Source organism: Caldalkalibacillus uzonensis (assembly GCF_030814135.1).
GTDB lineage: Bacteria > Bacillota > Bacilli > Caldalkalibacillales > Caldalkalibacillaceae > Caldalkalibacillus > Caldalkalibacillus uzonensis.
The window spans coordinates 230,687-288,357 of record NZ_JAUSUQ010000004.1 but is presented as its reverse complement, the minus strand read 5'-3'; the positions used below and the strand labels follow the sequence as shown (position 1 = coordinate 288,357).

General features: G+C 46.1%; 59 protein-coding genes and 1 pseudogene (2 of these 60 running past the window's edge). 53 read left to right on the top strand and 7 right to left on the bottom strand.

Features of this window, described 5'->3' with window-relative positions:
• The 31 genes from J2S00_RS07550 to J2S00_RS07400 form a co-directional block, all read left to right on the top strand.
• On the top strand, positions 1-337 hold the 3' end of the coding sequence (locus tag J2S00_RS07550) for a hydantoinase B/oxoprolinase family protein (protein WP_307337596.1). The gene continues 1,418 nt to the left of window position 1, outside the view; 337 of the gene's 1,755 nt are visible here — the last part of the coding sequence; its start codon lies off the left edge, out of view; it ends in the stop codon at positions 335-337.
• Positions 338-673: a cupin domain-containing protein gene (locus J2S00_RS07545; protein ID WP_307337593.1), complete on the top strand. Its 336-nt coding sequence runs from the start codon at positions 338-340 to the stop codon at positions 671-673.
• Positions 674-766: 93 nt separating this feature from the next.
• Positions 767-1,861 carry a M24 family metallopeptidase gene (locus tag J2S00_RS07540; protein ID WP_307337590.1) on the top strand — a complete coding sequence of 365 codons (1,095 nt, stop codon included), beginning with the start codon at positions 767-769 and terminating at the stop codon, positions 1,859-1,861.
• A 235-nt stretch (positions 1,862-2,096) separates the two neighbouring features.
• Positions 2,097-2,441, top strand: a complete 345-nt coding sequence (locus tag J2S00_RS07535; RefSeq protein ID WP_307337587.1) for an Rpn/YhgA-type helix-turn-helix domain-containing protein — start codon at positions 2,097-2,099, stop codon at positions 2,439-2,441.
• Between the two features lie 75 nt (positions 2,442-2,516).
• A complete protein-coding gene (locus J2S00_RS07530) occupies positions 2,517-2,936 on the top strand; it encodes a CoA-binding protein (protein WP_307337584.1) in 420 nt (139 codons plus the stop codon).
• Positions 2,937-3,291: 355 nt separating this feature from the next.
• On the top strand, positions 3,292-4,050 hold the full coding sequence (gene fabG, locus J2S00_RS07525) for a 3-oxoacyl-ACP reductase FabG (RefSeq protein ID WP_188623932.1): 759 nt from the start codon (positions 3,292-3,294) through the stop codon (positions 4,048-4,050).
• 49 nt (positions 4,051-4,099) lie between these two features.
• A complete protein-coding gene (locus tag J2S00_RS07520; protein WP_307337579.1) occupies positions 4,100-5,374 on the top strand; it encodes a class-III pyridoxal-phosphate-dependent aminotransferase in 1,275 nt (424 codons plus the stop codon).
• Between the two features lie 4 nt (positions 5,375-5,378).
• Positions 5,379-6,392 carry a phosphotransferase enzyme family protein gene (locus J2S00_RS07515; protein ID WP_188623930.1) on the top strand — a complete coding sequence of 338 codons (1,014 nt, stop codon included), beginning with the start codon at positions 5,379-5,381 and terminating at the stop codon, positions 6,390-6,392.
• Between the two features lie 85 nt (positions 6,393-6,477).
• Entirely contained in the window at positions 6,478-7,872 is a 1,395-nt protein-coding gene (eat, locus tag J2S00_RS07510) for an ethanolamine permease (RefSeq protein ID WP_307337575.1), read from the top strand.
• Positions 7,873-7,891: 19 nt separating this feature from the next.
• A complete protein-coding gene (locus J2S00_RS07505) occupies positions 7,892-8,119 on the top strand; it encodes a hypothetical protein (RefSeq protein WP_307337573.1) in 228 nt (75 codons plus the stop codon).
• Positions 8,120-8,148: 29 nt separating this feature from the next.
• The gene (locus J2S00_RS07500) at positions 8,149-8,409 is read left to right on the top strand and encodes a BMC domain-containing protein (protein ID WP_307337570.1); all 261 of its coding nucleotides are present in this window, start codon (positions 8,149-8,151) and stop codon (positions 8,407-8,409) included.
• 126 nt (positions 8,410-8,535) lie between these two features.
• Positions 8,536-9,993: a PAS domain-containing sensor histidine kinase gene (locus J2S00_RS07495; RefSeq protein ID WP_307337568.1), complete on the top strand. Its 1,458-nt coding sequence runs from the start codon at positions 8,536-8,538 to the stop codon at positions 9,991-9,993.
• On the top strand, positions 9,994-10,578 hold the full coding sequence (locus J2S00_RS07490) for an ANTAR domain-containing response regulator (protein ID WP_188623926.1): 585 nt from the start codon (positions 9,994-9,996) through the stop codon (positions 10,576-10,578).
• 39 nt (positions 10,579-10,617) lie between these two features.
• Entirely contained in the window at positions 10,618-10,959 is a 342-nt protein-coding gene (eutS, locus tag J2S00_RS07485) for an ethanolamine utilization microcompartment protein EutS (protein WP_188623925.1), read from the top strand.
• Positions 10,960-10,977: 18 nt separating this feature from the next.
• On the top strand, positions 10,978-11,496 hold the full coding sequence (locus J2S00_RS07480) for a EutP/PduV family microcompartment system protein (protein ID WP_307337565.1): 519 nt from the start codon (positions 10,978-10,980) through the stop codon (positions 11,494-11,496).
• A gap of 113 nt (positions 11,497-11,609) precedes the next feature.
• Positions 11,610-13,061 carry an ethanolamine ammonia-lyase reactivating factor EutA gene (locus J2S00_RS07475; RefSeq protein ID WP_307337670.1) on the top strand — a complete coding sequence of 484 codons (1,452 nt, stop codon included), beginning with the start codon at positions 11,610-11,612 and terminating at the stop codon, positions 13,059-13,061.
• 28 nt (positions 13,062-13,089) lie between these two features.
• Entirely contained in the window at positions 13,090-14,460 is a 1,371-nt protein-coding gene (locus J2S00_RS07470; protein WP_307337563.1) for an ethanolamine ammonia-lyase subunit EutB, read from the top strand.
• A 4-nt stretch (positions 14,461-14,464) separates the two neighbouring features.
• Positions 14,465-15,448, top strand: coding sequence for an ethanolamine ammonia-lyase subunit EutC (gene eutC, locus J2S00_RS07465; RefSeq protein ID WP_307337561.1), 984 nt, complete (start codon positions 14,465-14,467; stop codon positions 15,446-15,448).
• Between the two features lie 15 nt (positions 15,449-15,463).
• Positions 15,464-16,117 (top strand): ethanolamine utilization microcompartment protein EutL, encoded by a 654-nt coding sequence (gene eutL / locus J2S00_RS07460; protein ID WP_307337558.1) that lies wholly within the window; start codon positions 15,464-15,466, stop codon positions 16,115-16,117.
• A gap of 77 nt (positions 16,118-16,194) precedes the next feature.
• Entirely contained in the window at positions 16,195-17,742 is a 1,548-nt protein-coding gene (locus J2S00_RS07455; RefSeq protein ID WP_307337555.1) for an acetaldehyde dehydrogenase (acetylating), read from the top strand.
• 52 nt (positions 17,743-17,794) lie between these two features.
• Complete coding sequence (locus tag J2S00_RS07450; protein ID WP_188623919.1) at positions 17,795-18,085, top strand: BMC domain-containing protein; 291 nt, start codon at positions 17,795-17,797, stop codon at positions 18,083-18,085.
• Positions 18,086-18,112: 27 nt separating this feature from the next.
• On the top strand, positions 18,113-18,778 hold the full coding sequence (gene pduL, locus J2S00_RS07445; RefSeq protein WP_307337551.1) for a phosphate propanoyltransferase: 666 nt from the start codon (positions 18,113-18,115) through the stop codon (positions 18,776-18,778).
• A complete protein-coding gene (locus tag J2S00_RS07440; protein ID WP_307337547.1) occupies positions 18,775-19,476 on the top strand; it encodes a hypothetical protein in 702 nt (233 codons plus the stop codon). The genes pduL and J2S00_RS07440 overlap by 4 nt, the downstream gene beginning before the upstream one ends.
• Complete coding sequence (locus J2S00_RS07435) at positions 19,473-19,745, top strand: EutN/CcmL family microcompartment protein (RefSeq protein WP_188623916.1); 273 nt, start codon at positions 19,473-19,475, stop codon at positions 19,743-19,745. The genes J2S00_RS07440 and J2S00_RS07435 overlap by 4 nt, the downstream gene beginning before the upstream one ends.
• A 5-nt stretch (positions 19,746-19,750) precedes the next feature.
• On the top strand, positions 19,751-20,188 hold the full coding sequence (locus tag J2S00_RS07430) for a BMC domain-containing protein (RefSeq protein ID WP_307337541.1): 438 nt from the start codon (positions 19,751-19,753) through the stop codon (positions 20,186-20,188).
• Positions 20,189-20,220: 32 nt separating this feature from the next.
• Complete coding sequence (gene mdh / locus J2S00_RS07425) at positions 20,221-21,165, top strand: malate dehydrogenase (RefSeq protein ID WP_307337538.1); 945 nt, start codon at positions 20,221-20,223, stop codon at positions 21,163-21,165.
• Positions 21,166-21,731: 566 nt separating this feature from the next.
• Positions 21,732-23,150, top strand: a complete 1,419-nt coding sequence (locus J2S00_RS07420; RefSeq protein ID WP_307337535.1) for a PTS mannitol transporter subunit IIBC — start codon at positions 21,732-21,734, stop codon at positions 23,148-23,150.
• 88 nt (positions 23,151-23,238) lie between these two features.
• Positions 23,239-25,329 carry a BglG family transcription antiterminator gene (locus J2S00_RS07415; protein ID WP_307337667.1) on the top strand — a complete coding sequence of 697 codons (2,091 nt, stop codon included), beginning with the start codon at positions 23,239-23,241 and terminating at the stop codon, positions 25,327-25,329.
• A 12-nt stretch (positions 25,330-25,341) separates the two neighbouring features.
• A complete protein-coding gene (locus J2S00_RS07410; RefSeq protein ID WP_307337664.1) occupies positions 25,342-25,773 on the top strand; it encodes a PTS mannitol transporter subunit IIA in 432 nt (143 codons plus the stop codon).
• Between the two features lies 1 nt (position 25,774).
• Entirely contained in the window at positions 25,775-26,932 is a 1,158-nt protein-coding gene (locus J2S00_RS07405; RefSeq protein WP_307337532.1) for a mannitol-1-phosphate 5-dehydrogenase, read from the top strand.
• Between the two features lie 216 nt (positions 26,933-27,148).
• Positions 27,149-28,570, top strand: a complete 1,422-nt coding sequence (locus J2S00_RS07400; protein ID WP_307337527.1) for an alanine/glycine:cation symporter family protein — start codon at positions 27,149-27,151, stop codon at positions 28,568-28,570.
• A gap of 282 nt (positions 28,571-28,852) precedes the next feature.
• Here J2S00_RS07400 and J2S00_RS07395 read toward each other — a convergent pair whose 3' ends face one another.
• From J2S00_RS07395 to J2S00_RS07365, 7 genes are all read right to left on the bottom strand, one after another.
• On the bottom strand, positions 28,853-29,029 hold the full coding sequence (locus J2S00_RS07395) for a hypothetical protein (protein WP_307337523.1): 177 nt from the start codon (positions 29,027-29,029) through the stop codon (positions 28,853-28,855).
• 161 nt (positions 29,030-29,190) lie between these two features.
• Positions 29,191-30,144, bottom strand: coding sequence for a ribose ABC transporter substrate-binding protein RbsB (gene rbsB, locus J2S00_RS07390; protein ID WP_307337520.1), 954 nt, complete (start codon positions 30,142-30,144; stop codon positions 29,191-29,193).
• Between the two features lie 56 nt (positions 30,145-30,200).
• Positions 30,201-31,148, bottom strand: a complete 948-nt coding sequence (rbsC, locus tag J2S00_RS07385; RefSeq protein ID WP_307337517.1) for a ribose ABC transporter permease — start codon at positions 31,146-31,148, stop codon at positions 30,201-30,203.
• 3 nt (positions 31,149-31,151) lie between these two features.
• Entirely contained in the window at positions 31,152-32,642 is a 1,491-nt protein-coding gene (locus J2S00_RS07380; RefSeq protein ID WP_307337515.1) for a sugar ABC transporter ATP-binding protein, read from the bottom strand.
• Positions 32,643-32,667: 25 nt separating this feature from the next.
• Complete coding sequence (gene rbsD / locus J2S00_RS07375) at positions 32,668-33,063, bottom strand: D-ribose pyranase (protein ID WP_307337512.1); 396 nt, start codon at positions 33,061-33,063, stop codon at positions 32,668-32,670.
• A 5-nt stretch (positions 33,064-33,068) separates the two neighbouring features.
• Positions 33,069-34,004 carry a ribokinase gene (gene rbsK / locus J2S00_RS07370; protein WP_307337509.1) on the bottom strand — a complete coding sequence of 312 codons (936 nt, stop codon included), beginning with the start codon at positions 34,002-34,004 and terminating at the stop codon, positions 33,069-33,071.
• A 26-nt stretch (positions 34,005-34,030) separates the two neighbouring features.
• Positions 34,031-35,008: a LacI family DNA-binding transcriptional regulator gene (locus tag J2S00_RS07365; RefSeq protein WP_307337504.1), complete on the bottom strand. Its 978-nt coding sequence runs from the start codon at positions 35,006-35,008 to the stop codon at positions 34,031-34,033.
• 352 nt (positions 35,009-35,360) lie between these two features.
• Between J2S00_RS07365 and J2S00_RS07360 the strand changes: the two genes are divergently transcribed.
• From J2S00_RS07360 to J2S00_RS07255, 22 genes and pseudogenes are all read left to right on the top strand, one after another.
• Positions 35,361-36,737 (top strand): FAD-binding oxidoreductase, encoded by a 1,377-nt coding sequence (locus tag J2S00_RS07360; protein ID WP_307337501.1) that lies wholly within the window; start codon positions 35,361-35,363, stop codon positions 36,735-36,737.
• 80 nt (positions 36,738-36,817) lie between these two features.
• The gene (locus J2S00_RS07355; protein ID WP_307337498.1) at positions 36,818-37,132 is read left to right on the top strand and encodes a YhdT family protein; all 315 of its coding nucleotides are present in this window, start codon (positions 36,818-36,820) and stop codon (positions 37,130-37,132) included.
• Positions 37,129-38,595, top strand: coding sequence for a sodium/pantothenate symporter (gene panF / locus J2S00_RS07350; protein WP_307337495.1), 1,467 nt, complete (start codon positions 37,129-37,131; stop codon positions 38,593-38,595). The genes J2S00_RS07355 and panF overlap by 4 nt, the downstream gene beginning before the upstream one ends.
• A gap of 80 nt (positions 38,596-38,675) precedes the next feature.
• Positions 38,676-39,899 carry a M20 family metallopeptidase gene (locus J2S00_RS07345; protein ID WP_307337492.1) on the top strand — a complete coding sequence of 408 codons (1,224 nt, stop codon included), beginning with the start codon at positions 38,676-38,678 and terminating at the stop codon, positions 39,897-39,899.
• Between the two features lie 19 nt (positions 39,900-39,918).
• Positions 39,919-40,677, top strand: coding sequence for an SDR family NAD(P)-dependent oxidoreductase (locus J2S00_RS07340; RefSeq protein ID WP_307337488.1), 759 nt, complete (start codon positions 39,919-39,921; stop codon positions 40,675-40,677).
• 53 nt (positions 40,678-40,730) lie between these two features.
• Positions 40,731-42,206 carry an aldehyde dehydrogenase family protein gene (locus J2S00_RS07335; RefSeq protein ID WP_307337484.1) on the top strand — a complete coding sequence of 492 codons (1,476 nt, stop codon included), beginning with the start codon at positions 40,731-40,733 and terminating at the stop codon, positions 42,204-42,206.
• Positions 42,207-42,386: 180 nt separating this feature from the next.
• On the top strand, positions 42,387-42,650 hold the full coding sequence (locus J2S00_RS07330; RefSeq protein ID WP_307337481.1) for an AbrB/MazE/SpoVT family DNA-binding domain-containing protein: 264 nt from the start codon (positions 42,387-42,389) through the stop codon (positions 42,648-42,650).
• 55 nt (positions 42,651-42,705) lie between these two features.
• Entirely contained in the window at positions 42,706-43,050 is a 345-nt protein-coding gene (locus tag J2S00_RS07325; RefSeq protein ID WP_370875846.1) for a type II toxin-antitoxin system death-on-curing family toxin, read from the top strand.
• Between the two features lie 40 nt (positions 43,051-43,090).
• Positions 43,091-43,663: a cysteine hydrolase family protein gene (locus J2S00_RS07320; protein WP_307337474.1), complete on the top strand. Its 573-nt coding sequence runs from the start codon at positions 43,091-43,093 to the stop codon at positions 43,661-43,663.
• A 31-nt stretch (positions 43,664-43,694) separates the two neighbouring features.
• Positions 43,695-44,900, top strand: a complete 1,206-nt coding sequence (locus J2S00_RS07315; protein ID WP_307337471.1) for a trans-sulfuration enzyme family protein — start codon at positions 43,695-43,697, stop codon at positions 44,898-44,900.
• Between the two features lie 554 nt (positions 44,901-45,454).
• Entirely contained in the window at positions 45,455-45,769 is a 315-nt protein-coding gene (locus tag J2S00_RS07310) for an L-rhamnose mutarotase (RefSeq protein WP_307337469.1), read from the top strand.
• 87 nt (positions 45,770-45,856) lie between these two features.
• Entirely contained in the window at positions 45,857-47,359 is a 1,503-nt protein-coding gene (locus J2S00_RS07305) for an L-fucose/L-arabinose isomerase family protein (RefSeq protein ID WP_307337467.1), read from the top strand.
• A gap of 33 nt (positions 47,360-47,392) precedes the next feature.
• Positions 47,393-48,535, top strand: coding sequence for a sugar ABC transporter ATP-binding protein (locus J2S00_RS07300; protein ID WP_307337464.1), 1,143 nt, complete (start codon positions 47,393-47,395; stop codon positions 48,533-48,535).
• A gap of 28 nt (positions 48,536-48,563) precedes the next feature.
• Positions 48,564-48,614, top strand: a pseudogene (locus J2S00_RS07295) (hypothetical protein); the annotation flags it as partial.
• 12 nt (positions 48,615-48,626) lie between these two features.
• Positions 48,627-48,917 (top strand): hypothetical protein, encoded by a 291-nt coding sequence (locus J2S00_RS07290; protein ID WP_307337461.1) that lies wholly within the window; start codon positions 48,627-48,629, stop codon positions 48,915-48,917.
• Between the two features lie 22 nt (positions 48,918-48,939).
• On the top strand, positions 48,940-49,947 hold the full coding sequence (locus J2S00_RS07285; protein ID WP_307337459.1) for an ABC transporter permease: 1,008 nt from the start codon (positions 48,940-48,942) through the stop codon (positions 49,945-49,947).
• Positions 49,948-49,950: 3 nt separating this feature from the next.
• Positions 49,951-50,925 (top strand): ABC transporter permease, encoded by a 975-nt coding sequence (locus J2S00_RS07280; RefSeq protein WP_307337456.1) that lies wholly within the window; start codon positions 49,951-49,953, stop codon positions 50,923-50,925.
• 84 nt (positions 50,926-51,009) lie between these two features.
• Positions 51,010-52,068 (top strand): rhamnose ABC transporter substrate-binding protein, encoded by a 1,059-nt coding sequence (gene rhaS, locus J2S00_RS07275; RefSeq protein WP_307337453.1) that lies wholly within the window; start codon positions 51,010-51,012, stop codon positions 52,066-52,068.
• Between the two features lie 231 nt (positions 52,069-52,299).
• Positions 52,300-54,366, top strand: coding sequence for a bifunctional aldolase/short-chain dehydrogenase (locus J2S00_RS07270; protein WP_307337450.1), 2,067 nt, complete (start codon positions 52,300-52,302; stop codon positions 54,364-54,366).
• 46 nt (positions 54,367-54,412) lie between these two features.
• Positions 54,413-55,633 carry an L-rhamnose isomerase gene (rhaI, locus tag J2S00_RS07265; RefSeq protein WP_307337447.1) on the top strand — a complete coding sequence of 407 codons (1,221 nt, stop codon included), beginning with the start codon at positions 54,413-54,415 and terminating at the stop codon, positions 55,631-55,633.
• Complete coding sequence (locus J2S00_RS07260) at positions 55,630-57,099, top strand: rhamnulokinase (protein WP_307337443.1); 1,470 nt, start codon at positions 55,630-55,632, stop codon at positions 57,097-57,099. The genes rhaI and J2S00_RS07260 overlap by 4 nt, the downstream gene beginning before the upstream one ends.
• 38 nt (positions 57,100-57,137) lie before the next feature.
• Positions 57,138-57,671: the 5' portion of a DeoR/GlpR family DNA-binding transcription regulator gene (locus tag J2S00_RS07255; RefSeq protein WP_307337439.1), read on the top strand. The gene runs 252 nt beyond the window's last position; only the first 534 of its 786 coding nucleotides appear in the window; its start codon is at positions 57,138-57,140; its stop codon lies off the right edge, out of view.

Sequence of the window (57,671 nt, the reverse complement as noted above, 5' to 3'; positions counted from 1 at the left end):
CGGACGCCATAAATATCTGCCATGGGGAGCAAACGGCGGAAAAGATGGTTCCCGCAATGAATTTGACATTGTTAAAGCAAATGGAGAAGTGGATGGCCCATTTGGAAAATATGCCCGCTATCCGCTCAATACCAATGATGTTGTGCGCTTAAAGACAGCCACAGGCGGAGGATACGGTAATCCCTATCTGCGTCCGGTGGAAAAAGTGGTGTTAGATGTTAAAAATGAATTCATCACCATTGATCAGGCAAAAGAAGACTATGGAGTGATCATTAATCCAGAAACATTAGAAGTTGAAGGTATCACCACTGAACGCCAAAAAGTGGAGGGCAGGTAATTGAAAATCATCTCAGTTAAAGACGTTCCGCCTGATCAAACTTCACCTGTGACCATGAAAAAGCTATTTACGGAAGAGGATACAGCAGGGGGCCGTATCACTTTTGGCGTGGTGACCATACCGCCTGGTGAGAGGGTCCCGGTGGAAGGACTCAGTATTCACGACCAGGATGAGTATGCCCTGGTCCTGAAAGGCTCAATACGCACGATGAGTGCTGGAAAAGAGGTGAGAGTCGCTCGTGGGCAGGCTACCTTCATTCCCGCCGGAGAAGCCCATTGGGCCTATAATGATGGGGATGAAGAGTGCGAAATTGTTTGGGCTTTGGTTAGAAGGTAGGCGGTAAGTTTATCATGTGGCCTTACCCTAGCTGAATTGGGTAAGGTTCATTTTTCATATCTAAGCAAAATTTATTGTAGGGAGTTGATCAACATGAATGTTTTCCTGACAAGGCTGGAGAAGGCCAAACAACTATTAGGAGAAACTCAGATTGACGCTTTGGTCGTGACCTCTTCCCCCAATGTTTATTATTTTAGCGGCACATGGCTAGATTCCCACGAACGGCTTCAAGCGATTGTCATTTCAAGAACAGAGCAACCGAAAATGATTGTCCATGAAATGTCTGAACAGGAAGTTTCACCTCCTTCACAAGTTGACACGATTTTTTGGAAAGATGGCGAACCAGCCATTGAAATCCTGGCCCAACATCTTCCTCATACCGGAACAATTGCGATAGATAATCAGTGGCCTTCAGGCAATTTGATTGAACTAATGGGGTTAAAAAGAGATGTTTCATTTGTTAAGAGCACCCAGCTGATTGGCCAACTGCGATTAAGAAAAGATGAGGTAGAGATCGAACTGCTCAGAAAATCAGGTCAAGTTGCCGATGAAGTGATGTCTGAAGTCATTCAGTTTATTAGGCCGGGACTAAAGGAAACAGAGGTCGTCGAGCAAATCAAATCCCTGTTTAAAGCTAAAGGTGTTGACAAACTATCTTTTAACCCCATTTTAGCTACAGGTAAAAATGGCGCCATTCCCCATCATCAATCAGATGATACAGTGATTCAGCGCGGAGATATGGTTGTGATTGATATGGGAGGAATAAAAGATTATTATTGCTCGGATATAACCAGGACGATTTGTGTCGGAGAGCCTGCTGCAGAGATGAGAACAGTATATCGGATTGTGCAACAAGCTCAGGAAGAAGCAGTACAAGCAATCAAGCCTGGCATTCCTATGCAAGAAATTGACCGCATTGCCCGGGAGATTATTACAAAAGCGGGATATGGCCCTTATTTTACACATCGGACAGGTCATGGACTGGGAATTGAAGTTCATGAGGAGCCCTTTCTTACGGCTAATAATGATCAACTACTAGAAGAGGGAATGGTTGTTAGTGTTGAGCCTGGTATTTATTTGACAGATCAATTTGGGGTGCGCATAGAAGATATTGTGGTTGTGACAGAAACAGGAGTAGAACGGTTAAACCATTACCCGCGTGAATTGCTCTGTGTAGATACAAACTAAACTTTAAATGATCATGAGATTGTAGAGGGGTGTACCAAAAAGTAGTTGGGGACACCCCAAAAAGCATGTTCATCAATGATGATCGAAAAGGAGACTGGATCACTCACATCAAAAAGTCGTCCACAGGCTATTAAAATATCGAACATACGTCTGATATAATGAGAAACTTGTGCTATAATATCAAAAAATTCAGTCGAGGAGTGACACTGATCAGTACCAGCCGACGCTAGCACATTTGCCTCAAAGATGGCATGTGAGAGAAGAAAACAGCTCATATACCGATCACGACCGCTTGTTTAAGCAACTGATCGAGACCTTCTTTGTGGACTTTATGAAAGCGATTCACGATATGCCAGAAGAAGAGGAGGTGAAAGTGATGGAGCTGATGAATTCATGGGAGAAAAAGGGAATGGAAAAAGGTCTGCAACAAGGTTTGCAGCGGGGCCGGACAGAAGCCCAGCTTGAGATTGCTAAGCGCTTGCTGAAGATGGGCATGAGTCTGGAAGATGTGGTTAAGGCTACAGGGGTGGAGCAGGAAGAGATTGAACAATTGGCCAAGCAAGAGGATGACAAAGTATAGGGTAGACTTAACTACCATATCCGAGTGGGAAAGAGTACAATGAAGATAATGATATAAAACAAAGGAGTGAGCAGATTGGCTTTTAAAAACCCCACTCGTGCTGAAATAAGAGACATCTTGAAAAGAAGCAAGCGAATCGCTGTTGTTGGGCTGTCAACCAATCCTGAAAAGACATCCTACATGGTGTCGGAAGCGATGCAAAAGGCTGGTTACGAAATTATCCCCGTCAATCCTCATGCCGATGAAATCCTGGGTGTAAAGGCTGTCCGTTCATTAACAGAGATTGAGGGCCACGTAGATATTGTTAATGTGTTCAGAAGAAGTGAATTTTTACCTGAGGTAGCCAGGGAAGCAGCTAAAATAAAACCGGATGTCTTTTGGGCCCAACTGGGTCTTGTCAGTGAAGAAGCTTATGAGATCTGTCAAGCCAATGGCATCACTTGCATTATGGACCGCTGTATCAAAGTGGAACATGCCTTGACGGCAAGAGATTAACAGGAGAGCGGGTCAACTGCAATAGATCCCTGACGAAGATGTCAAAAATGGCGAAGCGGCATGGTGAAACTGCGTGTGATCAAAATAATTTGAATATTGACAACTATAGCGTTTGGTGGTATAAAAGATAAAAAGAGGGTAGTCAACATTTGACGGATTTAAAAGTGAATAAATGAAACGTGGCAAAGGCGCCGACAATGATCTTGTCGTGCGCTTTTTTGCGTTTAATTAAAGGATATGGAGAAGACACAAATATACATAAGTCAACCATGTTCAACATAATTATTCTTTACAGGAGGGCAGACATGTTGTCGCTGGTCCATAAATTACACATTTTGGAAAGGCGGGTGTTGAAATGTTTCCTTCTTTTCAAGGGAAAACGGTGATCGTGACTGGGGGAAGTAAAGGGATTGGGAAAGGCATTTCCCGTGTGTTTGCCAAACATGGGGCCAATGTAGCCATTGTAGCCAGACATCTTTCTGTTGCCGGGGAATGTGCGTCGGAATTAAGAGATGACGGGGTTGAAGTGTATGCCTGCAAAGGGGATGTCACTGACCAAAAATCCATGGAATCCATTGCAAAAGCGGTTTATGAGAAATTTGGAAGCATTGATATTGTCTGTGCCAATGCGGGGATCTTCCCCTCTGTATCGTTAGAGCAAATGACAGGTGAGGATTGGGACCATGTCATGAATACAAATGCGAAAGGCACATTTATCACGGTGAAGGCGTGTCTTCCCTATTTAAAACAGGCAGAGTACGGCCGCATTGTAATCACCTCGTCAATTACGGGGCCTGTTACAGGTTACGCAGGATGGTCCCATTATGCTGCCAGTAAAGCGGCACAGTTAGGCTTTATGCGTACAGCTGCCCTCGAATGTGCCGAATATAACATTACGATAAATGCGGTGATGCCTGGCAACGTGTTGACTGAAGGGTTGGAAGGCATGGGAGAGGATTATTTGCAAGCGATGGCCGAAGCCATTCCTTTAAAGAAACTTGGCACCGTAGAAGATATTGCCTATGCTGTGCTTTTCCTTGCTTCAAAGGAAGCGGGTTATATTACAGGACAAACTATCATTGTGGATGGGGGGCAAATTTTACCTGAGGAATAATGGATCTCGCCTGAACATCAAGTTTACGGAGAAGTAAGGAGTAGATGATATGTTAAACAATACTAAGCAAAAAGTGCTTGAACAATCCATTGCATGGTGGAATCCCGGGAAAACACGCCAATGGCAGCAGGATGAAATCGATTTTGTCATGGGCAAACGCAAAGGTTATTACGTGTACGATATGAATGGCAAGAAATTGATGGATGTCCATTTGAATGGCGGCACATACAATCTCGGTCACCGCAATCCGGAAATAATTGCGACTTTAAAGGAAGCGTTGGAACAGTTTGATATTGGCAATCACCATTTTCCATCCATCGCCCGTGCCCAGCTCGCCGAAGACCTTGCCAAATGCACGCCCAAAAGCGTCAGATATTCCATTTTCTCCAGCGGAGGAGGTGAAGCGATCGATGTAGCCATCAAATGTGCAAGATATGCCACGAAACGAAAAAAAGTGATTTCCATTCAAAATGGTTATCATGGACACACGGGGCTCGCTGTTTCCATCGGTAACAAACGCTATTCACGCCCGTTTCTGAGTGAAGGCGACCCGGCCAAATTTGTCCAGGTTCCCTTTAATGATGTAGAAGCCATGAGAAGGGAGCTTGCTACAGAAGATGCTGCTTGTGTCGTGATTGAAACCATTCCGGCAACATATGGTTTCCCCCTGCCGGAGCCAGGCTATTTAGCTACCGTTAAAGAGATGTGTGAAGCCTACGGAACGTTATATATAGCCGATGAAGTGCAGACAGGGCTAATGCGGACCGGAAAATTATGGGGCATCGAGCATTATGGGGTGCAACCTGACATTTTGGTGACCGCCAAAGGGTTGAGCGGCGGCATTTACCCAATTGGTGCCACAGTCGTCAGCGAAAAAGCCGGCGGCTGGATGGAAGAGGATGGATTTGCTCATATCTCCACGTTTGGGGGCTCCGAGCTGGGCTGTATTGTGGCCATGAAAGTGCTGGAAATCTCTCAGCGCCAGGAAGTAGTCAAAAATGTTGAGTATGTGGCTCGTTATTTACGGTCAGGCCTTGAAACGATAAAACAAAAATACCCGGACTTCTTCATTGGTATCCGGCAACTGGGCGTTGTCATGGGCCTGGAATTTAATCACCCCGAAGGCGCCAAATATGTGATGCGTTCACTTTATAAAAATGGGGTATGGGCCATTTATTCGATGCTGGATCCGAGGGTGCTGCAATTTAAACCAGGATTGCTCTGCGACCAGGCATACTGTGACGATTTACTGACAAGGTGCGAACAGAGTATAAAAGAAGCGGCGCAAGCTATTAAGTATACTTTTATGGCGGAGAGGAGTTAATGGAATGAGCATTCCAAGTACAGAAAGTTGGGGAAAATCTGTACAAAAATTTAATAAAGTTGCCAACTGTGCCATTCTTTTATTCTTTACTGACGATCAACCGACCGTGAAGCTGTTAGATTATTCCGAGAATGCCACATATCTCGTCGAGAGCCGGATAACCGGCCAAAAAAACATCTTACGGGTGTGCCGCCCCGACTATCATAAAAAGTCTCAAATCGAAAGTGAACTTGCCTGGATGAGAGCAATTGATCAACAATCACCGATCGAAGTGCCTGTACCCGTTTCAGGAACGAACGGGGAATATGTTCAAAGCGTGAAACTTGAAAATGATCCTCGTGAGTATCATTGCACGATGTTTACCTTTCTGGAAGGCCAGGCTCCAGATGAAAATAATGAACAGGAACTCATTCATCAGTTTGAAATACTTGGGGAGATTACTGCTCATTTACACAATCACAGCCAAAATTGGCAAGAGGCTCAGACATTGGATCGCGAACCGTGGGATTATGAGACCATTCTTGGAGAAAATCCGAAGTGGGGAAGATGGCAGGATGGGGTTGCCATCACTCCGGAAAGAAAAAAACTATTCCAAGAAGTATCCGAGGTGATTAAACGTCGCCTAGAAAAATTCGGAAAAGGCCCGGACCGGTTTGGACTCATTCATGCCGATTTGCGGCTGGCCAATTTACTTGTTGAGGATAATAAAATTAAGGTAATTGATTTTGATGATTGCGGATTCGGCTGGTACCTTTTCGATCTAGGAGCCGCGCTCAGCTTCATCGAGCATAAACCTTATGTTCCTGAATTGGTGAAAGCGTGGGTGAAAGGATATCGCAAAGTGCGGCCTCTTTCTGAAGAGGAGGAACAAGAAATTCCAACCTTTATTATGTTGAGAAGGTTAATGCTGATTTCTTGGATCGGCAGCCGTGATAACGAAACAGCAAGAGAAATGGGAAGTGGATATACCGAAGCGACTGATGCATTGGCAAAAGATTATTTAGCAAAATTTAGGTAACTAACGAGATATTTTCTTAATTTTTCATTTACTCAATATTCGCGCCAAATGACAGTTAACAATTTATGAAAGAAGGAGATCAGATATGGAAGCAACCAAAAATCTTGAATTGAAGAAGACATTAAGACCATTTCATTTGTGGGTGATTGGAGTCGGAATTGTTATTTCGGGCAACTACTTTGGTTGGAACTTTGGTTTAGCTGAATCGGGCTATGTTGGTATGCTGATCGCCATTGCTTTTATGGCTATCATGTATGCGTTCATGTGTCTCGGTATTTCAGAGTTATCGACAGCCTTGCCTCATGCAGGCGGACCTTATTCATTTGCAAGGCGTGCAATGGGACCATTTGTTGGCTTTTTAACCGGCATAGGGGTTATTTTGGAATATTTCATAGCAGCTCCTATTATTGCGATTGGCATCGGTGCATACATTAACTTCTTGTTTCCAGTAATCAACTCTGTTGTAGCTGCAGCTGTTTTGTTTGTTTTCTTCATCGTTGTTCACATTATCGGGATTAAAGAATACGCCAGGCTGGAAACTATACTTGTTTTTGTCGCTTTAGCATTACTAGTCCTCATGTATTTTGTTGGTCTGCCGCAGATCAAAGTGGAAAATTTATTCGGTTTTGGAGAGAGTTCATTAATCCCTGGAGGAGTTCAGGGAATATGGGCTGCATTACCGTATGCGATGTGGCTATTTCTGGCTATTGAAATGCTGCCGTTGTTATCGGAAGAAACGCGCGATCCGAAAAAAGATATGCCTAAAGGCATTATATCGGGGATTATCACATTAATCATATTGTCCGTTTTGACGACGACAACAGCCATTGGATTAGGCGGCATTGAACAAATGAGTACGGCTGAGGACCCTCTGCCATTTGCAGTAGGAGCAACCTTCGGCAACAGTTACTGGTTAGCACAAATTCTCGCCTCCATTGGTTTAGTTGGATTAATTGCCAGTTTTTCAGGGGTCATATTAGCTTATTCGCGCCAGATTTTCGCGCTTTCTAGAGCAGGGTATCTTCCGGAATTTCTTTCCAAGTTGCATAGAACAAGGAGAACACCCTATATGGCGCTCATCCTTCCCGGCCTGATCGGGCTTATACTAGTTATATTGTTTAACCCAGATGATTTAATTCTTATCTCGACATTCGGTGCATTGGTGTCTTATATTTCGATGAATCTATCTGTTCTTATTTTAAGGAAAAAAGAACCGAATCTTGTACGTCCGTATAAAACACCACTATACCCTTTCGTACCAATCGTATCGTTAGTATTAGCGGTCATTGCCATATTTGCCAGCTTCTTTGCTAATCTAACCTTCTTCTTTGTGTGTGTTGCGACTTTTGCCGCTGCGACTGTTTATTACTTCGCTTGGGCAAGACACCATATTAATCCGAATGCCCCGGAAGAACAATTTAGCCAGATGGATGATAAACAAACAAGTGATGGCATGACAAGTCAAAGTGAATCTATGTGAAGTAGAAGGGGGTTGCATAATGGATCGGGCTTTGGTAAAGGAGATTACGAAACTAGTGATTTCCAAATTAGAGGAGACAGCAGCTATCCGTCCTCTTACTGCAGAGGAAATTAGGCATTGGAATGAGATTACTTGCTCGATGTCAGCAATAGAGAGCAGAAAGGGTTCCGTCAACAAGGAAACAGACGTCCGTCCTCTTACTGATCAGGAAATTAGACATTGGAATAAAATTACGGCTTCTATGTAGAGGTGAGGAAGTTGAGTAAAGCAATAGGGATGATCGAAACAAGAGGGATAGCTACTTCTATTGAAGCAGCCGATGCTATGCTCAAAACTGCCGATGTCCGCCTTGTCAATCAAAATAAAATGGACCCAGCTCTTATCACCACTTTTATAGAAGGAGATGTTAGCGCTGTACAGGCGGCGGTAGATGCGGGGAGAGAAGTAGCCGAGAGAGTCGGATCTCTGATTGCTTATAACGTCATTCCTCATGCAGATACTGAAATCAGTGGATTGTTAGTAAAAAAGATAAAATAATATGAATATTGACAACCGTGGCGTCGAAGTGATATAAAAGTACTAAGTCAATATGCATTCTTGGCAACGGCGCCAGCAACGATGGGAGTTGTGCGCCTTTTTTGTTTCGAAAAGGGGACATGAGCTATGGACGAATTGACCGCTGAATCAACCTATTGCAATAGTACTTTTATTAAGAAGATTTGTAACAAATATACAAGTTTGTCGGAAGAAGATATTGACTTGATTTGTGAACAGGCCAAGAACTTGCAACAAATGGCTGATTTGGCCCAGGCCAATATATTTATCGATTGTCCGCTCAAAGATCAGCAACATGCCATAGTCGTTGCTGAAGCTGCCCCAACGACTGCACCCTCATTGTATACTCAGTCCGTGGTGGGGAAGATTGCTTACAAGTCCTATGAACCTGCTGTTGTCCTGACCCATCAGCGGGGAAAACCGGTTTTTCGCAAACGAGCGATTTCCCAAGAGGGGAAGCTGGTCAAGCAGAGTGTTGTACCGATTAAAAATAAACACGGCCGAACAATCGGATCCCTGATCATGGAACAAGACATTAGTGAACAGGCGACAAATGAGAAGCGATTAAAAGCCCTTTCAAAAACAACAACTCAATTAAGCCAAACCCTGATAAGTCTGACAGGACCCAATTCCCTGCTGACCAACATGATTCAGGAAGCTTTGTTTCTGATCGATGTTGAAGGTAGAGTGGTCTATGTCAACTCACTCGGACTGCACATGGCCGAAGAGATGGCCGACAGGGGAGACATTGTGGGCAGCGATTTCCATCTGCTCTTTCCCTGGCTGGATGTTTTAATGAACCACAAGGATGAAGTGTTGTTTGAAGAAATGAAGTACAAGAATAAAGTGTTTGAGGTTAAATGCATTAAAACAAGGGATCATGCTAAGCAATTAACCGGCCGTTTAATTTTGATCCGGGATATCACTGAATTGAGGGAAAAAGAAAGACAACTCATTGTGAAATCGGCTGTCATCAAAGAGATTCACCACCGGGTGAAAAACAGTCTGCAAACAGTGGCAAGTCTCATCCGTCTTCAAATGAAAAGAGGCGTACCAAAGGACAGTTTACCTTATTTTCAAGAGATGATTGACCGCATTCTCAGTATCGCCACCGTTCATGAAGTGTTGTCAGACACCACCTCCGATGAAGCGGAATGTCTGACATTACTTGAAACGATAGGCCGCACCTTGGTTCAGAACCGAAATCATGAGGAAAGCCATCTTTCCATATCTATTAATGGAGACAAAGTTGTTCTCCAGTCCAACCGGGCCATTTCTTTGGCGCTGATTGTTCATGAATTAATTCAAAACAGTATTAAGCATGCTTTTCCTCATCAGGTTAGAGGGGAGATTGGCGTCCATGTGAAAAAAGAAGAGCATGATGTTTTGACGGTGACCGTCCAAGATAATGGGATCGGTTATGAGGAGGGGCAACCTGAATCATTAGGGATGGAAATTGTCCACATGCTTGTCCATTATGATCTCTGCGGTCAGTATCACATCAAGAAAACCACCGAAGGGACAACTGCGGTTGTCCAAGTCCCGTTAAAAGGGGATGAAGGTTAGATGGCAACGAGAATTTTAATCGTGGAAGACCAGGCGATTGTACGCATGGACTTAAAAGAGATACTGGAAGAGGCGGGATTTGAAGTTGTAGGAGAGGCGAGTGATGGTGAACAGGGGATTGAACTGGCTCACCGCTTAAAGCCTGATTTGGTCATTATGGATATTAAAATGCCTCGCTTAAATGGATTAAAAGCGAGCCAAATCATTACCCGTTCCATCAACTTGCCTATTCTGATCTTAACGGCTTATAGCCAAAGGGAATTTGTTGAAAAAGCCAAACAAAGTCATGTATTGGGTTATCTGATAAAGCCCATTTCAGAGAAGACGCTGATTCCTGCTGTTGAAATTGCTCTGGCCCAAGTGAACCGGATGAGAAAGGTTGCCCAAGAGGTTGATGAAACAAAGCAGCAGCTGGAGAACCGCAAGCTGATTGAAAGGGCAAAGGGGCTGCTCATGGAACACAAACAGATCTCTGAGAGCAAGGCTTATGCCTTATTAAGGCAAACCAGCATGAAAAAGCGGATTTCGATGGTACGTCTGGCTAAGCATATCCTGAGCAAATATGGTGAAAAGTCCATCACATGAAGAAGAGATGGGATACTTGAGACACCAGGGAGGACACTGATGGCAGAAGAAAAGAAAAGGTTTATACAAGAATTTGTTCCCGGAAAACAGGTGACTTTAAGCCATTTGATTGCCAATCCCGATCCGGATATGTTTGCAAAATTGGGGTTGGCTGAAGAGGGGGCCATTGGTATTTTGACCTTGACGCCAAGTGAAACGGTGATCATCGCCGGAGATTTGGCCACCAAAAAAGCCAATGTTTCGGTCGGCTTTCTGGACCGGTTCACAGGTAGTTTGGTCTTGGTGGGCAGCGTGGCCGAAGTAGAGACCGCTTTGCAGCAGATTAATGAATTTTTAGGCCAGCAGTTAGGTTATACACCCGCCCCAATCACCAAATCATAAGTGCTTGGAGGGGATGACATGCCACGCAAGCGGGCCATGATGATTGGCGCAGTCGGATCAGGTAAGTCAACGCTGACCAATGCCTTGCTAGAACGCCAGGAGGATGCGGTCAAGACCCAAGCGTTGCATTATCAGGACTGGATTGTGGATACACCCGGTGAGTATACTGAGAATCCCATGTTTTACAAAACGATTATGGTTACCATGCTGGAAGTCACTCATGTGCTGTTTTTACAAGATGCAACCAATCCGAAGACCATCTTTCCCCCGGGTTTTTCTTCAGGCATTTCCAAACTGGCCATAGGCGTTGTGACCAAAATTGATGCGCCAAATGCCAACATTGAACGTGCGGTCAACCAGCTTAAACAGGCCTTAATCCGCGGCCCGATCATCTTAACTTCAGTCAAGACCAATGTGGGCATTGACCAGTTGCGTGATCTGATTCGCTGTGAGACTTACGCCGACATGAAGGCCTATGTGCAGTCAAGTGAATACGAGGGGCTGTACTTCCACGACCAGCTTTACAAGGCGGAATAAAAGTATTAAAATGAACTCAACAAAAATTCATATTACTTTGGCAACGACGCCTTGAATAACCAGGTGACCTGGTTGTTTAAGGCGTTTTTTGTTCTAAAGGAGAGTGAAGCGTGATGGAAGAACGCTTTACGGATGAGGAAGTACTGCTCAGCGCAGGGATCGATATTGGCACGAGCACAACCAAAATCGTTATCAGCCGTTTGAAACCGACCAACACAGCTGGCACCAGCCATGTTCCCAGGATTGAAATTGTCGATAAATCCATTCTCTATAAAAGTCCCATTTATCGGACACCGTTACGGTCAAAAACGATCATTGATATGGAGGCGGTGCTCGATATTCTGCAGCAAGAATATGGCCGGGCCGGCATCAAACCTGAAGAGATCAAGACTGGTGCTGTGATTATCACTGGTGAAACAGCGACGAAACGTAACGCCCAAGAAATGCTTCACCTCCTGTCTGAAAAAGCTGGCCAATTTGTGGTGGCCACCGCGGGCCCCGATTTGGAAGGGATCCTCGCGGCCAAAGGGTCTGGTGCCTACCAGTATGCGCAATCAACAGGAAAAGTGGTCGCCAATATCGATATAGGGGGAGGAACGGCCAATATCGCCGTCTATAGGGGCAAGCAATTCCAGGGCACGTGCACATTGCATATTGGGGGACGCTTAATTGAATTTGAGAGTGATAAGATTACGCACATTTCCGCCCCTGTGCAAGAGATGATTGATCGCAACAAGTGGACATTAGCTGTCGGTCAAACGTTCAGCAAGGCAGCTATACGGCGGGTAGCCAGGGAGATGGTCTCTACTCTAGTTAGTATCTTGCAGGGGAGAGTTGAGGACAAGGACCGGATTCTCTTATTGGGCCACCCTCCCGACTGGCAGGTGGACATTGAAGCAATTATGTTTTCCGGTGGCGTGAGTGAATGCCTCTATCGCTTAGAGGAAGATGGACCGGGGGCAACACCCATCCCATACCAGGATATGGGAGCCACTTTAGCCGAGGAGATAAAGGCTAGCGAGTCGCTCAAACAGTGGGAATGGATCCCGCCACAGGAAACGGTGAGAGCTACGGTGCTGGGGGCTGGGATAGAGACCACAGAGATTAGCGGGTCAACGATACAAGTGGATGATTCCCGTCTGCCCCTGAAAAATATCCCGGTCTTTCATGTGGATCTGGCCTACAATCTGCAGGAAGGGGAGGTCAAGATCAGGCAGGCGGTAGAAAGGGCCATTCAGATTTATGACTCTAACCTGGAAGGGCAGAATTTCGCCCTCTATCTTACCCAGCTGCCTGTTTTAACATACAGCCAAGTCCAACAGCTGGCCCAATGGATTGTGAAAGCTTACCAACTGCAGCCCAATCAGCATGAGCCCATGATCGTCATTGTGGACGGAGATTTTGCCAAAGTGGTCGGTCAAACCATGAAAATGATCCACAATAAACGGGATGTGGTATGTATTGATCAAATTAGGGTGGAACACGGGGATTATGTGGATATTGGCCGCAAGTTAAGGTCCGATGTTGTGCCGGTTGTTGTGAAAACCTTGGCTTTCCAAGCTTAACAAGTGTATGAAGAAGAGGGGGTGCCACATGAAGTTAAAAACACAATTGCTGGGTCAAATTTATCAATTTAAAGATATCAAAGATGTTTTTGCCAAAGCGAATGAAGAGAAATCGGGGGACCGCTTGGCGGGAATCGCCGCAGAAACGGTACAAGAGCGGATCGCAGCCAAACAGGTGTTAAGTGTGATGACTTTGGAAGAGATTCGCAATCATCCGCTGATTCCACCCGAGGAAGATGAAGTGTCCAGAATCATTGATGAGTCCATTGATGAAAACATTTACCGGGAGATTAAAGGCTGGACGGTGGCTGATTTAAGAGAATATATTCTTGACGAACAGAACCAGAGCAGTGACTTGCTGCGCATCAGCAAAGGCTTGTCCAGCGAAATGATTGCCGCAGTGACCAAGCTGATGTCTAACCTGGATCTGGTGTATGCAGCAAATAAGATTGAAGTGGTCAGTGAGTGTAATATTACCATTGGACAAAAAGGGCGGCTGGCTTCCCGTCTGCAGCCGAACCATCCGACAGACAGTGTTGACGGCATACTGGCCTCATTACAGGAGGGGCTGTCATATGGTGTCGGCGATGCTGTTGTCGGTATCAATCCTGTTGATGATTCTGTGGAAAGTGTGAAACGGATTCTGCATGCCACGCATGAGTTTTTGACAGCCTGGGAGATTCCGGCCCAGAACTGTGTGCTGGCCCATGTCACCACGCAGATGAAAGCGATTGAGCAAGGAGCACCGGCCGATATGATCTTCCAAAGTATTGCCGGGACAGAAAAAGCCAATCTCTCCTTTGGGATTTCCGCTGCCTTGTTAGATGAGGCCCAGGACATGATTCAGAGGATGGGCACCAGTACAGGACCGCAACGCCTGTACTTTGAGACAGGGCAAGGATCTGAGTTATCGGCAGAAGCTCATCATGGCGTGGACCAGATGACGCTGGAGTCACGCAATTATGGATTTGCCAGACGCTATCAGCCGTTTATTATCAATACAGTGGTTGGCTTTATTGGTCCGGAGTATCTGTACGATGCCAAACAGGTGATTCGGGCGGGACTGGAAGATCATTTTATGGGTAAAATGCACGGCCTTTCCATGGGAGTGGATGTGTGTTACACCAACCATATTAAGGCCGATCAGAACGATATCGAAAATTTGGGTGTTCTGCTTGCCGCAGCCGGTGTCAATTTCGTCATTGCTACGCCGATGGGGGATGACTGTATGTTGAACTATCAGTCTCTCAGTTACCATGACATTGCTGCCTTAAGAGAAACGTTGAACCGCCGGCCGGCCCCACAATTTGAAGCATGGCTGGAAAAAATGGGCATTATGGAGGATGGCCGACTAACTCCAAAAGCGGGAGATCCGACAATCTTTGCCAAAAGGAGGTGAGCTCATGGACCGGGAGACCGTCACAGCCATCACCCGGTTGGTGCTGAAGAAGTTGGAAGAAATGCAGGCAACAGAAAAGAATAGCGATACATCGCCAACAGTTTCAACACAAAGCAGTCAAATGGTAAAAATATGGGATCACTTAACGGAAAAGCCCCGCGTCATCACACATGGGGCGGTTCACAAGCAAGATGATCAACTCTCCTTCAATTCATCCATCTCCGGCCAGGATGAGCTTTTAAAGGAACCGGAAACAAGGGCAGGGGTTGATCAGCCCCTATATCCTGAAGCTTTGTCCTCAATCAGGTCATCCACCCCGGCCAGAATAGGCATTGGCAGAGCCGGTCCCAGGCCAAAAACGGAGGCTTGGCTGCGGTTCAGACTGGATCACGCTGCAGCCGTCGACGCCGTGCACGGGGAAGTCATCCCTGATCTGTTGGAAAAACACGCTCTTTTTACGGTCCAAACGCTAGTTAAAAACAAAGATGAGTTTATCCGCCGTCCGGATTTAGGCCGCAAGCTAAGTGAGGAGGCCAAAGCAACGATCAGGGAGAGATGCATGTTTCAGCCTCAAGTGCAAGTGATTGTTTCGGATGGTCTTAGTGCAGAGGCCATTTTGCAAAACTTTGAGGACACATACCTTTCCTTGTTGCAATCTCTCCAGCAACTAGGTTTAAAGACAGGGACTCCCTTTTATATTGAAAGAGGACGGGTCGCTGTTATGGATGACGTAGGAGAATTGTTGCAGCCCGAAGTTGTTGTTCTGTTGATCGGTGAGCGGCCAGGATTGGTCAGTGCCGAATCCCTCAGTGCTTATCTGTGTTACCGGCCGAGAAAGGGGACGGTAGAGGCAGACCGCATGGTGATTTCCAATATTCATCGCGGAGGCATACCCCCGGTGGAAGCTGGTGCCTATCTCGGCAATGTGGTTCAAAAAATTCTTAAATATAAAGCGAGCGGTGTGTCGTTAGTCAAGAAAGAGAAATAGAAAGGAGGGAAGGCAGTGCCTCTTCGACCAGTGAAAGCCGAGGTGCTTGCTGTACGGGTGATTCCAAATGTTGACCAACACCTCATCAAACAACTGAACTTAAAACCTGAGCAGCGCAGCCTGGGGCTGATGACAACCACCATAGATGATGTAGGTTATACGGCGGTAGATGAAGCAACGAAAAGGGCTGAAGTGGAGGTTGTGTATGCCCGGTCATTTTACGCCGGTGCAGCCCATGCCTCAGGACCGTTATCCGGTGAATTTATCGGCATCTTGGCCGGTCCTACACCGGATGAAGTGATCAGTGGGCTTGAGGCGGCAAGACATACGATCGAAAATGAGGCCTATTTTGAAGCACTTGATTCTGAAGGTGCTCACACCTTATATGCCCATGTAATTGCCAGAACAGGAAGTTATCTGTCTAAACTGGCAGGCATCGCTGAGGGGGAACCGTTGGCTTACTTAATTGCGCCTCCTTTGGAAGCTATATATGGATTGGATGCAGCGTTAAAAGCAGCCGATGTCGAGCTGGTGACGTTTTTTGGTCCGCCTTCGGAAACCAACTTTGGCGGGGGGCTGTTAACCGGATCCCAATCGGCTTGCCGGGCGGCGGCCGATGCGTTTAGAGCAACCGTGGCAGAAATCGCACGTGCGCCTGTAGCGTATTAAGAACGCTCTTTTAAAGGGTTTATTTGGTACTCATCACTCACGGTTGTACATATTGGATAAAGGAGGTCAGACGGCAGATGACAGCGATCATCGAATGGGATAAGGATTTGCGGTCTGTGCAAGAGATGCGTTTGGCGGTTGCTAAAGCGAAAGAAGCACAGCACATATTCGCTGGTTTCTCACAACAGCAAGTGGACCGCATTGTCAAAGCCATGGCCGACGCTGCTTTTGAACAGGCCAGTAAGTTGGCCCACATGGCCGTTGAAGAAACAGGGTTGGGTGTCTATGAACATAAAGTGATCAAAAACCAGGTGGCAGCCAGAGATGTGTATGAATCGATCAGGGATGTTAAAACAGTGGGCATTGTCAACGAAAATCGTGAGGAGCAAATCGTCGAAGTTGCTTCACCATTTGGGGTGATTGCCGGTATCGTTCCCACAACCAATCCCACTTCAACAGCCATCTTTAAAAGTTTAATTGCGGTAAAGGCCCGCAATGCCATTGTGTTCAGCCCTCATCCGGCTGCAGCCAAGTGTACGGTAGAAGCGGCCAGAGTCTGTATGCAGGCGGCCAGGGAGGCAGGAGCACCGGATGGTTTGATTGGCTGGATTACAGAGCCGACAATGGAAGCGACAGAGGGACTCATGAAACACCCCGATGTCCACCTCATTTTAGCCACAGGGGGGAGTGGACTGGTCAAAGCAGCCTACAGTTCAGGTAAACCGGCTTATGGTGTCGGTCCTGGCAATGCACCAGTCTATATTGAGCGTTCGGCTGATATTAGCCAATCCGTAAAAAGGATAGTTGACAGCAAAACATTTGATAACGGCACCATTTGTGCCTCGGAGCAGGCTGTGATTGTTGATCAGCAGGTGCGGCACCTGGTGGTTCACCAGTTCAAAAATAACGGAGCTTATTTTCTGAATGAGGCAGAGAAGAAAAAAGTGGAGGCCGTGATGACTCTGGCTCCCGGCAAACTGAATCCCAAAATTGTGGGCAAGAGTGCCACCGTCATTGCTCAGATGGCAGGGATCACCGTGCCTGAAAAGACTCGGCTTTTAATCGCAGAGGAAACAGAAGTTGGCAAACATATCCCTTTTTCTATAGAAAAGTTGTCACCGCTATTTGCCTTTTATACGGTCAGGGATTGGCAAGAAGCCGTTGATCTGTGTAAGCAGCTACTTGCCTTGGGAGGCCGGGGACATACGTTAGCCATTCATACCCGGGATGATGGTGTGGCCCGCCGGTTTGCAGAAGAAATCCCGGTTTCACGGATTGTGGTTAATACACCAGCTGCACTGGGGGCAGTTGGGGCCACCACACATCTGAAACCATCGTACACCCTGGGGTGTGGCACATTTGGAGGCAATATCACTTCAGATAATATTACCGTTCATCATTTAATAAATCTTAAACGGATGGCTTATGGCATTCGCGATATTGATATTCCCCGGCCCGGAACAGATTCATTACCAGAGAGAAGGGGGGAGAAGGGAGGGCATAACAAAGCTGTTGAAGTTCAACAAGTGGTAGAAAAGGTGCTGGTTGAAGAGGGGAAGGTTGGTCGTGTGGATAAGGAGATGGTGACTCAGCTGGTGCAGGAAGTGCTGGCTAAGTTAGGATGATCAACTTTTTCAAACAATCAATATAACAAAACTCATTTAGGAGGTATGAAATATGTCCAGAGAATATACAGCTTTAGGGATGATTGAAACCAAAGGATTAGTGGCCTCGATTGAGGCGGCCGATGCCATGGTTAAGGCGGCTAATGTTCATCTGATTGGCAAAGTGCATGTTGGAGGCGGGTTGGTGACAGTGATGGTACGCGGTGATGTAGGGGCGGTTAAAGCCGCAACCGAAGCCGGAGCTGAAGCCGCCCGGCGTGTTGGAGAATTATTGTCTGTACACGTCATTCCCCGCCCGCATAACGAGTTGGAAAGCATCTTGCCTAAAGTCTCGGCAGAATAATAGGGGGTTAAGAAAGAAGGGGAAACAATGGATCAGACAAATGTCCAATCTCTTGTGGAGCAGGTGCTGTCGGAATACCATCACGGGGGCCGCAACGGATTGACTATTCCCATTGCTGTCTCAGCCCGGCATGTGCATCTGTCACAGGCGCATGTGGAAGCCCTGTTTGGTGCGGGCTATCAGCTGACGCATAAGGCTGATTTATCCCAGCCAGGTCAATTTGCAGCAGAGGAGACGGTGATCATTGCGGGACCGAAAGGTTGTCTGGAGCGGGTGCGTATTTTGGGCCCGGCACGAGGGGAGAGCCAGGTGGAAATCAGCCGGACTGATGCGTTTAAACTGGGCCTAAATCCCCCCCTGCGTCTTTCCGGAGACATTAAGGGTTCGTCTCCGGTCACCGTTATTGGTCCAAAAGGGAGTGTCCATCTCTCTCAAGGACTGATTATTGCCCAAAACCATATTCATATGACACCAGAAGACGCCGCTGCTTTCAATGTTGAACACGGGCAATGCGTCAAAGTCAAAGTGAAAAGTGAGCGCCCCATTACGTTTGAAAACGTGTTGATCCGTGTATCTGACCGTTACAAACTTGAGATGCACATTGATACGGATGAAGGCAATGCAGCTCTGATTTCAACACGGGGAGAAGGCATCCTGATTCCCAGTCATACACCGGGAGTTATTCATTCATGAAAGACCATCAACGTCAGCTTATCAAACATCGTCAGCTGATAGAGGAAATTGCCAGAGAAGTGGTGCGCCGTGTGTGTTCTCCACCTCGATTGCTGATGGTTTATAACAATGATGCCAACCCCGAAGATCTTGATCTGGCGAAAGCTGCCTTACAACACAAATGGCAGGTTGAGCTCCACACGGCAGATGCTGCACCGGATGACACCTTAACATCTGTTCATATGGTTTATTTTTTCCACATGGATCAGGACTTCATCGTCCGGGGTGCTTTGGGTTTGACAGACACGGTTGGGGCAGCTGTTTTGGCCCAAGCGTTGCAGTCAGATATCCCTGTATTTATCCAAGTGGCTCCCAGTTTAGAATGGATGTTTGCTGCCCATGATGAACGAGATTCACTTAGCACAGGTGCTAAACGCTATAGAGACTATCTTTTGCAGCAAGTAAGGACATTACTGGACTTTGGCGTTACCTTTGGCACACTAGCCGATCTGGCCAAATTGAAACCGGGAGATCGGCAAGGTAATCAAGCCATATGGCACTTTACAGGACAGCTGTTGACACAGCGTGCGCTGCAGGAGACTGAAGCCAAAACCATTGTTGTGTCGCCTTCGGTCATCATCACCCCGCTTGCCCGGGACACAGCCAGAGAACGGGGGATCAAACTTTTAGTCAGCAAGGATGAGGTGGGTCAAAGATGAAAATTGGCACGGTGATTGGGAATGTATGGGCAACGCGTAAAGAAGAGGGTTTAAAAGGTCTTAAATTCCTATTTGTTCAGCTGGAAGATCCCTGCGGCAATCCTGTAGACACCCCCCTCATTGCCGCTGACCGAATCGGTGCTGGGGTGGGAGACCGGGTGATGATTACAGAGGGCAGCTCATCCCGCTTTGTCATTGCAGACAAAGATCTTCCCATTGATGCAGTGGTAATTGGCATTGTTGACTCCATTGATATAGAAGGAAGGTGAGGCGGTTGGCCAAAGCGTTGGGCATGATCGAAACAAGGGGATTGATTGGTTCAATTGAAGCGGCAGATGCCATGATTAAAGCAGCAGATGTGAGTTTGGTTAATCAAGAAAAAGTGGACGGGGCGCTGGTGGCTGTCCTTGTGGAAGGAGACGTTGGAGCCGTACAGGCTGCTGTTGAAGCGGGTAAAAAAGCAGCTGAGCAGGTTGGAGAGTTGATCGCCTATCATGTGATCGCTCACCCCGATGTAACAGTAGGCACGATGTTGGCAACGGACAAAAGGTCGTTTCAAGGGCCGGCTCAGCAAAATACAACTCTAACATCCCCAAAAGTGAAGGATCAGGCCAAAGCAAGAGAGTTAAAGGATGGGAACAGAACAAAGAATCGAAAGAAAAAGGAGGATCAGGAGAACGAATCCACTGATTCAGAGAACGATAAAACTTAAGCCAGGAACAAAAGGATAGAAGGTGAGGGAACGTGACGTTTCAACGACATAAAATAGCGGTGATTGGAGCGGGAAATACGGGGACAATAACCGCACTGATGCTCGCACAAAAAGAGCTGGGGGATATCGTCTTAGTGGATATCCCCGAGGCAGAGAACCGGACCAAGGGCAAAGCTCTGGATATGCTGGAAGCGGGTCCAGTACAACTGTTCAATGCTCATATTACCGGTACTTCAAATTATGAGCTGATCAAAGATGCCAACCTCATTGTAGTTACGGCAGGGGTTGCCCGCAAGCCTGGTATGAGCCGCGACGATTTGGTCCATACCAACGCCAAAATTATGAGGAAAGTATCCGAAAATATAGTGAAGTATGCCCCACAAAGTATGATCCTGGTTTTGAGCAATCCTGTGGATGTGATGACCTATGTTTGTTTCCAAACGACGCGTTTTCCCAAAAACCGTGTCATTGGCCAGTCCGGGGTGCTGGACACTGCCCGCTTTAATACATTCGTTGCCCAGGAGCTGGGTATTTCAGTTGAGGATGTATCTGGATTTGTGCTGGGCGGACATGGAGACGATATGGTCCCGCTGGTGCGTTATTCGTATGCGGGTGGTATCCCCTTAGAAACGTTGATTCCCGCCGATCGTTTGGCTGCCATTGTGGAGCGGACCAGAAAGGGCGGGGGAGAAATAGTGAATCTGTTAGGTAATGGCAGTGCCTATTTTGCCCCGGCTGCGTCTCTGGTTCAGATGGCAGAAGCCATCATCAGAGACAAAAAGAAGATTCTTCCTGCAGTGGCTTATTTAGAAGGTGAATATGGATTTCATGACTTATATTTAGGTGTGCCTGCCATACTGGGTGGAAACGGCATAGAAAAGATCATTGAATTGCATTTAACAGACGAAGAAAGAAAAGCTCTAAACCAATCGGCCAGTTCGGTGCGAAAAGTCATGGATATTCTTAAAGGGGAATAATTGAATGTATATAACGAAATGCACTGCCCGCCTGAAGCAGCGTTGCTTTTGGAAAGGCCACTCACGAAAATTTAAATTTTTGTATATTAAAGAGAGGCAGTCATTCATGCTTCAAATATTAGGAAAACTATGATTTTCATATTTCAAATATTAGATTAACAGGAATTTCCATGGATAAATATTTGGACAACTATCAACGACTGGTACTATTATCGACTTCAGCTTAACAGTAGTGGTAAGCTTAATTTAAAGAAAAAGGATTTCTTATCCCAATTGCTAATGTGGGTTTAGCGATCGCCATTCAATTGCTTCCAGCTGGTTAGGTGCCTTATATTGGAGACAGATTGCAAAAGCAAGGGCGATCAGTGACTTGATCGCAGGTTTTTCTACAGTCTGAGGCAGCAGTGATTTCTGCTGCCAATATTCTTTGCCTTTACCTATGTACCTCAATCTTTTTAAAAAATGACAATAATGGTTGGGACAAAATGATATTTACTTTACGTTGAACCCTCCTTTGCAAGCGCTTTAATATAAAAATAGGAAGAAAAAAAGGGGGGATTCAAAAAATGGTTGGTGAAAAGGTCAATCAATCAGAGTTTCGTGTGAGAATTCAACGATTTGGCAGTTACTTAAGCGGCATGATTATGCCTAATATTGGTGCGTTTATTGCTTGGGGTTTTATTACTGCTTTGTTTATCCCGACAGGATGGATACCCAATGAAGCATTTGCCCAGCTTGTCGGCCCTATGATTACGTATTTATTACCATTATTAATCGGTTATACAGGCGGTAAGATGATTTACGATGTTCGCGGCGGCGTCGTCGGTGCGACGGCTACAATGGGGGTCATTGTCGGTTCTGACATTCCGATGTTTCTTGGGGCAATGATGATGGGGCCGCTTGGCGGTTATATGATCAAGAAATTTGATCAACTCATCCAGGGGAAAGTAAAACAAGGATTTGAAATGTTAGTAAACAACTTTTCAGCGGGAATTATTGGTGGGATTTTAACCTTAGTTGCCTTTAAAGGAATCGGACCAGTTGTTTTAGAGCTGAACAAAATATTAGCCGCTGGTGTTGAAGCAATTGTCAATCTCAATTTATTACCTTTGGCAAATGTCTTCATTGAACCTGCGAAGGTCTTGTTTTTAAATAACGCAATTAACCACGGGATTTTGAGCCCGATTGGAATAGAGCAAGCTGCTGCAACAGGCAAATCTATTTTGTTCCTGCTGGAAACAAATCCGGGTCCGGGTCTTGGTATTTTGCTTGCTTATTGGCTATTTGGAAAAGGAGTAGCAAAACAGTCAGCTCCAGGGGCTGCTATCATTCATTTTCTCGGAGGTATTCACGAAATATACTTTCCGTATATCTTAATGAAACCGGTATTAATTTTAGCAGCAATAGCAGGGGGAGTAAGCGGTGTTTTGACGTTTACCCTTTTCAATGCCGGATTAGTGGCCGTTCCGTCCCCTGGAAGTATTTTTGCCTTGTTAGCGATGACTCCGAAAGGCAACCACTTTGGTGTATTGGCAGGGGTATTGGTTGCCACAGCTATCTCTTTCCTCATCGCCTCTCTTTTCCTAAAAGCTGCAAAAAATAAAGAAGAAGATTTGAGCAAGGCGACAGAAAAAATGCAACAATTAAAAGGGAAAAAGAGTAATATGGCTGCTGTGTTACAAAAAGAAACAACGATGCCATCCCAAGTTAACAAAATTGTGTTTGCTTGTGATGCAGGAATGGGTTCAAGCGCCATGGGAGCTTCGATTTTACGAAATAAGCTACAGAAAGCAGGATTGGATATTGAAGTAACAAATACAGCCATTAACCAGCTTCCGGAAGACGCAGATATTGTCATTACTCACCAAAATCTAACAGAGCGTGCGAAGGAGAAACTGCCAAACGCTTATCATGTCGCGGTCGAAAACTTCTTAAATAGTCCAAAATATGATGAATTGATTGAGACTATAAAGGAAAAGAATTAAATAGGAGGGCTAACCACCCTCCTGAGAACTCAATTCAAATCCAAAAATCGTGTCCGCATGGTTGCTCAAAGGGGACGGGTGAAGCGTGATGTATATATCTGCAAGGGAGAGAAAAATACTCAATATATTATTGTCTCATGATCAAGGTCTTCCGGTCAGGGATCTTGCCAAACAGCTTCAAGTCAGCAATCGCACGGTTCACCGAGACTTAAAAGGTGTAGAACGCATATTAAAAGATTATCATTTGCAGCTCATCAAAAAATCAGGAGTCGGTATCCAAGTAGCTGGGGACGAGCATAACAAAAAAGAACTGCAACTGCATCTTTTTCATTTGTCTCATACGGAATACACACCGGAAGAGCGTCAAAAAATCGTCTTGATTACTTTATTGGAGGCGATAGAGCCTGTCAAGCTTTTATCTCTGGCCAATGATTTAAACGTCACCGTAGCAACCATCAGCCACGATTTAGACAAAATAAGGGAAGACATTGAGAAATACGGGCTTTCGCTGATTCGAAAAAGGGGATACGGGGTCGAAATTGCGGGATCTGAATCGGCGAAACGGAGGATGATGAGCGAGTTATTATTGAATCACTTTGGTGAATATGAATTTCTATCCTTAATGAAAGAATCTATTCAAAAAAGATCAGCGGAAACTCTCAACACCGTTACGGAGAAGCTCCTCGGCCTCGTTGATCAGAACAACTTCTTAATCATTGAAAAGCAAATTGGAGAGATCATAGAGGAACTTCCTTTTCCTATTGCAGATAGTTCCTATATCGCCCTAGTGGTCCATCTTGCCTTGGCTGTTGAGCGGATTATCCAAGGAGAATCAATCAATTTTGATCAACAATATTTAGAAACAATTCGCGATGCCAAGGAATTCAAAACTGCCGAAAAAATTGCCCGGTTGCTAGAAAATATATTCCATATAACGATACCAAACGAAGAAATTGGCTATATTACAATGCATTTAATGGGGGCGAAGCTTCAAGATCGTCAAGGCTATTTGTTAGAGGAAGCCAGTTTTGAAATAGGAATAAAAGCACAAGAATTGATTCGCTTTGTTAGCAATGAACTGAACGTAGATTTAACGAACGATAAGCTTTTACTTCAGGATTTAGCCGTTCATTTAAAGCCGGCGATTTATCGTATGCAACATAACATGGGGATAGCCAATCCACTTTTATCCAAAATTGTTCAAGACTATCCTGACCTTTTTTCTACGTTAGAAACAGGAGTCAAAAAGGTATTTCGCAATTTGGCTGTTCCAAGGGAAGAAATTGGTTATTTAGTGCTTCACTTCGCCTCCGCTCTATTAAGAAAAAGGAAAGGGATTCGCGCTTTAGTTATATGTTCAAGCGGTTTAGGTACGGCAAAAATATTAGCAACGAGATTGACAAAAGAAATTCCTGAGATCGTACACATCAAACACACATCTGTCTTGGAATTGAAAGCAGTGGATACAGATCAATATGACCTTATTGTCTCAACAGTGCCGCTGCACAACTTTACAGGAACTTATTTTGTGGTCAGCCCGATCCTTCAAGAAAGAGAACTTACATCTATTAAAAAGTTCCTGGAGAATAGAGAAGTGCAAGCACGAAGAGAACAAGAGCATCCATTCAATGAAGGTGCTGCAAATGTGGCCGAAAAGCTCCGCTCCGTTCAAAAAATGAGCGAAACCATTGTAAAAATCTTAAATGGTTTTACCTTACTGGAATTAGATGGAAAATCCGTTAGGGATGCGTTGTTTGAGGCCTGTCATCGACTGTACCAAAAAGGGGTTATTAGCGATAAAGAACGGGTTTTTACGCAATTGTTAAACAGGGAACAAATAGGGGGATTAGGCATACCGGGAACTCCCTTTGCTTTGTACCATACCCGGGGCCCGGCTGTTATTCAACCCTCATTTACAATTTATACATTAACGAAATGGCAAACGGTAAATGGTATGGATCAAAAGCAGATGAAGGTGAACAAACTCTTGCTGCTGTTAGCACCAGAGCCTGCTGCCCAAGAGATGCTTTCCGTTTTAAGCCACATAAGCTCTTTAATTATAAAAGATGAGGAAAGTATGGCTGTATTTGCATCAGGAAACTATGAAAAGATTTATTCTTTTATAAGCTACCATCTGGAGAAATTTTTTTACGAACATATTGCGGATCATAAGGAGTGAATTAAATTGCCAATGCCAGTATTGAAGAAAGAGAATATTGTTTTGCGTTCATCAGTTGCAGATAAAACGGAAGCGATTCGCTTAGCGGGAAATATTTTAGTTAATCAAGGTTATGTTGAACCTGCTTATGTGGATAAAATGTTCGAACGGGAAGCACTCACATCAACGTATATGGGGAACTTTGTTGCCATTCCTCATGGTACTGAGGATGCGAGAAACCTGGTGAAACATGCAGGCATTTCTGTTGTACAAATCCCTGACGGGGTTGATTATGGAGATGGACATACGGCCAAAATACTCATTGGCATTGCCGGAAAAAACGACGAACATTTGGCCATTCTTTCAAAGATCGCCATTGTTTGTTCAGAGGAGGAGAATATTCAAAAAATCATAGAAGCAGCAAGGGAAGAAGATATACTTCATCTATTAAACGAGGTGAATTAATATGTTAGCCGTCCATTTTGGTGCAGGAAATATTGGCAGGGGTTTTATTGGCAGTTTGCTTGCCCAATCAGGGTTTGAAGTCGTTTTTGTCGATATAAATGATGAACTCGTTCGTATCTTAAATGAGAAAAAGGAGTATCGGGTGCTCATTGCTGATAAATCTGGAACAGAGCAAGTCATTCGCAATGTTTCAGCCGTTAATAGTCAAAAAGAATGTGACAAAGTGATTCATTATTTAACAAAAGCAGATTTAGTGACAACGGCGGTGGGGCCAAATATTTTACCAGCCATCTCTACGATTCTGGCGGAGGGACTTCGCCAGAGATTATCGGCCAATCCAAAACCGTTAAATATCATTGCCTGTGAAAATATGATAGGTGGGAGTACTTTTCTGAAGGAAAAAGTATTCGAAAAGATTTCGGAAGAAGAAACAAGTTTATTTGAAAGAAATTATGGTTTTCTAAATTGTGCTGTAGATCGTATCGTTCCGAACCAAAAACATCGTGATCCGCTTACTGTAGTAGTAGAGCCATTTTTTGAATGGATTGTGGAACAAAAGAATGTGGTTGGGGATATGCCACAAGTAAAAGGCATTCAGTTTGTTCATGATTTAATGCCTTATGTTGAAAGAAAACTGCTTACAGTCAATACTGGGCATGCGATATCTGCTTATTTAGGATATGACAAGCAGCTAAAAACGATCAAAGAGGCCATGGATGATGAAGAAATTCGTTCCGATGTTCAAAAGGCCCTAAGTGAGTCAGGAGCTGTGTTGGTAAAAAAGTATGGCTGGAATGAAAATGAACACAAGGCTTATATAGAGAAAATCATTCAGCGGTTTACCAATCCCTCTATTTCAGATGAAATTGTAAGAGTCGCACGGTCCCCCATTCGTAAGCTCGGAGCCCATGACCGTTTAATTAACCCGGCCAAACAATATTATTCATTATTCGGGGAGGTACCGGTTGGTTTGACAAAAGGTATTGCTGCCCTATTGCTGTTTGATTATCAAGAGGACCCTGAAGCCATTGAGCTTCAAGAAACGATAAAAAAAGCTGGAATTGAGGGGGCTCTCTTACAATACTCGCAATTAGAAACAGATCATCCTCTTGTCAGTGTGATTCATCAACAAGTTGAGTGGCTAAGAGACAGGGAGTAAAAGAAGTTCCTCCCTTTGGTATACAATTAAGTTACCGTTGGTAAATAACGATTAATGTACCTTCTCTTGTAACTAAAGAGAGGGTTTTTCTCTTTTATTTATATATTGCTAGTATTTTCTTGTTAACCTCCAACAAAAGATATGATTAACTGATAGACAGATGTTTACGTCTACAGTATAATCGTCGGGGAGATGAAGCAATCAAGGAGGAATGAGATGAGCATCTTAGAATCCATCATCGCTTGGGGAAACGATCTCCTTTGGTCGTATGTTTTGATTGTGATGTTGATTGGTTTGGGCGTTTATTTTTCTCTGAAGACCCGGTTTGTGCAGTTTAAACTGGTCGGTGAAATGTTTCGCTTGCTGAAGGAAGGGATGACGCCCGATTCGACACAGAATAAAGCAGTTTCTTCTTTTCAGGCTTTTACCATTAGCACAGCTTCAAGAGTAGGAACCGGCAACATGGCCGGTGTGGCCCTGGCCATTTCTTTGGGTGGTCCGGGTGCCGTGTTCTGGATGTGGATAATTGCATTGATTGGGGCAGCATCCGGTTTTGTGGAAAGTACGCTTGCCCAAATTTATAAAGTAAAAGATGGAAGCGGATTCCGAGGCGGGCCCGCCTATTATATGGAAAAAGGCTTAAATAAACGTTGGATGGGTATTATTTTTGCCGTTTTAATAACCATCACCTTTGGTTTGGTGTTTAATTCCGTTCAGGCCAATACCATCTCTTTGGCACTGGAGGAAGCCTGGGGAATTGACCGCGGTGTGATGGGCCTTATTTTGGCTGTGCTGTTAGGCATTATCATCTTTGGTGGGGTTAACCGCATCGCCCGTGTCACAGCGGTGATCGTACCGGTCATGGCCATGTTCTATATAGGTGTGGCTCTGTTTGTGGTCCTGAAAAATTTCACCATGATTCCTGAAGTGGTCATCCTGATTGTGGGCAACGCTTTTGGTTTGCAGGAAGTAGTCGGTGGCGGATTGGGAGCGGCCCTGATGAACGGGATCAAGCGCGGCCTGTTCTCCAATGAGGCTGGTATGGGGAGTGCGCCTAACGCTGCAGCGACTGCGTCGGTTAGCCATCCTGTCAAGCAGGGACTGATTCAATCGCTCAGTGTTTTCACCGATACATTGATCATCTGCAGTGCCACGGCATTTATCATATTGATGTCCGGTATATATTTGGATCAGGAAATGACGGGTATTGCTTTGACCCAAGCGGCTTTAAGCACGCAGGTCGGGGACTGGGCCAGTGGTTTTGTGGCCATTGCTATTTTACTGTTCGCCTTTAGCAGCTTGGTGGGGAACTATTATTATGGGGAAACCAATATCGAATTTATCCGCTCTAGTAAAACGTGGTTAACCGTGTACCGCTTGGCTGTTATTGCTATGGTCGCCTTTGGTTCTGTGGCCCAGCTTTCCCTGGTATGGGACATGGCTGATTTGTTTATGGGCTTGATGGCCATTATCAATTTGATCGCCATTGCTTTGCTTGGCAAATTTGCGTTTGCCGCTTTGCAAGATTATCTGGAACAACGGCGGGAAGGGAAAGATCCTGTCTTCAATGCCAGCCGCATTGAAGGTCTGGCCCAAGCGGAGTGCTGGGATGATGTACGTCAGCATGGACAAAAATAAGGGTGAATAATGAGATAGCAAAGCCCAGGTCCTAGTTATCGGCCTGGGTTTACTTTTATCCTTCAAACAACGGTAGTTACATGTTCTAAATTTATGGCCGGAGTGGTAAAAGGATAATGATGAACGAAAGGAGAGTGACGTCATGAATGTACTGTTATTGGATCAGGAACCATGGATTGTTTTATACAAAAAAAGAGTCCCCATTTGAGGACTGCGCAAATATACGTACATGGAAGAGAGGCACATGAGTCACATGCCTGTTCAATTTCGTGGCTGTTAAATCTATAGGTTGACGTCAGCTTCTTTCAATGCATGTTCCCAGCTGGGGTAGTAATACAGGGCACTTTTCATCAGGTCGGGATAGTCTCTCTTCACTTTTTTCTTATTCAGTGGCTGACCTTTTTGGTGCAATTGCCGAATGTGACTGATCACTTCTTCCGAACTTAATTTCAGGTCCATGCTTCCCACCCCTTTATGGTGTTTCATCTTTTATTCTTTCTTTAATACAAAAAATTTATACCAATAGCGATGAGAATTCTAATAGTAAGACGATTTTTGAACAAAGAAATAGTCCCGGAAAGGGACTATTTCGTACAAAACTGTTAGATTGGAATATGCCTTTATTCCGTGACCAGTTCCAACTCAACCGGGATCATCTCATCAACGCTTTCACCGTTTAAGGCTTTCACTGCTGTTTCAACAGCCAGCTGGCCTATGAGGCTGGGCTGTTGGGCAACAGTGGCAGCTAAGCGGCCCTCTTGGACGGCTTGAACGGCATCGTCAGTGGCATCAAAACCAACAACAATGATGTCCCGTCCTGCCGCTTCAATGGCTTGCAGGGCGCCCAAGGCCATCTCGTCGTTGTGGGCAAAGACGGCATCAATTTCGGCGTGGGACTGCAGGATGTTTTCCATCACTGTTAATCCTTTGGAGCGGTCAAAATCAGCCGGCTGGCTGGCCACGATTTCAATTCCTTCTGCATCTCCTACGGCTTCATTAAATCCTTGGCCGCGGTCACGGGCAGCAGACGTTCCGGGGATTCCTTCCAGCTCAACCACTTTACCGCTGCCTCCAAGTAATTCGATAATAAACTCGCCTGCCATTTTCCCGCCTTCCACGTTGTCGGATGCAACGTGGGCCAATACTTCGCCCCCTTCAGCACCCCGGTCAACAGTAATAACCGGAATACTGGCCTGGTTAGCTGTTTCGATCGCAGTGACAATGGCTGCCCCATCAGTAGGATTAACCAAAATAGCATCCACTTGTTGCTGAACCAAATCTTCTACGTCAGCCACCTGTTTGGCCGGGTCATCCTGGGCATCCACCACAATCAGTCTGACCCCCAGTTCTTCGGCTGCTTGTTCGGCTCCTTCTTTTAATGTAACGAAAAACGGATTGTTCAATGTGGAAATGGATAAGCCGATGATCAGCTCACCATCGCTTGTGCCCCCTTCATCTGTGGTTCCGTCATCTTCAGGGACGGGGGACTCGGTGGTGCAAGCAGCAAGCAATACAGCAGTCAGCAAGGTGAGCACTGTGAGCAAAGCAAAACGCTTAATAAAGTGGTTGTTCATTGTAATAACCCCTTTCTTTTGAAGTAGTTTTATCTAAAAAATCCGTAGTGGATTTTTTAGGCGTAAGTTTTTTTGCGGTCGAGTAACACAGCCAATAAAATCACGGCTCCTTTGACCACTTGCTGGTAAAATGAAGAGACGTTAAGCAGGTTTAAACCATTGTTTAATATGCCGATGATCAAGGCCCCAATAAGTGTGCCAACAATCCATCCCCGTCCCCCGGTTAAACTGGTGCCTCCCAGGACAACGGCTGCAATGGCATCCAGTTCATAGGTAAAACCAGCTGTGGGTTGGGCGGAATCAAGCCGGGAGGTGAGGATGATGCCAGCCATGGCGGAGAGGAAGCCCGTCAAAGAGTAGACAAAGATTTTAACCCGGTCAACGTTGACACCCGATAGCCGGGTAGCCTCTTCATTTCCGCCAATAGCGTAGACGTGACGTCCGATCGTGGTATTCTTCAGGATCAGATATAAGATGATAAAGGACAGTGTCATCCAAATGACAGGCAGCGGAATCACAAACAAGTAACCTGCCCCAAGCATGCGAAAGAGGTCGCTTTCCAGTCCGGTGATGGGCCTGCCGTCTGTGTAAACCAGTGTCAATCCTCTGAAAATGGTCATTGTGGCCAAGGTCGCAATAAATGGAGCAACTTTGCCCTTGGTCACAAGTAATCCGTTTAATGCACCCATCACTGTACCACTGAGTAAACCCAGCAGGACAGCCAAGACAGGGTCCATACCGGCGGACAGCATCCCTGCCGTCATGGCACCTGACAAGGCTAGAATGGCCCCAACAGACAGATCGATTCCGCCGGTTAAAATAACAAAGGTCATACCAAAAGCGATGAGAGCGTTAATCGATACTTGACGTAATACATTGAGGATGTTGTTAAGGGTTAGAAAGTTAGGACTTAAAATGGATAGCACAATAATCAGTAGGAGGAGCCCTAGGAAAGGACCCAGTTTTTGCAGCTGAATTGATAGTGTTTGTTTGTTAACATTCATCGATTATACGCCTCCTGTGGCCGCATACATAATTTTTTCCTGATTGGCTTCTTCTCTGGTTAGCTCGGCTGTCAGTTTTCCTTCATGCATGACAAGGATGCGGTCGCTCATACCTAATATCTCCGGCAGCTCGGAGGAAACCATGATGATGGCCACTCCCTGCCTTTTGAGCTGATTCATAATTTGATAGATTTCCTTTTTGGCACCTATATCCACCCCACGGGTCGGCTCATCCAAAATCAGCACCTTAGGCATGATGCCCAGCCATTTACCGATAACCACCTTTTGCTGGTTACCGCCGCTTAATGAGCGGACATGCTGTTCTGGTGAAGATGTTTTAATCCTCAGGCGCTCGATCATGGCTTTAACCTGCTGTCTTTCTTGTCTGCTGTTAAGCACGGTATAACGTGACAGGGAGGAGAGGCTGGGCAGGGAAAGGTTTTCCCGCACAGACAGCCCCAAGATCAGGCCCTGGTCTTTGCGGTCCTCGGTCACCAGGGCGATGCCGTGTTGAATGGCGTCCCTGGGTGAGCGGATGTCAATCTTTTGTCCCTGTAGATAGATTTCTCCGCTGGATATGGGATCGGCACCAAATATGGCTCTGACCAGTTCCGTCCTTCCTGCGCCCATCAGTCCGGCGATGCCCACAATTTCACCTGCGTGGACAGAAAAGGAAATGTTGTCTAGTATGCCTTGGCGTGCCAGGTGTTCAACCCGCAATACTTCCTCTCCCACGAATGGCGGCTGGTAAGGGAAGCGTTCCCCTATTTGGCGTCCCACCATCATTTTGATCAGGGTTTCCAGGGTGACTTCTTGAGTTTTTTCGGTTCCGACATAGTGGCCGTCTCTCAGAACAGTAATACGGTCGCTAATCTCAAAAATTTCTTCCATGCGGTGGGAGATATAGATGATACCTACCCCGTCAGATTTTAACTGGCTGATTAAGCTAAACAGCCGTTCAATTTCCCGCTGGGTTAAGGCGGCAGTAGGTTCATCCATGACTAGAATATCTGCATCCATGGATACTGCTCTGGCAATTTCCACCATCTGTTGCTGCCCAACGGATAGGGAGTGGACAGGTGTGTCAGGGTCAAGATCAAGACCCAGCTGCTCTAAGTAGGCTTTGGTTTGGGTATACATGTCCTTGCGTTTTACCCAGCCTGTTTTTGCCCAGGTCATTTCACGTCCCAGAAACATGTTTTCCATAATGGTCAGGTTAGGCACAAGGTTTAATTCTTGGTGAATGATGGCGATGCCCAGTGCTTGAGCCTTAACTGGCGAATCAATGTCCACTTCCTGGCCTTTGATGCGGATGTGTCCCTGATCATTGCTGTAGATCCCACCTAGGATTTTCATCAAGGTGGATTTTCCGGCCCCATTTTCCCCCATGAGGGCATGGACTTCCCCTGTTTGCAGTTGGAAGTGAACATCACTAAGCACGTTGACACCTGGAAAAGATTTGTAGATATGCTGCATGTCAACCAAGAGCGTCATGGGTTACCCTCCCTTTGTATCAACTTCAGAACGTGACGCCGGAAACGAGAATAATGTTGGCATATGGTGTGGCCTCCCCTGTACGGATGACCGCTTTTGCCTGTTTGGTCAGCTGTTTAAATTCCTCATGGGGCACATACTCCAGTGGGGTGTCAGCCATGCAGGATTTGACCTTTGCCTCAATTGAAGGGTTATGTTGAGTGATTTCTGAAGCCACAATGGCACGTTCCACCTTCATTTCATCCAAAATAGTTTCCAATACGTCTATAAACGCTGGTGTCCCAGGTCTGAGGGAAATGTCGATCCGTTGGGTCTGATCGGGAATGGGTAAGCCGCAGTCGGCAACGACAATAGTATCAGTGTGTCCCAGTTGGGCAATGACCGCAGAAATGGAGCTGTTAATCACCCCTGTTTTTTTCACGAGTCTCATCCTTTCTGCTTGATAAAGTTCATGACCTCATCCCGGGTGGGCATGCCTGGCTGAGCTCCCAGTTTAGTCACAGCCAAGGCCCCCACGGCTGAAGCAAAAGTGACTGATTCAGACAAAGAATTTCCTTCAGCCAAAGCAACAGCCAGCCCGGCATTGAAGGCATCTCCAGCACCGGTCGTGTCAATCGCCTGAACAGGGTGAGCCGGTTGGTGATGGATATAGGAACTATCTTGGGAACCGAATAGGACACCACGTTCACCTTGAGTGGCCACAACATGCTTAACTCCCTGATTCAGTAACACCTGCAGTTGAATTTGAAGAGAGTGAGTTGAGGCTGCTAATCCTCCTGCCAGAAAGGCCAATTCTGTTTCATTGGGAGTAAGGTATGTAACTCCCTGCAGCAGTTCATTAGGCAAAGGATGGGCCGGAGCAGGATTCAAAATGACAGGAATCCCGTGGCGTTCTGCCAGTTGCACAGCATACTGCACCGTTTGCAGTGGAATTTCCAACTGCATTAGCACGATGTCTGCTCCGGCAATTAGAGATTCATGAGCGGCAATATGCTCAGGGGTACAGTGGGCATTGGCTCCAGGAATGACGATAATGGTGTTATCTGTATCCGTCAGGGTGATATGGGCCAGTCCGGAGCTGACACCTTCAACGGTCCGCAGGCCAGAGAGGTTAATCCCTTCGTTGTCCAGTCCCTTGCTCAGCTGCTGACCAAACAAATCGTCTCCCACACAGCCAATAAAAGAGACTTCAGCTCCCAGCCTTGCCGCTGCCACAGCTTGATTGGCTCCTTTTCCCCCTGGGATTTGGTAAAACTGGTGCCCAATGATGGTTTCACCTGGCTGCGGAAAGCGGTCCGTTTTGGCAACCAAGTCCATGTTCACGCTGCCGATTACGACGATGTTTCCTTGCTTGTTTGACATGGCATAAGCTCCTTTCATGTAGTCATTTACCGGCGAGTAGATGCACGTTGCAGCAGGGTGACATCCAGCTCGTGATATGCGGAATCGATGGGCTGGTCCTCAATTTTTTTTAATAATAACCGTGTAGCAATGGCTCCCATGTCGTAAATGGGCTGGGCAACGGTGCTTAATTCCGGTTCCATCGCTTTGGACAGAAAGATACCATCAAAACCAATCAAGGCAATATCCTGCGGCACCTTTCGCCCTGTTTGATGAATGGCTTTTAAGGCACCAACGGCCATCAAATCGTTACCAGCAAAGATTCCGTCAATATCTGCATGTTCGGCAAGTAAGTGGAGAGTGGCTTCTTTAGCCAATTCCAGCTGGAAATTTCCTTCTACGATTAAGGAATCAGAGAACCACTCCATCTGTTCCACAACATGAAGGTACCCTTGCAAACGACGTTGGGCAGTGGGGATATATTTGGGGCCACAAATGTGACCGATTTTTCGGCATCCTATGTCCAGTAAATGGCGGGTGGCCAGTATGGCACCTTCATAATTTTTGGCTGTTACGGTGGGAATGTTTTGATCTACTAGCCGGTCCAGTAGAACAACAGGTACTTCATCAATTAAATGATTAAGCTTAAGTGTATGGGAAACAAGGATCAGACCATCGATGTACTTCTGTTGAATAATGTCCATGTAACCCTGTTCTTTTTTCAGGTCTTCATCAGAATTACACAAAATGACAGTGTAGCCATAGATGCGTGCCACGTCTTCAACAGCTCTGGCTAACTCGGGAAAAAACGGGTTGGTAATGTCAGGTACAACGAGCGCAATATTGCGTGTTTTTTTATGATTGAGGCTTTGGGCAATGGCATTGGGCTTATAATTCAAATCTTGCATTGCCTTAAGCACTCTCTCTCTGGTCTCGGACTGAACATATCCACTGTTATTGATCACCCGAGAGACGGTGGCTACAGACACTTGGGCTCGTTTGGCAACATCACGGATTGTCGACATTATGATCACCTGAGAAGAATCTAGTTATATGCCAATGTGTAACCGGTTACACATTGGCCAAAATAAAAAGAAACAAAGATTGATCAGGATGTGTAACCGGTTACATAAGAGGTTACTTTTAGTAAAGCATAATGGCAGGCACTTTGTCAATACTTGGGCGGGAACCGGATTATGATTAAAAATTCTGCAACTTAAAGACTTGACCTGATTGTCAAACAATATTTAAATTTAAATATAATAAAATTAAGTCTATTTCCAAGCGAATGTGATTTCAGAAAAAACACCTTGTTTAAGAAGGACCTGTTGTATCCCGCTTCTTGACATTATTGGCAGAATTGGAGGTACAGATGACATGGATCTTGTAGCAGAACTGAAAAAAATAACAGCTGAGGACCGCGTCTCGACGAATGAGACTGTTCTTGACCGGCATAGCCAGGATGAGTCGTATCATCAACCCAGCCGGCCTGATGTGGTCGTTTTTCCCCTGAACACTCAAGAGGTCAGCGATATCTTGCGCTTTGCGAATCAACAGCGTATCCCTGTTGTGCCGTTTGGATTAGGAACGAGCCTGGAAGGACATGTGATCCCTTACCACAAAGGAATCACGATTGATTTTTCTATGATGAACAAAGTCCTGGAGGTTAGACCTGATGATTTTCTGGTTACCGTTCAGCCTGGTGTCACCCGTTCACAACTAAATAAAGAGTTAAAAAAGTATGGTCTGTTCTTTTCGGTAGATCCGGGTGCTGACGCTACGTTGGGGGGGATGGCCGCAACCAATGCCAGTGGCACCACTTCGGTACGTTATGGGGTGATGCGGGATCAGGTCCGTGATATGGAAGTGGTGCTGGCAGATGGAACGGTGATTCACACCGGAAACAAGGCGGCCAAGTCTTCCTCCGGATACCATTTAAACGGATTATTTGTGGGATCTGAAGGGACCTTGGGCTGTATCACAGAGCTAACCTTAAGAGTGTATGGTATTCCTGAACACATCATGGCTGCCAGGGCTTCCTTCCCTACGCTCGACCAAGCGGTACAAGCGGTGATCGGCATTTTGTCAGCTGGCATTCCCGTAGCCCGGGTGGAACTGGTTGATGAACAATCTGTGCGGCAGGTGAACCAATTCAGCGGCACTAGCTATAAGGAAGCGCCTACGTTATTCTTAGAATTCCATGGCAATGAAGACGGACTCAAGCAAGATGTCGCTTTTACCAAAGAGCTTGTTTTTGAAATGGGGTGTGATGATATTCAATTTGAAACAGATACAACGGGGCGCAACCGTCTGTGGGAGGCGCGTCATAATCTGGCTTATGCCTATGTACACAGCTTCCCAGGCAAAAAGATCATGGTCACAGATGTTTGCGTGCCCATTTCAGAACTGGCCGGCGCCATCCGCCGGGCCAGAGAGGTGGTGACAGAATCAGGGTTAAACGGTGGCATTCTGGGGCATGTGGGAGATGGCAATTATCATGTGGTATTGATGATTGACAGGCAAGACCCGGAAGAAATGCGCAAAGCGGAACAGGTGAATGAGCACATTGTTGAGGATGCTTTGGCCCGGGGCGGAACCTGCACTGGAGAACATGGTGTGGGTGTGGGTAAAAAGAAGTACCAAGAGAGGGAACATGGTCCTGCTGTACAGGTCATGGCTTCTATTAAACAAGCACTGGATCCCAACAATATTCTCAATCCGACCAAAATAGTGGATATTGACAGACAAAAATGAGACCAAGGGGTGTGGAATTCGGATAAATCATGTTCCCACCCTTTTTAACAATAGACAGAGTCCTTGAGAGGAGGATGAAGATGGCTGACAAGCCTAACAGCGATCAAGGATTGGACACCAAGTTTCAGGAAGATCCCCGTTTTAAGGTCTCCCACCGGGAGGCGATCATCGGCATTGTCATTGCTGTGGCCAATTTTATGTGGTGGTTTGCTTTTGCTTACGGTCTCGGTTCTAAACCGGTGGAGGAGTATACCTATATATTGGGGCTTCCTGCCTGGTTTTTCTTCAGTTGTGTCTTGGGATTCGTTGTCTTCAGTTGCATCGTTTTTCTGGCGGTTAAGTTTTTCTACAAGGAAGTGCCTTTGGATGACGATCAGGGAGGCGGTCTGAAGTGAACTGGCCGGTTGCCATTCCATTACTTGTGTTTTTAATTGTCGTCTTTGCCGTCGGAATTTATGCCTCCAAGCGGATCCAACAGGCGCCTGTTTTTTTGCAGGAATACTTTTTGGGCAGCCGGGAACTGGGAGGCTTGATGCTGGCCATGACCATGGTGGCCACCTATGGCAGTGCCAGCAGTTTTATTGGGGGGCCCGGTGTGGCCTATACGGTTGGTTTTGGCTGGGTTTTATTGGCCATGAGCCAGTTGGTCACCGGGTATTTTACTTTATCTGTGCTGGGTAAAAAGTTTGCGATTATGGCCCGTAAAATTAAGGCGGTCACTCTGGTAGATTTTGTGAAAGAACGCTATCAGAGCAAATGGGTGGTTCTGCTCTCTTCGGCCAGCATCATTATGTTTATGTTTGCCATCATGGCTGCCCAGTGGATTGGGGGAGGGCGCCTTATCCAGGCAGTGACCGGTCTTTCTTACACCGCTGCCTTGTTTATCTTCGCTGTGGTCGTGCTTGTCTATGTGGCTATCGGGGGCTTCCGGGCCGTGGCCATTACGGACACCATCCAAGGGATTGTCATGTTTTTTGGCACCATCTTGATCTTGATCGGCACCATCGTGGCTGGAGGAGGTGTATCCAATATTATCAGTGAGCTGGCTGCTGAAAATCCCAATCTGTTAACCCCATATGGCCATGAACAGCAATTATCGGCCATCTACGTCTCTTCATTCTGGATTTTGGTTGGGGTGGGGGTTGTTGGCTTGCCCCAGGTGGCTGTCCGTGCTATGGCCTATAAAAGCTCACAGGCGATGCACCGGGCTCTGATTATTGGCACCATTGTCGTGGGCCTGATCATGCTGGGCATGCATTTGGTGGGTGTATTTGGCCGGGCTGTTGTTCCGGGTATTGAAGTGGGTGATACGGTGATGCCCACCATTGCCATGGAAGTTCTGCCCGCATGGCTGGCTGGGGTCGTCTTGGCCGCGCCAATGGCTGCCATCATGTCCACAGTCGACTCCTTGCTGCTCCTGGTCAGCTCGTCCATTGTTAAGGATGTGTATGTGAACTATATTAAGCCGGAGGCAACAGAACAAACTGTTAAGCGTCTCAGTATCACCATCACTGCTGTTTTGGGCTTAATCGTCTTTTTCATGGCCGTCAATCCGCCTGACTTTTTGATCTGGCTGAATTTGTATGCCTTTGGAGGATTGCAGGCTGCCTTTATCTGGCCGATCATAATGGGTCTGTATTGGAAAAAAGGGAACAAATATGGCGCTCTAGCTTCCATCATCGTAGGCGTTTCAACTTATATTCTCTTTGATCTGTTTTGGAAAAATCCGTTGGGCATGCACGGTGTTGTCTTGCCCATTGTGCTAGGCTTCATCGGTTATGTGGCTGCCAGTTTGCTGACCCAACACCGCACTATGGCTCAGCAACAGGAGGTAGTGTCACGTTTCTGGGGAGCGTAGGGAAGAAGCAGGTGTCATAGAAGAGCAGATGTCATATCTGAAACAACAAGTCTTTCAACAGGGACAAAGGGGGCCATAGCATGTCCGTCTACACAGAACAGCGATTCCAACGGGATAAAGCCGAAGTGATCCGGCTGACACAAGACCTGGTACGTATTCCCAGTGTGTACCGGCCCGGTGATCCCGATGGAAACGAGAGCAAAGTGGCTCAATTTGTTTATGATTATCTAAAAAATTTGGGGTTGGAGGTCTATCTGGAACAAGTAGAACCTGGACGTCCTAATGTGATTGGCATCCTGGATTCCAAACGTCCAGGAAAAACCTTATTATTTGAGGGACATACTGATGTGGTCACAGAAGGGGATCCGTCAGCCTGGACATACCCTCCTTTTGAAGGACGCATTGCAGGAAACCGGATGTATGGCCGCGGCACAAACGATACCAAAGGCAATCTGGCTGCAGCCATTACGGCTGTTCACTCCATTATGCGGGATGGGGAAAGATTTAATGGGAAAATCATCCTTTGTGTGCCTTGTGATGAAGAAGGCATGATGAGTGGCATTAAGCATTTTATTGAACGGGGTTGGGCCAGAGGAGTGGATGGTGCCATTATTTGTGAACCGGAGGAAAATCACATCTGTATTGCTCAAAAGGGAGCCATGCGGGTTGTATTGAAAACCTTTGGCAAAATGGCCCATGGCGCCATTCCTTTGAGTGGTGTGAATCCCAATACACGCATGGCCCGTGTCATCTGTGAGCTGGAGAAGTTGGAAGAGAGGGAGAAACAACGTTGGGGTAAACACCCCCTGTTAGGCTGGCCCAGTATTACGCCTACTGTTTTGCGGGCCCCTGTGGAGGGAGAACCGCAAATTAATGTGGTCCCTGACCAGTGCCTGGCCACACTGGACATCCGCACCATACCTGGTCAGGATCACCAGACCTTAAGTGCAGAGATTCAAGGAGTACTGGACCGTTTAGCAGCTCTTGATCCTGATTTTAAGGCAGAGTTTGAGGTGATCGAGGACCGGCCGTGGACCAAAACGGACAAGGAGCAACCCATTGTGCAGGCCATTGCGGCAGCGTACACCCAGGTGACAGGCAGGCAGCCGGTCTATAACGGGGTACCTGGCGCTACAGATGGAACTTTTTTACATCTGGCTGGTGTACCCATTGTGACAACAGGAGCGGGGGACCGGGAAATCCCCCACCACATAGACGAGTATATTGATTTAGACGAACTAGCAGTAACAACCCAAATCTATCGTCAGGCGGCGCTTAAATTTTTAAATCAGGAATATGCATAACAAGCAGGGAGGATGACAAATGCGACTTGAGGGGAAAACAATGATTGTTGCCGGAGCAGGAGGAGGCATGGGGCTTAAAATCGTTGAGTTCTTTTTACGGGAAGGCGCTCAGGTAGCGGCGCTGGATTTAAATACGGATCCCCTTAAACAGGTGTTTAATGACATGGACGAAAGCCGTCTCATCATTGCCAAGGTGGATGTCACTTCTGAAACTGCCGTCACACAGGCTGTGCAAAAGGTTCATAACCAGTGGGGGAAAGTGAATGGGTTGGTACATGCGGCAGGTATTGCCCAGCCAGCCACTCCGGTCGAGGAAGTGAGTAAAGAAGAGTGGCATCGTATCATAGATGTTAATGTGACATCTGCCTTTTTGTTGAGCAAGGCGGTAGTACCCTATATGAAACAGCAACAGCAGGGAGTCATCATACCCATCGCTTCTATTTCCAGTCAGCGTCCTCGCCCGGGTCTGAATGCCTATATTGCTTCCAAGGGTGCGCTGGTCGCATTGGCACAGGCACTAGCCATTGAGTTGGCACCATTTAACATTCGTGTCAATGCCCTTAATCCTGGCCCTGCGGATACGCAGATGCTGGGTCAATTTACTGCTGCGGGGGCTGATGTTGAAGAAACGAAGGAATCAATCTATAGACAGAGTGTACCTCTGGGGCGGCTGATTAAACCGGAGGATATCGCTCATGCAGCCGTTTACCTTTGCTCTGATGAAGCTCAAATTGTGACCGGGGCCATCTTGAATGTAGATGGCGGCAGAGGATTATAGACGATATAGTGGATGATGATAGACAGCAGATCATAGATAGGAGGAATTTGACCATGGCTCAATCTTTAATAGATATTGGTACAATCCCTTCATTAATGTATATTAACGGCCAGTGGACTGAAAGTGTCAGCCAGAAAACCTTTGCTACAGTTGAGCCGGCCACCAGGGAAATGCTGGCCTCTGTTCCCCGGGGAGGGCAAGAGGATGTAGACCGGGCTGTGCAGGCGGCGAGGGAGACGTTTGAGTCTGCCCAGTGGCAGGAGATGAGAGCGGATGAGCGGGCTAGAAAGCTATGGCAAGTGGCCCAACTGATCCGCAAGGAAAAAGCAACATTGGCCAAGCTGGAGAGTCTGGATACGGGAAAACCTCTCTCCCAAGCCCAAGCCGATGTGGAAGCTGCTGCCCGTTACTTTGAATATTATGCGGGAATGGCCGATAAGATTTTTGGAGAGACCATTCCGGTCAGCCCGGGTATTTTAGACTACACGGTTCGGGAGCCAATCGGTGTTTCCGCCCATATTGTGCCCTGGAATTATCCCTTGCAGATTACAGGCAGAGGTGTGGCTGCTGCCATCGCCACGGGAAATACAGTGGTGATCAAACCCGCCGAAGATACCCCCTTGACTGCTTTGTACTTGGCTTATTTGGTGGAGCAAGCCGGTTTTCCTCCTGGTGTGTATAACGTGGTGACCGGCTATGGCCATGAAGCGGGCGATGCCCTGGCCAATCATCCGGATGTGGACCATATCACTTTTACGGGGTCTGTGCAAACGGGCAGTAAGGTGATGGCAGCGGCCAGCCGCAATATTAAACCGGTCACCATGGAGCTGGGCGGCAAATCTCCCAATATTCTCTTTGACGATTGTGACCAAGAGGAAGCGTTAAACTGGGTGGTCCGTTCCATTGTACAAAACGCCGGACAAACCTGCTCAGCTGGTTCCCGCCTCATTCTCCATAGAAACATCTATGATCAGTTTGTGGAGCAAGTGGTGCGGCGCATGGCCACATTAACTCTGGGCATTGGCATCAATAACCCTGATTTGGGGCCAATCATTAACGACAAACAGGGCAGCCGTATTGAACAGTTAGTGGAACAAGGCAAGCAGGAAGGAGCACGTATCCTGACCGGGGGAGAAAGAGTGCTTGTTGAGGAAGCACCACATGGTTTTTTCTTTAAACCGACGGTGGTGGAGGGCTTGGGGCCCGACAGTTGTCTGGCTCAGGAAGAGATATTTGGCCCTGTGCTGACGGTGTTTCTTTTTGAGGATGAAGAAGAGGCTGTTCAATTGGCTAATGGCACGCCGTACGGTTTGGTAACTGGGATTTGGACCAAGCAGATTGCCAGGGCCCACAGGATGGCCAAGAAGATCCGTGCCGGGCAGATTTTTATCAATAATTACGGAGCTGGCGGGGGCGTGGAGATGCCTTTTGGCGGCTACAAAAAAAGTGGTTTTGGCCGGGAAAAAGGCTTGGAAGCTCTGCGTAACTATACCCAGTTGAAAAATGTGGCGGTCAAGATTGGTGATTAAGGTATATAGAAAGGGAGTTTGTTTGATTTGAGAGTAGCCGTTGGCAGGTGTTGGCCAGCGGTTCTTTTTGGGATTGATTGAATGCTGCCAATATACATGTTATAATGTTATTACATATATATTGTATGAACGTATAAACAGCCACATTTTAAACTAAACTAAAAAGGAGATCAAAAGAGAATGGGTGTGAATGCGATGAGTAAAAAAGAGATTCGCAAAGTGACCCAAATGGGTAACAGTTTGGGTGTCGGCTTGCCAAAAGCGATCACTGATGCTTTTAACATTAAACGTGGGGATGAACTTGAATTTGAGGTTAAGGATGGGCAAATTATGATTACCAAAAAGGTCAAATGGGAAGATCAAGTGGATGCTGAGATGTTGGAAATGCTTACTGAAACCTTCGAAGAACACCATGAGGTATTAAAAAGACTTAAGGACAGATAACATGGCCACAAGGTATTTGAGTCCCAGAGATGTGGCAGTCATTCATTTTATGGCGATGAAGAAGTATGGAGAAGGTGAGCAAGCAGGAATCAAAGACCAAGGTTTGCTTGAATCAGCAGTCTACCGGCCCCAACAGACCGTATTTGGTCAAGAGGCTTACCCAACCTTATTTGAAAAGGCAGCTGCTTTGTTCGAATCGTTAGTAAGAAACCATCCTTTTTTTAACGGAAATAAGCGAACAGCATTTGTTGCTACCGACATCTTTTTAAAGAAAAATGGCTATAAGATCATACCCGATGATGATGAAAATGAAGTATTCATCGTCCTTGTGGCCAATGGGAACCTTGAATTTTCTGATATTATTGAATGGTTTAAACAGCATACTGAAGAATATCGATAGCGGATACTGTTAAAATTGTATTTGATGGGGAGTGAATGCCATGGAGGCGTTGATTATCATTGATTATACGCATGATTTTGTCGCTGACGACGGAAAGCTGACCTGCGGGGAGCCGGGGCAGGCCATTGAAGAGCGCATTACAGAGCTTACCAAGCAATTTGTGGAAAACGGCGACTACGTCGTCTTTGCCGTTGATGTCCATGATGAAGGGGATCCCTACCATCCTGAAACAAAGTTGTTTCCGCCCCACAATATCCGTGAGACAAAAGGGCGGGACCAGTACGGGGCGCTTGGAGCGTATTACGACACGATTAAAAACAATCCCCAATATCAGCAACAAATCTTATGGCTGGATAAAACCCGCTACAGTGCCTTTGCCGGTACCAACCTGGAGATTAAGTTAAGGGAGCGGGGAATCAACACTCTTCATTTAGTGGGCGTGTGCACGGATATTTGTGTGTTGCATACGGCTGTAGATGCGTATAACAAAGGATTTAACATCGTGGTGCACGAGGATGCGGTGCAAAGTTTCAACCAGGAAGGTCATCGCTGGGCAGTGGAGCATTTTAAGAGCTGCCTGGGAGCCAAAGTGGTGAGCGGCTGGAAGATATAGAATAAAATATAAAGAAAAGGTGTGAGTGAGTATGAACAAACATGATCCTCATGAGCAGTTCAATCTTGATGAACTCCGGGACGAAACCTTGGTGGTACATGGCGATGATTGGGTGACCAATGATGGCACGGTGGCTCCTGCCATTTATTACTCAGCCACGTTCCGTGCGCAAAATTCCGCCCAATTTGCGGAAATGGCCGGAACTTCCAGCCATCCCAGGTATTACACCCGATACGGTAATCCAGTACATGAGCGGGTTAAGAAGATAATGGCTGAGCTTGAAGGCACAGAAACCGCACTGGTAACCGGTTCCGGAATGGGGGCGATTGCCACAACTCTTCTTACGCTGGTCAGCGCAGGCGACCATGTGATCGCACAGACCAGGCATTATATGAGTACCGCCAAAATCATGGACGAGATGCTGCCTCGTTTTGGTGTCGAAGTGACATTGGTCGAGCAAGCCGACATCTCGGCCTTTGAAGCAGCGCTTCGACCTAATACAAAGCTTATCATGACGGAGTCGCCAGCCAATCCAACTTTGGTGATTACCGATCTGGCCGCCGTAGTGGAGCTGGCCCGCCCTCGTGGCATCCTCGTTGTGGCCGACAACACTTTCGCCTCACCGATCAATCAGCGTCCCCATGATCTGGGTGTGGATGTGGTCATTCACAGCGCAACCAAATATCTAGGCGGACACCATGATTTAACAGCGGGTGTGATCTGCACCAGCGAGGAGTTGGCAGAGCGTATTTGGCAGACGCATATCTCCATCGGTTCCGTTCTCTCGCCAATGGATGCCTGGTTGCTTTTGCGCGGTCTGCGTACACTTCCGTTAAGGATTGAACGCATTAACGCCAATGCCCTTGCCCTGGCCGAGTTTCTCGAGGCACAGCCGCAGATCGAGCAGGTGTATTACCCAGGTCTTACCAGCCATCCGCAACATGAGTTGGCGAAACGCCAGATGCGCGGTTTTGGGGCGGTGATTGCCCTTGCCATCAAAGGTGGGTATGAGGAGACGCAGCGCTTCGTCTCTGCATTAAAACTGATCCCTAATGCTGTCAGCCTGGGAGGGATTGATTCACTGGTGGTACATACAGCGGCGATGTGGGAAGGCGTCATGACCGAGGAGCAAATGCGTACTGCCGGGATTCCGCCCAATTACGTACGCTTATCAGTCGGCATCGAGCATATCGAGGACCTGAAGGCAGATGTGTTGCAAGCCCTGCAGGCAATTTGAGCACAAGCTTTGAACATTGTTTTTTGGTGTTCAAAAAAGGTCATTTTTCCATTCTCAGAAATGTCGAGAGCACCCCACGAAGACTTGACTCACACATCGTATATGGTCAGCTTTACCTGTACCACTCCCTTCTTAAAATAAAAAAGGGAGTGGTCACCTTCCACCCTGCATATGCAGTTGCCTCTCATATTAAGCCATTTTTCTATTATTATTCGTTTAATAAAAAATAATTTCCATAATCACTGAAAAGACAGTCTCCAATTGTGAAGGTTGCGGAGATAGGATAAAGATGTTAGCAGGGCAAGCGCATTTTAATAGAATGAGCAAGGGGCTGATCCAAGGTGATACCACCTATGGCTCAGCCTTTGTTGCTGAGTGACAATCTTTTTAAAATGTCTAACTTTTTTGGTATTAAAATATTGATTTTAAATCTAGTTCCATTTATAATTCAATATAAATAAAATCAAAAACAAACAAACAAAAACATAAAATAATATTATTTTAAATCAGAATTAAACAAAACAATTTCAAATTTTTCGGAGGGGGTAGGATTCTTGGAAAGAGTAGCTTTTGTATTGCGTATCAGAGAGAAAGATCAACAAGAGTACATCAAGCGGCATCAGGCTGTTTATCCAGAGTTGCTCCGAGCTTTTGAAGATGTTGGGATTAAGACGTACAGTATTTTTATGGATGGTGGAACATTGTTTGCTTATATGGAAGTAGAAAACTTTAATGAAGCTATGGCTAAACTGGAGAGGCATGAAGCCAATATTAGATGGCAAAAGTATATGTCTGATTTGTTAATTCAACATCATGATGGGGGAACGATAAAAGTGATTCCCGAAGTATTTCACTTTGAAGCAAAATGAATAGAGATTCTAGTCTTAGTCCAAAAATGTAAGCGATTACGATTCAAATTAAATTCCTTATTTAAAAAGCTGGGAGTGATAATCCAAATGTTCGATCCAATCAAACCGGCAAAAAAAGCGAGAGTGGGTTTATATTCTATCGGGCTTGAAGCTTACTGGAACCAGTTTGAAGGCTTAAGGGAAAGATTGCTAGAGTACGGGCAATTTATCGAGAATAAAATGCAAACATTTGGAGAGGTTTATAATTTTGGTCTTGTTGACACTGAAGGTAAAGCTCGGGAAGCAGGAGAGTGGTTTAACAAAAATAGTGTAGATATTATCTTTTGTCATTCAGCCACCTATTCCACCAGCGCAGCTGTGTTACCGGTTCATCAAATTTGTCAGAAACCTGTTATCATTCTTAATCTACAGCCTACTGAAAGAATTAATTATGCTCAAACAACCACAGGAGAGTGGTTGGCACATTGCGGTGCTTGTCCTGTTTCTGAGTTATCTAACGCCTTCAATCGGGCGGGTATTCCTTTCCGTGTCATTAATGGTTTGCTTGGTTTGGACTATACCCCTTCCATCTCCCTTACCAATGAGACGACTCATGAACGCCCTGAAGCTATCCGGGCATGGAAAGAAATTGAAGAATGGATACTTAGTGCAGGCGTTGCACGTACATTGCAACACAGCCGATTTGGATTTTTAGGTAATACCTATAACGGGATGTTAGATATGTACAGCGATTTTACGATGATACAAGCTCAAACAGGATTGCATGTTGAAATTTTGGAGATGTGTGATTTGGCCAAGTTCGTGGATGAAGTGACACCTACTGAAGTACGAAACAAAATGGAAGAGGTTAAGACTATGTTTGAAATCAGCGGGGATTCTCCAGCCGACCCCATTGCCAGAAAACCAACTGATGAACAAATGGAGTGGTCCTGTACGGTTGCAGTCGCTCAGGAAAAACTGGTTAAAGCGTATGATTTAGATTCCCTTACTTATTACTACCATGGTTCTCCCGGCAGTGAATATGAGAAGTTGCAGGCTGGATTTATCTTGGGGCATTCGCTACTAACAGCCAAAGGGATTCCTTGTTCCGGAGAAGGAGATCTTAAAACAGCTGTGGCCATGAAGATTTGCGATATTTTAGGACGGGGAGGCAGTTACTCAGAGATTGTAGTGGTTGACTATATTGACCAAACGATACTGTTGGGGCATGATGGTCCTTTTCATATTGCCATTTCCCAAGGTAAACCCATTTTAAGGGGCATGGGTTTGTATCACGGGAAGCAAGGTAGTGGAATTTCCGTAGAAGCAAAAGTAAGAACAGGACCGGTGACCACTTTAAATATCACCCAAACCGGAGAGGGAAAGCTGAAAATGATCATTAGTCAAGGCGAATCAACAAATGGCGAGATTATGCGAATCGGAAACACTCAAACACCCGTTAAGTTTCCCTTACATCCGGATGAGTATATGAGCCGTTGGTTTGCTGAGGCACCGACTCATCATTGTGCCTTGTCTATTGGACACAATGCCTCATTATTTGAAAAGGTGGCCGAGATTCTTGGTGTGGAATACGTCACCATTTGCCGGTAAAAAACGACAATAAGGAGATGGGAGTAGCGAGTCATGTCTGAATATGTTCTGGAATTGAAATCAATAAGCAAATCATTCCCAGGTGTAAAAGCTTTAGAGAATGTTCACTTTCGGCTAAAGCCAGGAGAGATACACGCTTTAATGGGGGAGAATGGAGCAGGTAAATCCACTTTTATCAAAATTATTACTGGAGTCCATTCTCCTGACGAGGGAGAAATCTATTTTAATGGGACAAAGGTGGAGATAAACAATCCTAAAGATGCGCAAAAATTAGGAATTGCAGCCATTTATCAGCATGTGACCTGCTTTCCAGACCTGACTGTAACTGAAAATATTTTTATGGGGCATGAAAGAATTGACAAATGGACAGGGCGATTGCTGTGGAAAGAAATGCATGAAAAGGCAAGAGAATTGTTACGTGAACTGGGAACTGATATTGACCCCAAAACACAAATGAGCGGGTTAAGTGTTGCCCAGCAACAAATTGTGGAGATTGCCAAAGCACTCTCTACAGAGGCCAAGATTATGATTATGGATGAACCGACAGCAGCGCTGTCAGCAAGAGAAAGTGAAGAGTTGTACCGGATTACAGAACAGATGAGAGATAAAGGAGTATCTGTGATTTTTATCACCCATAGATTTGAAGATATGTACAGGCTGGCCAGTCAAGTGACTGTCTTAAGGGATGGGAAATATATTGGGTCGTGGGGCGTTAATGATATTACTAAGGAAGAGTTGATCGTTGCCATGGTAGGGCGGGAAGTCACTCAACTTTACCCTAAAAAGGAAAACAAAATAGGAGAAGAGCTTTTGCGGGTGAAAGGTCTTGGTAAGACAGGTTTTTTTGCAGATGTAACTTTTACACTGCATCAGGGTGAAATTTTGGGTATTACGGGACTTGTTGGCGCAGGGCGAAGTGAAGTTTGTCAAGCTATTGCTGGCCTTACCCCTTATGATCGGGGAGCCATCTATTTGAGAGGAAAAAGGATTCAAATCACCAATCCGCTGCAGGCCATGGGTTTTGGAATTGGTTATTTACCAGAAGACAGACAGCAACAAGGTTTGATACTTGACTGGGGTTTAGATAAAAACATTACTTTATCTACATTGGGGAAATTTTCTAAACATGGGTGGTTAAAGGATAAAAGTGAGTCCAGTGTAGCCAAAAAAACTTAGTGAAAAACTTCAGGTTAAAGCTAATAGTATCTTTGATAAAGTCAGTTCTTTATCAGGGGGAAACCAGCAAAAAGTCGTTTTTGCCAAACTGTTGGCTGCTGACTTGGATATTATTATTCTTGATGAACCAACCAAGGGTGTCGACGTTGGTGCTAAATCAGCCATATATGAGATCATCAGTGATCTGGCAGCCCAAGGTTACGGGATTATTCTTGTTTCTTCAGAAATGCCGGAAGTGATCGGGATGAGTGATCGTATTGTGGTTATGCGTGAGGGCAGGGTGACCGCTACACTTAAGGCACAAGATGCCTCCCAAGAAACCATTTTAGAAGCCGCAATGATAAAAAACGCGGTCACTGGTGTGCAGGATACGGCAGTATAACATGTCAAAGTGGGGGACGTCAATGGCTGAAAAAATACTTGAAAGGACAACTATCAGTATCAGTATTGCTAAGTACAGGGAAGTTGGTTTGTTAGGTTTTATAGTCATACTTGCTGTTTTGATCCAACTGAGAAACCCGAGTTTTCTGACTTTGGATAATTTAAGGGACATGCTAACCAACACGGCTATTCTCAGCATTCTGGCTGTTGGTATGATGCTCGTGATTGTAACCAGGGGTATTGATTTGTCTGTTGGCGCAACATTGGCCTTATCGGGGATGATCACCGCGTTAACCGTCAGTTCTTATCCAGATCTGCCTGTCTTTATGGCCATTTTGCTTGGTATATTAGTGGGTATAATTTGTGGAAACGTTTTAGGTGTTCTTGTGGCTAAGGCTGGCATATTGCCTATCATTGCTACATTAGCCATGATGAACGTTTATCGCGGACTGACATTTATGATCAGCGGAGGTCAGTGGGTCAGTGCCAATGAAATGCCAGCCAGTTTCAAATCTATTGCCACAGGAAGCATCCTTGGCATCAATACACTGGTTTTCATTGCAATCATGGTCTATGTCATTTTCTACTACTTTGTTAACCACACCCGAACAGGAAGGCAGATTTATGCTGTGGGAAGCAATCCTGAATCAGCAAAGGTCAGTGGAATAAACAATACTAAAATTTTGTTTCTAGTTTATACCATTATGGGGGGGCTTGCCGGTTTGTCAGGTGTGTTGTGGGTCTCTAAATTTGCATCAGCTCAACCTGATACTGCAATGGGGTATGAATTAACGGTTATCGCTGCATGTGTTTTGGGTGGGGTTAGCATAGCCGGGGGAACAGGAAAAATATCAGGTGTACTTCTTGGTGCTTTACTTTTGGGGATTTTAAACAATGCATTGCCTCTGCTTAATGTTTCTCCATTCTGGCAAATGGCGATTCAAGGAGCCATAATTTTGGTTGCTGTACTTGTAAATGCTTTGGTTAAGAGAGGCGTAGAACGAAACAACCTGATGAGGAGGAAAATTTAGATCATGCAATCCAGAGTGCTCTTGGATAGTAAACAGATTAATTGGAAAACGCACTTTTTGCAGTGGGAATATATGCTGGTACTCGTCTTTATTATCGTGAACCTCAGTTTCTCTTTTTTGGCTCCCGGTTACTCAGATATTTACAATTTAAGGGATGCCACAATGACTTTTCTGGACAAAGCATTTATTGTTCTGGCCATGGTATTTGTCATTATTTTGGCTGATATTGATATTTCTGTTGCATCAATAGTGGCCGTTTCTTCGGTGACGATGGCCTATTTTTACAGCATGGGTGTCCCAATGAGTTTAGCTATTTTGATTTGTTTGGCGGTGGGTACACTATGTGGACTGTTTAACGGGTTGCTAATTGTTAAATTTAAAGAATTGTCGGCCGTAATCGTCACCTTGGTCACCATGATTTTATACCGTGGCATTGCTTACGTACTCCTTGAAGATCAAGCGATAGGCGGCTTCCCGGAATGGTTCAGTTTTTTGGGATGGGGGTATGTAGGACCGCTTCCATTTATTCTTATCGTGTTCGCCGTGTTTGCTGTTATATTTGCTCTTTTGCTGCATAAAACAACATTTGGCAGATATGTCTATGCTATAGGAAATAACCCAACAGCCAGCCGTTTTTCGGGTATTCAAGTAGACAAAATCAAATTGATTGTATTTACCCTTACAGGTCTGATGGCTGCTCTGACTGCATTATTCCTGACCTCCAAAATGGGGAGTACCCGTCCTAACATTGCCATGATGTACGAGCTTGAAGTTATTGCAATGGTTGTTCTGGGAGGTGTAAGCACTGCAGGTGGCAAAGGACGGATGATTGGCCCTATTATTGCTATCTTTTTAGTTGGTTTCTTGCGTTATGGCATGGGACTCCTCAATGTTGCTGCCCAAACGCAGCTGATTATCATTGGCTTATTACTCGTTATAGCTGTATCACTGACTAATCTGAGATGGGGCCGTGCTTAATTTCGAGAAATGCTTGATAAAAGATACAAAACAGCGCAAGCTGCTTTGTATAAAAAGTCAAATCTATTAAAGGGGGGTATCACAATGAGAAGGTGGCTGTTATTGACTCTATCATTTGTACTCATGCTGGGGCTGTTAGCCGCATGCGGTACGACAACCGATACTAACGACCAGGGGGACACTAAAAATGGCGGCGATAGCACCGGGGAAGAGAAGAAAAAGTATGCCATTATTTTTAAAAACACTGGTAATCCTTACGGCGAAAAACAGATGGAGGGATTTAAAAACGCGATTGAAGAACTTGGAGGAGAAGCGATCTTAAGAGCTCCTGACCAACCGACAGCAGAGGCTCAAATTCAAATTATTGAGGAGCTCATTGCTCAACAAGTGGATGCGATTGCTGTTGTGGCCAATGATCCTGATGCCCTTCAGCCTGCCCTTAAGAAAGCAATGGATCGGGGTATTAAGGTTCTTTCGCTAGACTCGGCCGTCAATACCCAGAGCCGGATGGTTCATGTTAACCAAGCAGACCCAGAGCGTATTGGACGTATTCAAATTGAAGCGATTCATGAAATGATTGGTGGAGAAGGTCAGATTGCCATTCTTAGTGCAACCTCTCAAGCAACGAATCAAAATTTGTGGATTGATTGGATGAAAAAAGAGCTGGAGGATCCAAAGTATGAAAATATTGAACTGGTCAAAATAGCCTATGGGGATGATCTTCGAGATAAAAGTGTGGCTGAAACTGAAGCCCTGTTAAGATCTTATCCTGATTTGAAGGGGATTATTGCTCCAACAACTGTTGGAATTGCAGCCGCAGGCAAAGTTTTAACAGATAAAGGTTTACAAGGAAAGGTTCAATTGACCGGTCTTGGACTTCCCAGCGAAATGGCGGAATACATTGAAAATGGGGTTTGCCAATGGATGTATTTGTGGAACCCAATCGATGTGGGGTATCTCTCTGGCTATGCTGCACACGCTCTAGTAGAGGGGATCATTACCGGAGAGCCAGGGGAATCATTTGATGCCGGCAGACTGGGCAAAAAAGAAGTTGTTGAAGATGGGGATGGCAGCCAGATCATGCTTGGTGACCCATTCAGATTTGATTCAAGTAACATTGATGAGTGGAAGGACGTTTATTAGAAGACCGTTATAAATAAATAATGAGGAGTCACAAAAATTCTGCATTTATTACAGACGGTGAAGCTTGGTCTGATCAGGCTTCCCCGTCCCTTTTTGCAGTAAGTTTTAATAGGGTTTCATAAAAATGCTAAATTTTTTTCAAATCTATGTTCAAAAATAAACAAAATAATTTAAAATAAAAAACATGTAAACAATCGCAAATAAAAACAAACAAAAGTCGGAGGTCATCATATGGTTAAAAATATGTGGGATAAGGAGAAAGCAGCAGGATTAACAGGCCTGGAAGAGCTGGTTTATCGTTCCAATTTACTGGGAATTGACCGCTCAGTGGCTAACTGGGGCGGAGGGAATACCTCTATGAAAACAACCGAGCTGGATTTCCGTCGCCGTGAAATTGAAGTCATGTGGGTTAAAGGCAGTGGTTCTGACCTGGCTACCATGAAGGCCAACAACTTCACCGGTCTAAGACTGGAGGATATCCGTCCTTTATTGGAGAGGGACGAGATGTCCGATGAAGAGATGGTGGCTTACCTTTCGCATTGTATGATTGATAGCACACACCCGCGGGCTTCAATTGAGACGTTGCTGCATGCTTTTCTGCCCTTCAAACATGTGGATCATACGCATCCTGACGCAATCATCAGCATTTGCTGTGCGGATAATGGCAAAGCCATTGCCGAAGAAATCTTTGGTGACCGCTTTGTTTGGGTGCCGTATGTCCGTCCCGGGTTTACCCTGTCAAAAATGATTGCTGAAGGGGTAAAAAATAACTCCAAGGCGGAATTGGTCCTGATGGAAAAACATGGCCTGGTGACCTGGGGAGAGACGGCTGAAGAGTGTTACCATAACACCATTTCCATTATTCAGGAGGCTGAACGGTATATCGAATCCCGGGTGGATGAGGAGAGGCTCTTTGGCGGAGCGAAGTACCAAGCGTTGCCGACTGAGGAGCGTAGAGCGGTACTGGCTGAGATTCTGCCTGTGATCCGCGGTGAGGTCAGTGGCCAGAAAAAGGCGATTGTCACCTTTGATGATGCAGAAAATGTGCTGCAGTTTGTGAACAGCCATGATGCGCCTGCGCTATCACAAGTGGGTGCCGCCTGCCCTGATCATCTCGTTCACACCAAACGGGTGCCTCTTTATATTGACTGGCATCCAGGGCAGGAAGACACGAAAACACTCATCAGCAAATTAAAAGAAGGCATCGCTCGCTTTAAGGAGGAATATCAACAATACTTTGAACGCAATAAAAACGAAGGTGACCAAATGGCCGAGCCTGCACCACGTGTAATCCTGATTCCTGGCCTGGGCATGATTAACACAGGAAAAAACTGGTTTATGTCCAAAGTGAGTGGTGCACTCTACCACCGGGCCATTGCCGTGATGAGAGGAGCCACCACCCTCGGGCGTTTTGTGTCGCTCAATGAAAAGGAATCTTATGATGTGGAGTACTGGCCACTCGAACTGTATAAGTTAAGCTTGGCTCCCCCTGAAAAAGAACTTTCCCGGCAGGTTGCCTTAGTGACCGGTGGAGCGGGAGGCATTGGCAGCGCCACCTGCCGCCGTCTGGTGGAAAAGGGGGCTCATGTTGTCATTGTCGACCTGAATGAGGAAGGGGCACAACAATTAGCAGAAGATCTTATTCAAACATACGGTGAGGGGCGGGCGATCGGTGTCAAAACTGATGTGACCAAGGAAGATCTGGTCGCCGGGGCATTCAAACAGGCAGTCTTAACCTATGGCGGCGTGGATATTGTGGTCAACAACGCAGGTTTGGCTACCTCCAGTCCATTGGACGAGACAACGCTAGAAGAATGGAAACTGAACATGGATGTCCTTAACACCGGTTACTTCCTGGTGGCCAGAGAGGCTTTCAAAATAATGAAGAAGCAATCCAGCGGTGGAAGCATGGTGTTTGTCGGCTCCAAAAACTCGGTTTATGCCGGCAAGCATGCCGCTGCCTACAGTGCAGCCAAAGCGGCCGAAGTCCATCTGGCCCGCTGCATCGCTGCTGAAGGGGGAGAGTTTGGTATCCGGGTCAATGCCGTTCTGCCTGATGCCGTCTTGCAAGGCTCAGCTATTTGGAACAGCAAATGGCGTGAAGAACGGGCCGCTGCCTATGGGATTAAACCTGACCAACTGGATGAATTTTACAGAGAACGCACCACGCTAAAGGTCAATGTTTTTCCAGAAGATGTGGCTGAAGCCATTCTGTTTTTCGCCTCTGATAGAGCGGCTAAAACAACCGGATGTATGCTGACCGTTGACGGAGGCGTGCCCGCTGCCTTTGTCCGGTAATAAAGCATATCTATACAGTTTTTGAGAGTAGAGGAGTGATTTTTAAATGCATGACAAGGCTTATGCCCTGTTTGAACAACAGCAGCAGGACAGAGGCATTGACCTTGAACAGGTCAAGCAGAAACTCAAGGCCTTAAAGATTGAAACGCCTTCTTGGGGGTACGGTGATTCGGGAACTCGGTTTAAAGTGTTCCAGCAGGTTGGGGTGCCCCGTAACCCGTTTGAGAAAATTGATGATGCGGCTCAGGTTCACCGCTTGACAGGCCTTTGTCCGGCAGTGGCGATTCATATCCCTTGGGACAAAGTGGACGACTATGAAAAATTAAAAGCGCATGCCCAGGCACAAGGCCTGTCCATTGGTGCTGTTAACCCCAATCTGTTTCAGGACGATGACTATATGTTCGGCAGCGTGACCAACTCCATTCCTCAAATCAGACAAAAGGCCATCAACCATCTGCTGGAGTGTGTGGAAATAGCCAAAGTGGTAGGCTCAAACACCATTAGTCTGTGGTTTGCCGACGGCAGCAATTACCCGGGACAGGTCAACATCCGCACCAGGAAACGTTGGATATTGGAAGCGTTGGCCGAACTGTACCAGGCATTAACTCCTGACATGCGCATGTTAATTGAATATAAATTTTTTGAGCCGGCTTTTTATCATACCGATCTGGCTGATTGGGGCATGGCCTACGATATGGCGCTTAAACTGGGGGAAAAGGCCCAGGTTTTGGTGGATACCGGCCATCATGCGCCAGGCACCAATGTAGAGCACATTGTGGCCTATTTGCTTGATGAGAAGAAATTGGGTGGCTTTCACTTTAACAGCAGAAAGTATGCCGATGATGATTTGATTGTAGGGACCATCAATCCGTATGAACTGTTTCTCATTTTTTATCAGATTTTGGACGCTGGTCAGGACGCTGATCCAGCCGTGCGGAAAACCGCTGAGAACATTGCCTACATGATCGACCAAAGTCATAATATTGAACCCAAAATCCCGGCTATGATCCGCTCCGTATTGAATGTCCAGACGCAGTATGCCAAGGCCTTGCTGATTAACTTTGACGAAGTCCGCCAGGCCCAAGAAAGGCAGGATGTTCTTGCTGCAGAACATGCCGTTCGCCAGGCGTTTGAACAGGATGTCACCCCGCTCTTGGCTGCGGTGCGGGAGGAGATGGGTGTACCGGTCGATCCCATGCAAGCTTATCTGGATAGCGGATATGCCGAAAAAATCGCCTCCAGAGGCAAAGGCGGGGCCAGCTGGTGATTACCTTAGCCTATGATTTGGGGGCCACAAGCGGCAGAGCGGTGGTGGGACGTTTTAATGGTGAGCGGCTGGATATTAAAGAGATTCACCGTTTTGCTAATGATCCCGTACAAGTGGGCTCCCACTTGTACTGGGATATATTGCGCATCTATCATGAACTGCAGCTAGGGTTGTTAAAGTGTAAATATGCAGGATATGATCACATCAGCAGCATGGCCATTGATTCATGGGCCATCGATTTCGGTCTCTTAGGTAAAAATGATGAACTGCTCGGCAATCCATACCATTATCGTGACCCGCAGACGGCAGGGATGATGGAAGAAGTAAGCCAGATAATCAGTAAAAAAGAACTTTTTAGCCGGACCGGAATCCAATTTATGCCAATCAATACCATTTACCATTTGTATGCTATGCGGAAGGCGGGTTCTCCTATTCTTGATCAGGCGGAGCATTTACTGATGATCCCAGATCTGTTACGCTTTTTTTTAACCGGTGAGAAGCAAAGTGAGTTTACCAATGCCACCACCACCCAACTGTTTAATGCCCGTTCCAAACAGTGGGATCAGCACATTATTGAGGCATTGGGCCTGCCAGGCCATATTTTTGGAGAAGTGAGCCAACCGGCCAAAATCAATGGACAGCTGAGATCTTCAGTCAGCCAGGATTTAGGTATGAACGCTATCCCCCTTGTGGCTGTGGCTGAACACGATACGGCTTCTGCTGTGGTGGCCGTACCAGCAGCCGATCAGGATTTTGCTTACCTGAGCTGTGGCACATGGTCTTTGTTAGGGACAGAAGTAACAGAGCCCGTTTTGACTGAACATGCGTTAAATTGGAATTTTACCAATGAGGGCGGTATCCACAACACCTACCGTTTGCTTAAAAATATCATGGGGTTGTGGATCATTGAAGAGTGTCGGCGTGTCTGGGCCAAAGAGGGAACAAATCTGTCTTATGAGCAGTTGATTAGACTGGCCCGGGATGCACAGCCATTCGTCTCCTTTATTGACCCGGATGATCACATGTTCTTAAAACCGAGCCATATGCCTGACCAAATCAAACAGTATTGTCAGCGTACCGGCCAGCCAGTACCCGAATCACAGGGAGAGATCATTAACTGTGTGTTAACCAGCCTGGCTTTAAAATATCGTCTCATTTTGGAACGGACGGAACAACTGGCCAACAAGTCGTTTGCTGGGTTACACATGGTAGGGGGAGGCATCAAGAACACGTTGTTATGCCAATATACCGCCAATGCCATAGGCCGGCCTGTTTGGGCGGGGCCTGTAGAAGCGACAGCAGTGGGGAATCTGCTGGTTCAATATATGGCTCAGGGACAGATTAACAGTTTGCAGGAAGCCCGGCTTGTGTCCAGACACTCCTATCCCGTCACCACATATGAACCAGAAGATCATGAACATTGGACAGAGGCGTACGCCAAATTTCGCGCAATGACAAAATGCTAACTTAAATCCATGACCAGGTTTAAAAGGGGAGGATGGCTATGCTTGTAGCAGAGAGACAAGAAAAGATTGTGGAAATTGTCAATGAACGGGGAAGTGTCCGGGTTTCCGAACTAAGCCAAATCTTTGGCGTCACAGAAGAAACGATCCGTCGAGATCTAGAAAAGTTGGAACATGAAGGACGTTTGAAACGAAGCCATGGCGGGGCGATCAGCATCAGCGGTAACTCAGAGATTCCCTACTTTGAACGGGAAGTAGTCAATGTCGAGGAAAAAAAGGAAGTGGCCAAGGCTACCCTCAATTATATCGAACCTCACGACAGCATTATTTTGGATGCTAGTTCCACCGCTTGGTATGTGGCCAAAATCTTGCCGGATATTCCTCTGACGGTAGTTACCAATTCCATGAAAGTGGCCTTTGAGCTGGCCAACAAGGAAAAAATAGCTGTGATTTCAACTGGAGGAAATCTCACTCCGGCTTCACTGTCATTTATCGGCCCTTTGGCAGAACGGTCATTAGAACTTTATCATGTCAACAAGGCATTTATTTCTTGCCATGGGCTTCATCCCAAGTGG

Bases quoted from the DNA above. Each gene is read 5' to 3' on its own strand.
- J2S00_RS07540 (WP_307337590.1), top strand. From the start codon at position 767: ATGAATGTTTTCCTGACAAGGCTGGAGAAGGCCAAACAACTATTAGGA.
- fabG (WP_188623932.1), top strand. From the start codon at position 3,292: ATGTTTCCTTCTTTTCAAGGGAAAACGGTGATCGTGACTGGGGGAAGT.
- J2S00_RS07520 (WP_307337579.1), top strand. From the start codon at position 4,100: ATGTTAAACAATACTAAGCAAAAAGTGCTTGAACAATCCATTGCATGG.
- J2S00_RS07515 (WP_188623930.1), top strand. From the start codon at position 5,379: ATGAGCATTCCAAGTACAGAAAGTTGGGGAAAATCTGTACAAAAATTT.
- eat (WP_307337575.1), top strand. From the start codon at position 6,478: ATGGAAGCAACCAAAAATCTTGAATTGAAGAAGACATTAAGACCATTT.
- J2S00_RS07505 (WP_307337573.1), top strand. From the start codon at position 7,892: ATGGATCGGGCTTTGGTAAAGGAGATTACGAAACTAGTGATTTCCAAA.
- J2S00_RS07500 (WP_307337570.1), top strand. From the start codon at position 8,149: ATGATCGAAACAAGAGGGATAGCTACTTCTATTGAAGCAGCCGATGCT.
- J2S00_RS07495 (WP_307337568.1), top strand. From the start codon at position 8,536: ATGGACGAATTGACCGCTGAATCAACCTATTGCAATAGTACTTTTATT.
- J2S00_RS07490 (WP_188623926.1), top strand. From the start codon at position 9,994: ATGGCAACGAGAATTTTAATCGTGGAAGACCAGGCGATTGTACGCATG.
- eutS (WP_188623925.1), top strand. From the start codon at position 10,618: ATGGCAGAAGAAAAGAAAAGGTTTATACAAGAATTTGTTCCCGGAAAA.
- J2S00_RS07480 (WP_307337565.1), top strand. From the start codon at position 10,978: ATGCCACGCAAGCGGGCCATGATGATTGGCGCAGTCGGATCAGGTAAG.
- J2S00_RS07475 (WP_307337670.1), top strand. From the start codon at position 11,610: ATGGAAGAACGCTTTACGGATGAGGAAGTACTGCTCAGCGCAGGGATC.
- J2S00_RS07470 (WP_307337563.1), top strand. From the start codon at position 13,090: ATGAAGTTAAAAACACAATTGCTGGGTCAAATTTATCAATTTAAAGAT.
- eutC (WP_307337561.1), top strand. From the start codon at position 14,465: ATGGACCGGGAGACCGTCACAGCCATCACCCGGTTGGTGCTGAAGAAG.
- J2S00_RS07455 (WP_307337555.1), top strand. From the start codon at position 16,195: ATGACAGCGATCATCGAATGGGATAAGGATTTGCGGTCTGTGCAAGAG.
- J2S00_RS07450 (WP_188623919.1), top strand. From the start codon at position 17,795: ATGTCCAGAGAATATACAGCTTTAGGGATGATTGAAACCAAAGGATTA.
- pduL (WP_307337551.1), top strand. From the start codon at position 18,113: ATGGATCAGACAAATGTCCAATCTCTTGTGGAGCAGGTGCTGTCGGAA.
- J2S00_RS07440 (WP_307337547.1), top strand. From the start codon at position 18,775: ATGAAAGACCATCAACGTCAGCTTATCAAACATCGTCAGCTGATAGAG.
- J2S00_RS07435 (WP_188623916.1), top strand. From the start codon at position 19,473: ATGAAAATTGGCACGGTGATTGGGAATGTATGGGCAACGCGTAAAGAA.
- J2S00_RS07420 (WP_307337535.1), top strand. From the start codon at position 21,732: ATGGTTGGTGAAAAGGTCAATCAATCAGAGTTTCGTGTGAGAATTCAA.
- J2S00_RS07415 (WP_307337667.1), top strand. From the start codon at position 23,239: ATGTATATATCTGCAAGGGAGAGAAAAATACTCAATATATTATTGTCT.
- J2S00_RS07410 (WP_307337664.1), top strand. From the start codon at position 25,342: ATGCCAGTATTGAAGAAAGAGAATATTGTTTTGCGTTCATCAGTTGCA.
- J2S00_RS07405 (WP_307337532.1), top strand. From the start codon at position 25,775: ATGTTAGCCGTCCATTTTGGTGCAGGAAATATTGGCAGGGGTTTTATT.
- J2S00_RS07400 (WP_307337527.1), top strand. From the start codon at position 27,149: ATGAGCATCTTAGAATCCATCATCGCTTGGGGAAACGATCTCCTTTGG.
- J2S00_RS07395 (WP_307337523.1), bottom strand. From the start codon at position 29,029: ATGGACCTGAAATTAAGTTCGGAAGAAGTGATCAGTCACATTCGGCAA.
- rbsB (WP_307337520.1), bottom strand. From the start codon at position 30,144: ATGAACAACCACTTTATTAAGCGTTTTGCTTTGCTCACAGTGCTCACC.
- rbsC (WP_307337517.1), bottom strand. From the start codon at position 31,148: ATGAATGTTAACAAACAAACACTATCAATTCAGCTGCAAAAACTGGGT.
- J2S00_RS07380 (WP_307337515.1), bottom strand. From the start codon at position 32,642: ATGACGCTCTTGGTTGACATGCAGCATATCTACAAATCTTTTCCAGGT.
- rbsK (WP_307337509.1), bottom strand. From the start codon at position 34,004: ATGTCAAACAAGCAAGGAAACATCGTCGTAATCGGCAGCGTGAACATG.
- J2S00_RS07365 (WP_307337504.1), bottom strand. From the start codon at position 35,008: ATGTCGACAATCCGTGATGTTGCCAAACGAGCCCAAGTGTCTGTAGCC.
- J2S00_RS07360 (WP_307337501.1), top strand. From the start codon at position 35,361: ATGGATCTTGTAGCAGAACTGAAAAAAATAACAGCTGAGGACCGCGTC.
- J2S00_RS07355 (WP_307337498.1), top strand. From the start codon at position 36,818: ATGGCTGACAAGCCTAACAGCGATCAAGGATTGGACACCAAGTTTCAG.
- J2S00_RS07345 (WP_307337492.1), top strand. From the start codon at position 38,676: ATGTCCGTCTACACAGAACAGCGATTCCAACGGGATAAAGCCGAAGTG.
- J2S00_RS07340 (WP_307337488.1), top strand. From the start codon at position 39,919: ATGCGACTTGAGGGGAAAACAATGATTGTTGCCGGAGCAGGAGGAGGC.
- J2S00_RS07335 (WP_307337484.1), top strand. From the start codon at position 40,731: ATGGCTCAATCTTTAATAGATATTGGTACAATCCCTTCATTAATGTAT.
- J2S00_RS07330 (WP_307337481.1), top strand. From the start codon at position 42,387: ATGGGTGTGAATGCGATGAGTAAAAAAGAGATTCGCAAAGTGACCCAA.
- J2S00_RS07325 (WP_370875846.1), top strand. From the start codon at position 42,706: ATGAAGAAGTATGGAGAAGGTGAGCAAGCAGGAATCAAAGACCAAGGT.
- J2S00_RS07320 (WP_307337474.1), top strand. From the start codon at position 43,091: ATGGAGGCGTTGATTATCATTGATTATACGCATGATTTTGTCGCTGAC.
- J2S00_RS07315 (WP_307337471.1), top strand. From the start codon at position 43,695: ATGAACAAACATGATCCTCATGAGCAGTTCAATCTTGATGAACTCCGG.
- J2S00_RS07305 (WP_307337467.1), top strand. From the start codon at position 45,857: ATGTTCGATCCAATCAAACCGGCAAAAAAAGCGAGAGTGGGTTTATAT.
- J2S00_RS07300 (WP_307337464.1), top strand. From the start codon at position 47,393: ATGTCTGAATATGTTCTGGAATTGAAATCAATAAGCAAATCATTCCCA.
- J2S00_RS07285 (WP_307337459.1), top strand. From the start codon at position 48,940: ATGGCTGAAAAAATACTTGAAAGGACAACTATCAGTATCAGTATTGCT.
- J2S00_RS07280 (WP_307337456.1), top strand. From the start codon at position 49,951: ATGCAATCCAGAGTGCTCTTGGATAGTAAACAGATTAATTGGAAAACG.
- rhaS (WP_307337453.1), top strand. From the start codon at position 51,010: ATGAGAAGGTGGCTGTTATTGACTCTATCATTTGTACTCATGCTGGGG.
- J2S00_RS07270 (WP_307337450.1), top strand. From the start codon at position 52,300: ATGGTTAAAAATATGTGGGATAAGGAGAAAGCAGCAGGATTAACAGGC.
- rhaI (WP_307337447.1), top strand. From the start codon at position 54,413: ATGCATGACAAGGCTTATGCCCTGTTTGAACAACAGCAGCAGGACAGA.